The 57,671-nt window shown below is 61.6% G+C and carries 46 protein-coding genes, 5 pseudogenes and 1 other annotated feature (1 of these 52 running past the window's edge); of the genes and pseudogenes, 32 read left to right on the top strand and 19 right to left on the bottom strand.

What is annotated here, in order from left to right:
* The 4 genes from U1872_RS20715 to U1872_RS20700 form a co-directional block, all read right to left on the bottom strand.
* Positions 1 to 1,214: the 5' end (the start) of an efflux RND transporter permease subunit gene (locus tag U1872_RS20715; protein ID WP_332794793.1), read on the bottom strand. Its footprint begins 1,948 nt before the window's first position; 1,214 of the gene's 3,162 nt are visible here — the first part of the coding sequence; it begins with the start codon at positions 1,212 to 1,214; the stop codon falls past the left edge of the window.
* Positions 1,211 to 2,428: an efflux RND transporter periplasmic adaptor subunit gene (locus tag U1872_RS20710; RefSeq protein WP_332794792.1), complete on the bottom strand. Its 1,218-nt coding sequence runs from the start codon at positions 2,426 to 2,428 to the stop codon at positions 1,211 to 1,213. Before U1872_RS20710 ends, U1872_RS20715 begins: the two co-directional genes overlap by 4 nt.
* Positions 2,425 to 3,678, bottom strand: a complete 1,254-nt coding sequence (locus U1872_RS20705) for a TolC family protein (RefSeq protein ID WP_332794791.1) — start codon at positions 3,676 to 3,678, stop codon at positions 2,425 to 2,427. Before U1872_RS20705 ends, U1872_RS20710 begins: the two co-directional genes overlap by 4 nt.
* Positions 3,679 to 3,768: 90 nt before the next feature.
* Complete coding sequence (locus U1872_RS20700) at positions 3,769 to 4,137, bottom strand: hypothetical protein (RefSeq protein WP_332794790.1); 369 nt, start codon at positions 4,135 to 4,137, stop codon at positions 3,769 to 3,771.
* A 325-nt stretch (positions 4,138 to 4,462) separates the two neighbouring features.
* Between U1872_RS20700 and U1872_RS20695 the strand changes: the two genes are divergently transcribed.
* From U1872_RS20695 to U1872_RS20635, 13 genes are all read left to right on the top strand, one after another.
* Positions 4,463 to 6,964 (top strand): heavy metal translocating P-type ATPase, encoded by a 2,502-nt coding sequence (locus U1872_RS20695; RefSeq protein WP_332794789.1) that lies wholly within the window; start codon positions 4,463 to 4,465, stop codon positions 6,962 to 6,964.
* On the top strand, positions 6,961 to 7,344 hold the full coding sequence (locus tag U1872_RS20690) for a MerR family DNA-binding protein (RefSeq protein ID WP_332794788.1): 384 nt from the start codon (positions 6,961 to 6,963) through the stop codon (positions 7,342 to 7,344). The genes U1872_RS20695 and U1872_RS20690 overlap by 4 nt, the downstream gene beginning before the upstream one ends.
* 307 nt (positions 7,345 to 7,651) lie before the next feature.
* On the top strand, positions 7,652 to 7,945 hold the full coding sequence (locus U1872_RS20685) for a PepSY domain-containing protein (RefSeq protein WP_332794787.1): 294 nt from the start codon (positions 7,652 to 7,654) through the stop codon (positions 7,943 to 7,945).
* 30 nt (positions 7,946 to 7,975) lie between these two features.
* Positions 7,976 to 8,653: a winged helix-turn-helix domain-containing protein gene (locus U1872_RS20680; RefSeq protein WP_332794786.1), complete on the top strand. Its 678-nt coding sequence runs from the start codon at positions 7,976 to 7,978 to the stop codon at positions 8,651 to 8,653.
* Positions 8,646 to 10,001 (top strand): sensor histidine kinase, encoded by a 1,356-nt coding sequence (locus U1872_RS20675; protein WP_332794785.1) that lies wholly within the window; start codon positions 8,646 to 8,648, stop codon positions 9,999 to 10,001. Before U1872_RS20680 ends, U1872_RS20675 begins: the two co-directional genes overlap by 8 nt.
* The gene (locus U1872_RS20670) at positions 9,998 to 11,341 is read left to right on the top strand and encodes a TolC family protein (protein WP_332794784.1); all 1,344 of its coding nucleotides are present in this window, start codon (positions 9,998 to 10,000) and stop codon (positions 11,339 to 11,341) included. The genes U1872_RS20675 and U1872_RS20670 overlap by 4 nt, the downstream gene beginning before the upstream one ends.
* Entirely contained in the window at positions 11,338 to 12,363 is a 1,026-nt protein-coding gene (locus U1872_RS20665) for an efflux RND transporter periplasmic adaptor subunit (protein WP_332794783.1), read from the top strand. The genes U1872_RS20670 and U1872_RS20665 overlap by 4 nt, the downstream gene beginning before the upstream one ends.
* The gene (locus tag U1872_RS20660) at positions 12,360 to 15,455 is read left to right on the top strand and encodes an efflux RND transporter permease subunit (RefSeq protein WP_332794782.1); all 3,096 of its coding nucleotides are present in this window, start codon (positions 12,360 to 12,362) and stop codon (positions 15,453 to 15,455) included. The genes U1872_RS20665 and U1872_RS20660 overlap by 4 nt, the downstream gene beginning before the upstream one ends.
* A gap of 228 nt (positions 15,456 to 15,683) precedes the next feature.
* Positions 15,684 to 16,361 (top strand): winged helix-turn-helix domain-containing protein, encoded by a 678-nt coding sequence (locus U1872_RS20655; protein ID WP_332794781.1) that lies wholly within the window; start codon positions 15,684 to 15,686, stop codon positions 16,359 to 16,361.
* A complete protein-coding gene (locus tag U1872_RS20650; protein WP_332794780.1) occupies positions 16,348 to 17,757 on the top strand; it encodes a sensor histidine kinase in 1,410 nt (469 codons plus the stop codon). Before U1872_RS20655 ends, U1872_RS20650 begins: the two co-directional genes overlap by 14 nt.
* 67 nt (positions 17,758 to 17,824) lie before the next feature.
* Positions 17,825 to 18,829 (top strand): YncE family protein, encoded by a 1,005-nt coding sequence (locus tag U1872_RS20645; RefSeq protein ID WP_443025425.1) that lies wholly within the window; start codon positions 17,825 to 17,827, stop codon positions 18,827 to 18,829.
* On the top strand, positions 18,826 to 19,524 hold the full coding sequence (locus tag U1872_RS20640) for a phosphatase PAP2 family protein (RefSeq protein ID WP_332794778.1): 699 nt from the start codon (positions 18,826 to 18,828) through the stop codon (positions 19,522 to 19,524). The genes U1872_RS20645 and U1872_RS20640 overlap by 4 nt, the downstream gene beginning before the upstream one ends.
* Positions 19,525 to 19,729: 205 nt before the next feature.
* Positions 19,730 to 22,297, top strand: a complete 2,568-nt coding sequence (locus tag U1872_RS20635; RefSeq protein ID WP_332794777.1) for a TonB-dependent receptor — start codon at positions 19,730 to 19,732, stop codon at positions 22,295 to 22,297.
* Positions 22,298 to 22,600: 303 nt separating this feature from the next.
* Here U1872_RS20635 and U1872_RS20630 read toward each other — a convergent pair whose 3' ends face one another.
* The 9 genes from U1872_RS20630 to U1872_RS20590 form a co-directional block, all read right to left on the bottom strand.
* The gene (locus U1872_RS20630) at positions 22,601 to 22,882 is read right to left on the bottom strand and encodes a hypothetical protein (protein WP_229839588.1); all 282 of its coding nucleotides are present in this window, start codon (positions 22,880 to 22,882) and stop codon (positions 22,601 to 22,603) included.
* A 412-nt stretch (positions 22,883 to 23,294) separates the two neighbouring features.
* Complete coding sequence (locus U1872_RS20625) at positions 23,295 to 23,933, bottom strand: class I SAM-dependent methyltransferase (protein ID WP_332794776.1); 639 nt, start codon at positions 23,931 to 23,933, stop codon at positions 23,295 to 23,297.
* A gap of 471 nt (positions 23,934 to 24,404) precedes the next feature.
* Positions 24,405 to 24,620 (bottom strand): hypothetical protein, encoded by a 216-nt coding sequence (locus U1872_RS20620; RefSeq protein WP_332794775.1) that lies wholly within the window; start codon positions 24,618 to 24,620, stop codon positions 24,405 to 24,407.
* Between the two features lie 59 nt (positions 24,621 to 24,679).
* Entirely contained in the window at positions 24,680 to 25,381 is a 702-nt protein-coding gene (locus U1872_RS20615; protein ID WP_332794774.1) for a polysaccharide deacetylase family protein, read from the bottom strand.
* A gap of 563 nt (positions 25,382 to 25,944) precedes the next feature.
* The gene (locus tag U1872_RS20610) at positions 25,945 to 26,364 is read right to left on the bottom strand and encodes a response regulator (protein ID WP_332794773.1); all 420 of its coding nucleotides are present in this window, start codon (positions 26,362 to 26,364) and stop codon (positions 25,945 to 25,947) included.
* Positions 26,361 to 26,756: a response regulator gene (locus U1872_RS20605; RefSeq protein ID WP_332794772.1), complete on the bottom strand. Its 396-nt coding sequence runs from the start codon at positions 26,754 to 26,756 to the stop codon at positions 26,361 to 26,363. Before U1872_RS20605 ends, U1872_RS20610 begins: the two co-directional genes overlap by 4 nt.
* A gap of 239 nt (positions 26,757 to 26,995) precedes the next feature.
* On the bottom strand, positions 26,996 to 27,289 hold the full coding sequence (locus U1872_RS20600; RefSeq protein ID WP_332794771.1) for a DUF736 domain-containing protein: 294 nt from the start codon (positions 27,287 to 27,289) through the stop codon (positions 26,996 to 26,998).
* Positions 27,290 to 27,473: 184 nt separating this feature from the next.
* Positions 27,474 to 28,055 (bottom strand): hypothetical protein, encoded by a 582-nt coding sequence (locus U1872_RS20595; protein ID WP_332794770.1) that lies wholly within the window; start codon positions 28,053 to 28,055, stop codon positions 27,474 to 27,476.
* Between the two features lie 74 nt (positions 28,056 to 28,129).
* Positions 28,130 to 28,540, bottom strand: coding sequence for a MarR family winged helix-turn-helix transcriptional regulator (locus tag U1872_RS20590; protein WP_332794769.1), 411 nt, complete (start codon positions 28,538 to 28,540; stop codon positions 28,130 to 28,132).
* A gap of 74 nt (positions 28,541 to 28,614) precedes the next feature.
* Between U1872_RS20590 and U1872_RS20585 the strand changes: the two genes are divergently transcribed.
* The 10 genes from U1872_RS20585 to U1872_RS20540 all read left to right on the top strand — a co-directional run bounded on the left by U1872_RS20585 (position 28,615) and on the right by U1872_RS20540 (position 39,425).
* On the top strand, positions 28,615 to 30,366 hold the full coding sequence (locus tag U1872_RS20585) for a chloride channel protein (RefSeq protein ID WP_332794768.1): 1,752 nt from the start codon (positions 28,615 to 28,617) through the stop codon (positions 30,364 to 30,366).
* Between the two features lie 60 nt (positions 30,367 to 30,426).
* Positions 30,427 to 31,143 carry an HPP family protein gene (locus U1872_RS20580; RefSeq protein WP_332794767.1) on the top strand — a complete coding sequence of 239 codons (717 nt, stop codon included), beginning with the start codon at positions 30,427 to 30,429 and terminating at the stop codon, positions 31,141 to 31,143.
* Positions 31,144 to 31,148: 5 nt separating this feature from the next.
* Positions 31,149 to 31,370 carry a hypothetical protein gene (locus U1872_RS20575; protein ID WP_332794766.1) on the top strand — a complete coding sequence of 74 codons (222 nt, stop codon included), beginning with the start codon at positions 31,149 to 31,151 and terminating at the stop codon, positions 31,368 to 31,370.
* A complete protein-coding gene (locus U1872_RS20570) occupies positions 31,337 to 32,188 on the top strand; it encodes an MFS transporter (protein WP_332794765.1) in 852 nt (283 codons plus the stop codon). The genes U1872_RS20575 and U1872_RS20570 overlap by 34 nt, the downstream gene beginning before the upstream one ends.
* Positions 32,189 to 32,692 (top strand): MFS transporter, encoded by a 504-nt coding sequence (locus tag U1872_RS20565; RefSeq protein ID WP_332794764.1) that lies wholly within the window; start codon positions 32,189 to 32,191, stop codon positions 32,690 to 32,692.
* 551 nt (positions 32,693 to 33,243) lie between these two features.
* Positions 33,244 to 35,538 carry an FdhF/YdeP family oxidoreductase gene (locus U1872_RS20560; RefSeq protein ID WP_332794763.1) on the top strand — a complete coding sequence of 765 codons (2,295 nt, stop codon included), beginning with the start codon at positions 33,244 to 33,246 and terminating at the stop codon, positions 35,536 to 35,538.
* Positions 35,539 to 35,570: 32 nt separating this feature from the next.
* Entirely contained in the window at positions 35,571 to 36,425 is an 855-nt protein-coding gene (locus U1872_RS20555) for a cytochrome c oxidase subunit II (protein WP_332794762.1), read from the top strand.
* Complete coding sequence (locus tag U1872_RS20550) at positions 36,422 to 38,509, top strand: cbb3-type cytochrome c oxidase subunit I (protein ID WP_332794761.1); 2,088 nt, start codon at positions 36,422 to 36,424, stop codon at positions 38,507 to 38,509. Before U1872_RS20555 ends, U1872_RS20550 begins: the two co-directional genes overlap by 4 nt.
* The gene (locus tag U1872_RS20545) at positions 38,506 to 39,126 is read left to right on the top strand and encodes a cytochrome c oxidase subunit 3 (protein WP_332794760.1); all 621 of its coding nucleotides are present in this window, start codon (positions 38,506 to 38,508) and stop codon (positions 39,124 to 39,126) included. Before U1872_RS20550 ends, U1872_RS20545 begins: the two co-directional genes overlap by 4 nt.
* Positions 39,123 to 39,425 carry a cytochrome C oxidase subunit IV family protein gene (locus tag U1872_RS20540; protein WP_332794759.1) on the top strand — a complete coding sequence of 101 codons (303 nt, stop codon included), beginning with the start codon at positions 39,123 to 39,125 and terminating at the stop codon, positions 39,423 to 39,425. The genes U1872_RS20545 and U1872_RS20540 overlap by 4 nt, the downstream gene beginning before the upstream one ends.
* Positions 39,426 to 39,430: 5 nt before the next feature.
* Here the strand turns inward: U1872_RS20540 and U1872_RS20535 are convergent, their stop codons facing one another.
* Positions 39,431 to 40,069 carry a carbonic anhydrase gene (locus U1872_RS20535; protein ID WP_332794758.1) on the bottom strand — a complete coding sequence of 213 codons (639 nt, stop codon included), beginning with the start codon at positions 40,067 to 40,069 and terminating at the stop codon, positions 39,431 to 39,433.
* 235 nt (positions 40,070 to 40,304) lie between these two features.
* Positions 40,305 to 40,901, bottom strand: coding sequence for a recombinase family protein (locus U1872_RS20530; RefSeq protein WP_332794757.1), 597 nt, complete (start codon positions 40,899 to 40,901; stop codon positions 40,305 to 40,307).
* A gap of 128 nt (positions 40,902 to 41,029) precedes the next feature.
* Between U1872_RS20530 and U1872_RS20525 the strand changes: the two genes are divergently transcribed.
* The 5 genes and pseudogenes from U1872_RS20525 (at position 41,030) to U1872_RS20505 (ending at position 49,091) form a co-directional block, all read left to right on the top strand.
* Positions 41,030 to 43,981 carry a Tn3 family transposase gene (locus tag U1872_RS20525; RefSeq protein WP_332794756.1) on the top strand — a complete coding sequence of 984 codons (2,952 nt, stop codon included), beginning with the start codon at positions 41,030 to 41,032 and terminating at the stop codon, positions 43,979 to 43,981.
* Positions 43,982 to 44,132: 151 nt separating this feature from the next.
* Complete coding sequence (locus U1872_RS20520; protein ID WP_332794755.1) at positions 44,133 to 44,558, top strand: response regulator; 426 nt, start codon at positions 44,133 to 44,135, stop codon at positions 44,556 to 44,558.
* A gap of 828 nt (positions 44,559 to 45,386) precedes the next feature.
* A pseudogene (locus tag U1872_RS20515) lies at positions 45,387 to 45,503 on the top strand (EAL domain-containing protein); the annotation flags it as partial.
* Positions 45,500 to 45,924: pseudogene (locus U1872_RS20510) on the top strand (DDE-type integrase/transposase/recombinase); the annotation flags it as partial. The pseudogenes U1872_RS20515 and U1872_RS20510, both read left to right, overlap by 4 nt.
* A 110-nt stretch (positions 45,925 to 46,034) precedes the next feature.
* Positions 46,035 to 49,091 (top strand): diguanylate cyclase domain-containing protein, encoded by a 3,057-nt coding sequence (locus tag U1872_RS20505; protein ID WP_332794753.1) that lies wholly within the window; start codon positions 46,035 to 46,037, stop codon positions 49,089 to 49,091.
* Between the two features lie 63 nt (positions 49,092 to 49,154).
* Here the strand turns inward: U1872_RS20505 and U1872_RS20500 are convergent, their stop codons facing one another.
* Entirely contained in the window at positions 49,155 to 49,340 is a 186-nt protein-coding gene (locus U1872_RS20500) for an integrase core domain-containing protein (RefSeq protein ID WP_443025424.1), read from the bottom strand.
* Positions 49,341 to 49,562: 222 nt separating this feature from the next.
* Between U1872_RS20500 and U1872_RS20495 the strand changes: the two genes are divergently transcribed.
* The 3 genes from U1872_RS20495 (at position 49,563) to U1872_RS20485 (ending at position 54,748) form a co-directional block, all read left to right on the top strand.
* Complete coding sequence (locus U1872_RS20495; RefSeq protein ID WP_332794752.1) at positions 49,563 to 52,232, top strand: TonB-dependent receptor; 2,670 nt, start codon at positions 49,563 to 49,565, stop codon at positions 52,230 to 52,232.
* Positions 52,233 to 52,296: 64 nt separating this feature from the next.
* On the top strand, positions 52,297 to 53,310 hold the full coding sequence (locus tag U1872_RS20490) for an arabinan endo-1,5-alpha-L-arabinosidase (protein WP_332794802.1): 1,014 nt from the start codon (positions 52,297 to 52,299) through the stop codon (positions 53,308 to 53,310).
* A gap of 10 nt (positions 53,311 to 53,320) precedes the next feature.
* Entirely contained in the window at positions 53,321 to 54,748 is a 1,428-nt protein-coding gene (locus tag U1872_RS20485; RefSeq protein ID WP_332794751.1) for a family 43 glycosylhydrolase, read from the top strand.
* 623 nt (positions 54,749 to 55,371) lie between these two features.
* Here U1872_RS20485 and U1872_RS20480 read toward each other — a convergent pair.
* Together U1872_RS20480 and U1872_RS20475 are read right to left on the bottom strand one after the other, a co-directional pair.
* A pseudogene (locus U1872_RS20480) lies at positions 55,372 to 55,482 on the bottom strand (transposase); the annotation flags it as partial.
* Positions 55,483 to 55,591: 109 nt separating this feature from the next.
* Positions 55,592 to 56,820, bottom strand: a protein-coding gene (locus U1872_RS20475; RefSeq protein ID WP_332794750.1) for an IS3 family transposase whose coding sequence is annotated in 2 segments (ribosomal slippage) — positions 55,592 to 56,529 and positions 56,529 to 56,820 — 1,230 coding nt in all. Because the reading frame shifts where the segments join, the coding sequence is not laid out codon by codon here.
* Positions 56,420 to 56,536 (bottom strand) — a sequence feature (AL1L pseudoknot). It overlaps the preceding gene by 117 nt.
* An 86-nt stretch (positions 56,821 to 56,906) precedes the next feature.
* Here U1872_RS20475 and U1872_RS20470 point away from each other — a divergent pair.
* A pseudogene (locus tag U1872_RS20470) lies at positions 56,907 to 57,543 on the top strand (transposase); the annotation flags it as partial.
* Positions 57,544 to 57,553: 10 nt separating this feature from the next.
* Here the strand turns inward: U1872_RS20470 and U1872_RS20465 are convergent.
* Positions 57,554 to 57,671, bottom strand: a pseudogene (locus tag U1872_RS20465) (IS5/IS1182 family transposase); the annotation flags it as partial.

Here is a 57,671-nt window from a genome sequence, read left to right as displayed (position 1 = left end):
GCATCGACCATTGCGCCGATGGCGATGGCGATGCCGCCCAGCGAAAGGATATTGGCGTTCAGTCCCTGCACGCGCATCGCGATGAAGGCGATGAGGATACCGAGCGGCAGCGTGAGAATGGCGACCAGCGCTGATCGAACGTGCCAGAGGAACAGCGCGCAGACGAGCGCCACGACGATGAACTCCTCGATCAGCTTGCTACGCAGATTGTCGACCGCGCGATCGATCAGGCCCGACCGGTCATAGGTGGTGACGACCTCCACGCCGGGTGGCAGGCTCTTCTTCAATTCCTCGAGCCGAACCCGTACCCCGTCAATTACCTCGCGCGAATTCTTGCCCTGGCGCATCACGATGACACCGCCTGCAACCTCGCCCTCGCCGTTGAGCTCGGCCAACCCGCGACGCATTTCCGGCCCGATTTGAACCGTGGCGACGTCGCCGAGTGTCACGGGCACGCCGCCTACCGTCTTGAGCGGCACGCTGCGGAAATCGTCGAGCGTCTTCAGATAGCCGGTCGCTCGGACGATATATTCGGCCTCGGCCATCTCTAGGACCGATCCGCCGCTCTCCTGATTACCGCGCTTCAGTGCCTCGGTCACCGCCTCATGGGTGATGCCGTAAGCGGCCAATTTCTGCGGATCGAGCACGACCTGATACTCTTTCACCATGCCGCCGATGCTCGCGACCTCGGCGACCCCCGGCACGGTCTTCAATTCGTAGCGCAGGAACCAGTCCTGGATGCTGCGGAGCTGTGCGAGGTCATGACGCCCGGTCCGGTCGACCAGCGCATATTCATAGACCCAGCCCACCCCGGTAGCATCCGGGCCGAGCGATGCCTTTGCACCCTCGGGCAGGCGGCTTTGCACCTGGCTCAGATATTCGAGTACCCGGCTGCGCGCCCAATAGAGATCGGTCGCGTCGTCGAACAGCACATAGACAAAGCTGTCGCCGACGAACGAATAGCCGCGCACCACGCGCGCGCCCGGCACGGACAGCATCGTCGTCGCAAGCGGATGCGTGACCTGGTTCTCGACGATCTGTGGGGCTTGGCCCGGATAGGTGGTGCGGATAATGACCTGGACGTCGGACAGGTCGGGCAGCGCATCGACCGCGGTCGAGCGCAAAGCGCCCACTCCGACCACGATCAGCGCGAGGGCGGCGAGCAGGATTAGGAAGCGCGCCTTGACGGACGCCTCGATGATCCGCGCGATCACTTCGTGTCGCCCGTGATTGGCCGCGCGGCGATGCCGGTCAGGCTCGCCTCGCTATCGAGCAGGAACTGGCCCGATGCGACGACCTTCTCCCCTGACGCCAGTCCGGCTAGGATTTCGGTCTGGCCGCTTGCCTCGCGCCCGATACGGACCTCGGCCGGTCGGAAACGACCCTTGCCATCGGCGAGCATGACGAGCGTGCGCTTGCCGGTGCGGATCACGGCTTCGCTCGGCACCAGCAGCGCGGTGTCGGACGTACCGCCTAGATGGACGGTCGCGAACATGCCGGGGCGCAGGCGACCGCCTGGGTTGCGCAGTTCGATCCGTACCGTCAGCGTTCGGCTGTCCGCCTGCGTCGTCGGCAAGACGGCGATAACGCGGCCGGTGAAGCGCTCGCCGGGGAACCCCGCCAGCTCGGCATTCGCAGTCTGCCCAACTTTAAAAGCGCTTGCGCGCACTTCCGGCACCGCGGCGTTCAACCAGACCGTGGCGAGGCCGTTAACCTGGGCAAGCGTCTGCCCGGGCGCGAGCGTGACCCCGGCGCGGGCATCGAGTGTCTGGATAACGCCCCCGATCGGGCTGCGGATGGTGGTCATCCCGCGCCCGCCCGCCACGCCGCCCGGAATGCCGACCAGTCGCAGACGCTGGCGTGCGGCAGCGATCAACGATGGATCGCCGGTTTTGCGCACCGCTTCATATTCGCCCTGTGCGCCACCCCATTCGGGGACCAACACGTCCGCGATCGGCGCCCCGGCACGGATTATGTCGCCCGGTGCGCGGCCATAGACCCGCTGGATGAACCCTGCGGCGCGTGCCTGGATGACCGCGACATCGCGCTGGTTGAAGTCGACCGCACCGGTCACATCGAGCGTGCCGGCCAACGTGCCGGTGGTCGCGGTCGCGAGCCGGATGCCGAGGCTCTGCATTGCCGAAGGGTCGACCGTAACGCCTGGCTTTGCCGTTGGGCCGCTACTCGCGTCGGCATATTTGGGGATCGTCTTCATCCCCATCGACGACAGGGAATCCGGATTGTCGTAATGCTCCTGCGGCACCATCGGGTCGTAATAATAGAGTGGCTTGCGAGGAGTACCCGGCGTCGCGGCGACAGGTGCCCCATTCCGCGAACCGGCCAGATAATAGCCTCCAGCGCCCGCGACGAGGGCGACAGCGGCAAGTGTCGCAGCGAGCTGCGACCGTTGAGGGGATGTGAGGGTCATTGGTCGGCGCTCCCGAACAGGAGAATGAGCCGCGCGCCATCCGCGGCGACAGTCGCCTCGCGATCGAGCGTGGTGAGGGCCGCATCGGCAAGCGCGGCATGCGCGTCAGCGATGTCGGTGAGGGTGGCGCGCCCGGCGCTGTAGGTGCCGGTCTCGAGCATCACCCGCTGCTCGGCGAGGGGCTGCAGCACGTCGCGGGCGCGCGACCATTGCGCGTGGTGCATCGCGTGATCGGCAAGACCTGCTTCGAGATCGGCGGTCAGATCGCGCAAACTGGCATCTGCGCCGGCGCGTGCACTGTTGGCATCGGCAGCGCGGGCCGCGATCAACGGTTCCTGACGCCGCTTTTTGAACAACGGCAGGCCGATCGTGACCCCGGCAGACACGTAATCGCCGAACCGGGGATCGCGGCGTTGGTAGGACAGATCGACGCCGAAATCGGGACGCCGTTCGGCCTCGGCGATGCGGAGATCGGCATCTGCGCGACCGATCGTGGCGCCGGCCAACACCAGTGTCGGATGCTGGCGAAGCGACGCGCGCAAGCGCGCCGGCTCTACCGTGAAGTCCGGGATCGGACCTGCGATGTCGGGGTCGGCTTCGCCCGTCCAGCGCGTGAGGTCGGCACGTGCGCGGCGGACCATCGACACCAGCTCGTCGCGCCGGTCCTGTAATTTCGCAACGGCTTCGCGCCCGGCGAGAACCTGCGCTGGCCGCGACGCCCCCGACGCGACCGCACCGGGCGACGCTTTGACGAAGCGGTCGAGCCGTTGGAGTACCGTGTCGAGCGTCGTAAGGCGCCGCTTTGCATAAGCGAGACTGATCCAGGCAACCGCGGCCTGGACCTTGACGATGCGCGCCTCCACGCCGGTTTCTGCGTCGGCGACGCCAATGTCCGCCTCGGCGCGACCACGTTGCGCGCGACGCTTGGCGAGATTGGGAATGTCCTGTGAGACACCGACGCGTGCCCAAGTGAAATTATCGCGCTGTGGCTCGAACGCGAGCGGTCCCGAGATCGGAAAGCTGTCGATCCCGAGCGCGAGCTTGGGATCGGGCAACTGCCCCGCGGCGCTTCGCGCCGATCGGGTAGCATCGGCGCGAAGCGACTTCGCCTTGATCGACGGCGCGTCGGCAGCAGCTTTTTGGAGCGCCGTGTCGAAGGTCAGCGGTCCGGCGATCGCCGGCATACTGACCGACGCGAGCGCGAGCCATACCAGCGCGCGCGACGCGCGGCGGCGTAAGAGGGTTCGCATTTCGTCTTGTCCTGATCCTTGAGTTCACATCGCGCCGTACCCGGCGCATGCGCGCGGGGTCGCGTGACAGGCACGCGCGCGGACTTGAAATCAGATCAGCGTCGAAGGCGGTTCTGGTTCCGGAGGGGTCGAACGGCCACGCAAGGCTGGGAAGAGACCGATCTGCTCATCACGATCGGATCGGGCCGCAGCCTGGAGAACCATCGATGCGTCGGACAGTATCATCGATCCGCCCGACGCCATCATCGCGATGCAGCCAGCAAAGCCGCACTTGCAAGGCTTGTGGGCTGCGTCCTTCTCCGCCGCTGACATGCAATCCGGCGTGGATGCCATGTCGCTGGTTGCCATCGCCGCCATGTCCATCGAACTTTCCGGGGCGGCAAGCGCCTGGGCCGGCTGCTGCACAGCAAGCCCGACCGTCACGCCGATCAGCATCAGGAAAAGAAATAGGCGCTTCACATGCGCTTCCTGCGGGGCGCCTCTGAACCTGTCAATTGGCCAAGTCTTCTTCGGGAGATCATCGATTTGGTTACATGATGAATCTGGCAACCTCGCCCTGTTACCCGTGTTTGGGAGAACAGGGCGGGGCAGCACTCGTTATTGTGATAACCCGCCGGGCGGTCCTCGTGGCTCCCGGCCTACTGCTCTGATGAATCAATTGGCGTATCACTACCGCTTGTTTCTAAGGGCAACCGACCCCGGCCGCGTAGAGTCTAGGTAGGCAGGCTTGACCTTGACACGATGTCAGACCCTACATGCCCACGGGTAGAAGGAGTCTCACGCCATGAACGACCCTCATCCCCATACGTCTCAAGCCAACGGGTGCGGCTGTTCTGGGCAGAGTACCACTGAGCCTGCGGCGGCGACTGCCTCTCCAGCGCCAGTGGCCTGCTGCTCGGGTGGAGCGGTTGAGGGGCCTCCTGAGACGGCCAAACACGACGGGCATCACACTGAGGCTGGAGGTTGCTGCGCGGGCGGCAAAGTCTCTGCAGGCGCAGCGACCGTTACGGACCCGGTGTGCGGGATGACGGTCGATCCGGCGAAAGCGGCGCATCATGCCGAGCACGCCGGCCAAACCTATCATTTTTGCTGCGCCGGTTGCCGGACCAAATTCGTCACCAACCCTGACGCCTATCTCGGCGACAAGCCGAAACCCGAGCCAGCTGCGACGCCGGGAGCTATCTGGACGTGTCCCATGCACCCGCAAATCCGCCAGGAGGGACCGGGGACGTGTCCGATTTGCGGCATGGCGCTTGAACCGGAAGAACCGTCGCTCGATGATGGACCCAATCCCGAGCTGGTCGATTTCACGCGTCGGCTGTGGGTGGCGGGCGTGCTCGCCGTGCCGCTGCTGGCGATCTCGATGGTCGCCGAAATGCTCAGCGTCCATGTCGTCAGTCCTGCCGCATCGCCTTGGATACAGCTCACGCTCGCCGCGCCGATCGTAATGTGGGCGGGCTTGCCGTTTTTCCAGCGCGGATGGACTTCGCTTAGCACCCGCCATCTCAATATGTTCACGCTGATCTCGATCGGGGTCGGCGCTGCCTTCCTCTACAGCTTGGTCGCTACGGTTGCGCCCGGCATCTTTCCGTCGACCTTCCGCATTCGCGGAGGCGTGGTCCCGGTTTACTACGAAGCCGCGGGCGTCGTGGTGGCGCTGGTCCTGCTCGGACAGGTTCTCGAACTGCGCGCCAGAGCATCAACGGGGCGCGCGATCCGCGCACTGCTGGATCTTGCCCCCAAGACGGCGCGCCGACTGCGCGCAGACGGGTCCGAGGAGGAAGTCAGCCTTGCCGACGTAGCGGCCGGCGATCGGCTGCGCGTTCGCCCCGGTGATGCGATCCCCGTCGACGGCCTGGTGGTCGAGGGACGCTCCTCGGTCGATGAATCCATGCTCACCGGCGAGCCCGCCCCTGTCCTCAAGGAGGTTGAGGCGGCCGTGACGGGTGGAACGGTCAACGGCACGGGCAGCCTGGTCGTGGAAGCGCGCGCGGTCGGGTCGGATACGATGTTGGCGCGGATCGTTCGCATGGTCGCGGACGCGCAGCGCAGCCGTGCACCGATCCAGGCAGTCGCCGATCAGGTGTCTAGCTGGTTCGTGCCGTTGGTCGTGCTCGTATCTATCGCGACGTTTGTGGTGTGGTCTCTGGTCGGTCCTGAGCCGCGCATGGGCCACGCCATGCTCAACGCCATTGCCGTGCTCGTCATCGCCTGCCCCTGCGCGCTAGGTCTCGCTACGCCCATGTCGATCATGGTCGGGACGGGCCGTGCGGCCCAGGCCGGCGTTCTGGTGAAGAACGCAGAGGCGCTACAAGGGCTAGAGAAAGTTGATACACTGGTCATCGACAAGACCGGCACGCTCACGGAAGGCAAGCCTAAGCTGATTGCGGTCCAGACGATCGACGCCATCGTAGAGAACGACATGCTCGCCCTCGCTGCCGCGGTTGAAGGGCAATCGGAACACCCGCTCGCACACGCGATCGTCGTTGCTGCCAAGGATCGAGAATTACAGCTTGGCACGGTCACGGACTTTGCCTCGCAAACCGGTCTAGGAGTCAGCGCCAAGGTCAATGGCCGTTCGGTCGTAATCGGGAACGCCGAGCAGATGCGTCGGATTGGCGCTGATCCCAAGGCGCTCGATGCCGATGCCGATCGTCATCGCGGCGAGGGTGCAGGCGTCATCCTGATGGCGATCGATGGCGCTCTTGCCGGCTTGCTAGCGGTCGCCGATCCGGTGCGCGCCAACGCCGGAGAGGCAATTGCCGCGCTCCGCCAGCAGGGGCTTCGCGTCATCATGCTGACCGGTGACAATCAAACGACCGCCGATGCGGTCGCGCGCGCCGTGGGCGGACTCGACGACGTGCGCGCCGGTCTGCGCTCGGAGGACAAGGCGCGCATCATCGGCGAGTTGAAGGCGAGCGATGCCAAGGTTGCGATGGCCGGCGACGGCATCAACGACGCTCCCGCGCTCGCCGCGGCCGATGTTGGTCTGGCGATGGGTACGGGAACGGACGTGGCGATCGAAAGCGCCGGCATAACGCTCACGCGCGGCGATCTCTCGGCGATCGTGCGTGCCCGCAAGCTCGCACACGCGACGATGCGGAATATCCGTCAGAACTTGTTCTTCTCGTTCCTGTTCAACGGGATCGGCGTGCCGGTCGCGGCCGGAGTGCTCTACCCCGTGGCGGGCATCCTCCTCTCGCCGATGCTGGCAGGCGCGGCGATGGCGCTCTCGTCCCTTACCGTGGTCCTCAATGCGCTGCGGCTGAACACGGTGAAGCTATGAACATCGGAGCGGCATCAGATGCCAGCGGCGTCTCGCAGCGCATGATCCGCCATTACGAGAAGATTGGCCTTGTGCCCGCGCCGCCCAGGCGGGGGAGCTACCGCGACTATGCCGACCCCGACGTTCACCGCCTTCGCTTCATTGCCAACGCGCGTGATCTGGGATTTCCGATCGAGGAGATTAGGAGGCTGCTCGGGCTGTGGTCCGATCGCGAGCGATCTAGCGGCGAGGTGAAGGCCCTGGCGGAAGCACGTGCGGCCGAGCTGGGGCGTAAGGCTCAAGCGCTGGAAGAGATGCAACGCTCGCTCATCCATCTCGCCCAAGCCTGCCAGGGGGATGATCGGCCTGACTGTCCAATTGTCGATTGCTTAGCAGGTTAGGTGACGTGAGGAAGCCCCGGCTGCCCGCCAGTACCATGCCGAGCTTCGCACGTGATCGCGCAGCCCACCCCGACCGACGACGATGAGCAGGTTGGCCCCGACGAGGAGGACCAGGGTTGCGCTCGGCGTGCACCTGCGGTTCCCTCCATTGACGCCCCACCGTGATCGATGTGCCTGATCCACGACTATAAAGCGTCCAACGAATCTAACATTGGGTTTTTATAACGCGGCCGCATCAATGGCGCAATGTAAGGTGGCGTACCAATCCGAGGTGCTCGACCAAGAGCAACTTGAGAAAGGACCTAAAATGAACAAGCTTCCTCTCCTCGCCATGGCCGCCGCTGCTGCAGGTTTGGTTCCCGCCATGGCCACTGCTGCACCGAACAAACCAGCGGCTAAATTGTCGATGGCGCAAGCGCGCGCGATCGCGCTCAACAAGGCACCCGGAAAAATCGCCGATGCTGAATATGAAAAGGAAGGTGGCGGCTGGCGGTATTCGTTCGACATTCGACAGGGAACGCGCATCCACGAAATCGGTGTGGACGCCAATACTGGACGCATCGTCGAAGACAAATTTGAAGGTCTGAATGAAAAGGACTAATACTTTGCCCTTCGTCGAGGCCGCGATCAGATGCGCGTCCTGATCGCAGAAGATGACGATGATTTGGCCGAGTTCCTCGGGCATTCGCTCGGCGAACTCGGCCACGTCGTGACGTGCGTCCGGTCGGGGTTGGATGCATTGCATTTTGGTTCGGTGGAAGTCTTCGAGGTCGCGATCCTTGACCGAATGTTACCTGGAATGGACGGCGTCGAAATCCTGAAGCGATGGCGGGCTGCGGACATCTTGACCCCGGTCCTCATGCTGACTGCTCTTGGTGGAATCGCGGACCGTGTTGGCGGACTCAATGCGGGCGCAGACGACTATCTCGTCAAGCCTTTTGCCTTTTCGGAACTCGCTGCCCGCCTCGCGGCGCTGGCCCGCCGCCCTACGATCCGCGAGCCGCAGACGCATTTTACCGTGGGCGACGTGACGCTGGATCTTCTCGGCCGCAACGTGAAACGCGCTGGTCGCGACATCGCCTTGCAGCCACGGGAATTTGCTTTGCTGGAGCAGCTGATGCGTCACGCTGGGCGTATCGTCACCCGGACTATGTTCCTGGAGACGATCTGGGGGTACCATTTCGACCCCAAAACAAATATCGTCGATAGCCACCTCAGCCGCATGCGGGCGAAGTTGAATTTCGACTTCGATTTCGATCCGATCGAGACTGTGCGCGGTATAGGATACAGGATACGCACCGATGCCTGAACGTCGCTCCAGTGCGGCGTATCGGATCGCATTCACCTATTCAGCTGGGTTCGCGTTGCTAGTGGCCGTTTTGGGGGCGATCGTCTTCCTGGCGGCCGATCGAAGCTTCAGGCAGCAGCAGGATGCCGCAATCGCCGAGGAGTCCGCGTCGCTGTTGCGGGACTATCGCAACGAGGGCCTCGGCGATCTTCGCGAGCGGATCGATGCGCGCGAAGCCAGCCATCCGACCAATTCGTTCAGCTACGCCCTCTTCGACGGGGCAGGCAAGCGCATCGCCGGCGGCCTGAATACCAGACCGAAGGGCTCAGGGTGGCACGACATTGTCTTTGTCGATCCCGAAGAGGGGTCTGATCCGGCGCGAGCCCTAGCCACGAACCTGCCCGAAAACATCACCTTGATGGTGGCCGCGGATACGGAAGCGCTGGAGCGAATCGACCATACGATCCTCGTACTATTCGGCGGCGCATTCGTTCTTGTCCTGACAGCCGGCGCCGCAGGAGCTTTGATCCTTGGGGGCTATCTGCGCCATCGGCTCGGCCGGATCAGCGGGACCGCGCGCACCGTGATGGCCGGCGATTTCAGCCAGCGGATGCCGGTCAGCGCGCGCAACGACGAGTTCGACGCTGTCTCTGCATCGCTGAACGCGATGCTCGACCGCATCGCGCTTCTTCTGGAAAATTTGCAGCAGGTTTCCAGCGATCTCGCGCACGATTTGCGGACGCCCCTGGTCCGGATGCGCAATGGACTTGAGCGCGCGCTCGCGGACGATACGCCGCCCGGAACACAGCAGACGGCCATTCAGGCCGCGCTTCGGGAAAGCGATGATCTGCTCGACTTGTTCGCCGCGATCCTGCGGATTTCGGAAGTCGAAGGCGGCGAGCTGATAAAATCGTTTGCACCCGTCGATCTCGTCGCCTTGGTTCAGGACGTCTGCGAAAGCTGTGAACCTGCGGTCGTTGACGGCGGACGCACTCTTCGGTGCACCATCGAAGGTTCGGTCTTCATCGCTGCGGATCGGGAACTGCTGGCGCAGGCGATCATCAATCTCCTTGAAAATGCGCAAATCCATACGCCGACCGGAACGAAGATCACGATCGAGATGGTGCACCACGAAGCGTCAGCCAGCATCATCGTCTCCGATACTGGAACGGGTGTCGCCGTGGCGGACCATGACCGCATACTGCGCCGTTTCGTACGACTAGATGCCAGCCGGACCACGCCTGGCAACGGTCTGGGTCTGAATCTCGTATCCGCCATCGTGATGTTGCATGGAGGCGGCGTCACTCTGTCCGACAACGCGCCAGGGCTGCGCGTCACACTTATCTTGCCGAGGCTGCTCGAACGATGAAACGCCATTTCGCCTGTTCCTTCGCCCTACTGGCTTCGGGCTGCGCCGCCTACCATCCTGTGCCGCTGCCCCTGGCTGGCGGAAATGACCTTTCGCTTGCTTCGATCAAGGCGGTGCTGGCTCACGACGCGACGACGATCGACAGACCATATCTAAAACCGACGTCGATCGACCTATCGCAACCGCTCGATCTCAACGCGGTGGGCGTCATTGCGGTAATCGCCAATCCCGACCTTAAGGCGATGCGCGTGCGAGCAGGGATTGCCGACGCGCAGGTGTTTGTAGCGCGCCTCATGCCCGATCCGACGCTCAGTATAGGGGCGAGCAAGGTATTAAGCGGACCAGATCCGCTCCTCGACCTGACAAGAGCCCTGGGACAGGACATCAACGCGCTTCGCACGCGCGGTGCGCGCATTGCCGCAGCGGGCGCGCAAGCAAGGCAGGTCCGACTGGATCTCGCTTGGGCAGAGTGGCAAACCGTCGGTCAATCGCGGATCCAGGTCGTAAGGATCGCAGGTCTGGAGCGGATCTATGAGCTCGCGCGGTCAAGCTTCGCGGCGACGACATCTTTGCTCGACCGAACGTTGCGAGCAGCGGGGCGCGGCGACATCGGCGCGGAGCAGGTGCAAGCCGCGCGGCTCGCAGCCTTCAGCGCCCAGCAACAGGTCCGTACGAGTGAACGCGACCTCACCGCGGCGCGTTACGAACTAACGCGGTTGCTGGGTCTCCCGCCAGCAACGAAGCTGGAGCTGGCACCGCTTGCACTCCCCAAGCAACCGGTCTCGCCCTCGGCGCTTTTTGCGGTCGCTTTGCGCGAGCGGGCCGATCTCCAGGCGCTTCAGGCGGGTTACGCTTCACAGGAGGCGGCTGTGCGGCTTGCCATTCTAAACCAGTTTCCAACGCTTGCGCTGAGCGTCAATGCAAACCGGGATTCGGCCGGCAACCAGTTGCTCGGACCAGTCATCGATTTCACGCTGCCGCTGTGGAACCGCAACAGAGGTGCCATCGCGGTGGAACGCGCGACGCGAGAAGCACTGAGGGCTGAATATGACGCCCGCGTCTTTCAGACCCGCGCCCAGATAGAAGCAGCAGTGGGAGGAATCACGATCGCCCGGTCGCAACGCGACACGGTGCTCAAGGGGCTGCCGGCGCTCGAAAGGTTCGAGGTCGCAACTGCGCGTGCCGGGAAACGTGGCGATCTGCCGCCCGCCACTGCCCAAACCGCCGCGCAATCGCTGCGCGACCAGGAGACGCTGCTCGCGCAGACCACGCAGGACATCGAAGAGCAGACGATCGCGCTCGAACTGCTGACGGGAACACCGAAAGAGACATGGCCATGAATCTGAAATTGCTCGGTCCCGCTGTCGGCCTTTTTCTCACTGCTTGCTCCGGAAGCGACAGCAGCGCCGACCAAGCGGCACCTCCCACTGCTTTGGTCACGCTCGCGCAGGCGACGCAGGGCTCGATTGCCGAGACCGTGAAGCTCTACGGCGTCGCGGAGGCGGGACCTGGCGGAAGCATCGCGTTGTCGGCACCGACTGAAGCCATCGTCGCCCGCATCGTGGCGCCAGTCGGAACCAGGGTCACACGCGGTCAACTGGTCGTTCAGTTGTCTCCGGCACCTAATACCCGCCTCGACCTCGCAAAGGCCTCTGCGGATGCCCGCGCCGCCGATGCTGCCTACGCTCGCGCGCAGCGGCTTCGTAAAGACGGACTGGTTGGAGACGCCGATGTGGAAACGGCGCGGGCTGCGGCGCAGAGTGCCGACGTAACGCTGGCAAGCTTGCGCGGTCGTGCAGCTAGCCTGGCGCTGACCGCCCCCGCTGCAGGGTATGTCGCGAGTGTCGCCAACAATCCCGGTGATCTCGTTCAGGCGGGGGCGTCAATCGCGATGATCACGAACGGGAGCGGTCTGCGTGCGCGCTTCGGGGCCGATCCCACGGTCGCAAGAACCTTGTCGCCTGGTGCACAGATCAAAATCGCCGGCACCAAGGGCCGCGTGACCGTGTCCGTGCCGATCCAGTCGATTGATCCGGTCGTAAACCCGAACACCCGCCTTGAATCTGTGTTCACGACTCTGCCTCCGTCCCTCGGCATCGGCTCTGGCGAGGTGCTGCAGGGGGATGTTGCCACGCAGACCCAAAGCAGCGCGGTGACCATCCCTTATCAAGCGTTGCTCGATGATGGCGGCCAGCCATACGTCTTCGTGGTCGCGAGCGGCATCGCCCACCGTCATGACGTCCAGACCGGGCCGACCGGCGGTGATCGCATCGCGATCGTCAAGGGCGTCAGCTCGGGCGACAGGGTCGTGACCGATGGTGGGACGGCGCTCGAGGACGGCATGAAGGTCCGCACGAAGTGAAGAGAGGTATCGCTCTTCATGCGCGCGCGCTCTGGCTTGCCGCGATCCTATTGACGCTCGGCGGCGTGGCTGCCGCCATAAAGCTTCCGGTCAGTCTATTTCCGTTCATCAACTACCCGCGGGTTGTCGTGTCGATCGACGCCGGTGAACGTGACGCGGCGCAGATGACTGCGCAGATCACGCGGCCGATCGAGATCGCGCTGCGCGCGGTGCCCGGCGTTTCCGGAATCCGTTCGACAACCAGTCGTGGGACCGCCGAGGTCGCGCTTAACTTCGCCTGGGGCCACGATATGGTGTCGGCGACGCTCGCGACGCAGAGTGCGCTGGCCACTGTAGTGCCCGATCTGCCGGCCGGCACCAGGTTCGACGTTCGCCGCTCCGATCCGACCATCTTTCCGGTGCTTGGAGTTGCGCTCACGTCGAAGAGTCTCGATCAGGAGGCCTTGCGACAAATCGCGGAATTGACGGTACGGCCTGCTTTGACGGCCGTTGGTGGGGTCGCAGGCGTGGACGTGCTCGGGGGAAGCCCTCGCGAGTTCGCGGTCGTAATCGACCCCGCCAAAGCGCAGGCCTTGGGGTTGAGCCTGCAGGATGTGGTGACCGCTTTGACCAAAGCGAACGACGTTCGCGGGGTCGGTCGTATCGAGGATCGGCATCGGCTCTATCTCGTACTGGCGCAAAACCGGTTGGCGACGATCGCCGACATTTCCGCCACCCCCCTAAAGGCGGCGAGCGCGCCGAATGGTACTTCCCAGGCGGGATCCCGCGTCACCGGTGTTCCAAACCAACCGGACGTCGGCGTTTCAACGTTGGGACAAATTGCCAACATCCGTGTCTCGACAGCGCCAAGCTATACCCTGGTCACCGCCGGTGGCCAACGCGCCGTTTTGGTCAACGTTCGTCAGGCGCTGAACGGCGACACGACGAAGATCGTAAATGAGGTCAATGCTCGGCTTGCCACGCTCGGCCTGCCTCCATCCGTCAAAGTCACTCAATTCTACGATCAGTCGGAACTCGTGACGGGTGCCGCAAACGCAGTACGGGACGCAATCCTCTTGGGCGCAGTGCTGGCCGGCGTTGTGTTGTTCGTATTCTTGCGCTCGGCCCGGCTGATGGTCATCACGGGCCTGATGCTGCCCGCTGTTCTGGCGGGCACGGGCCTCATCCTGCTCGCGACCGGCATGACCTTCAACATGATGACGCTCGGCGGTATGGCAGCGGCAGTTGGCCTCGTCGTCGACGACGCCGTCGTCATGCTCGAACACATCATGCGCCGCATGCAGGAGGGAACGGCGAAAGGGGTAAAGGGGATCCTAGCAGCGGCAGCCGAGATGAGCTCACCCTTGTTTGGTTCGACCTCGGCAACGATCGTGGTTTTCCTGCCACTCGCCCTCATCAGCGGAGTGACTGGCGGCTTCTTCAAGGCGCTTGCGCTGACCATGGTCGCCGCGCTGACGTTGTCGCTGTTGTATGCCCGCTTCGTAATCCCGCTCGCGTCCGCCTATTGGCTGCGGGAGAAAGATGCCGAGGCTGCCGAAAAAGCCGGAGGGTTCATGAGCCGCCTCGATCGTGGTTATGCGCGCGCGGCTGACCGTAGCTTCGCTAAACCGCGACTGTTTGCAGCACTGTTGGGCATTGGAATGGCGGTCCTTGGTTATGCCGCGTGGAGCCACGTCCCATCAGGGTTCATGCCGCACATGGATGAGGGAGGGTTCATCCTTGACTACAAGGCGCAACCGGGTGCTGCGCTATCAGATACCGATCGGTTGCTTCGTCAGGTAGAGACGATCATCACATCGACGCCTGAAGTTACGAGCTATTCCCGCCGCACTGGCCTGCAGCTTGGCGGAGGCCTCACCGAGGCAGATGAAGGAGATTACTTCATCCGCCTGAAGCGTGGTTCGCGCCGTTCAATCGATGTGGTGATGGCCGAAGTCCGGCAGAAGATCGACGCTCAGGTTCCTGGCCTCCAGATCGAAACCGCGCAGCTAATGGAGGATCTGATCGGCGATCTCACCGCGGTGCCGCAGCCGATCGAGGTGAAACTGTTCGGCGAGAATCCCGCGGCGCTGGAACAGGCGGCCAAGCGCGTAGGGGCCTCTATCGGCGGCATATCGGGTGTGGTCGAGGTGGTCGATGGCCTGCGTGTCTCCGGCGATGCGATCGACATCACGGTCGACCCCGCGTCTGCGGCGCTTCAGGGTCTCGATCCTGATGCTGTAGCAACCCAACTCCAGGCGTTGGTCGGCGGTACTACAGCAACCCCAGTGCGGATCGGTGAGCAATTGGTGGATGTGAGAATTCGGGCACCGGCCGATTTGCGATCTCGCGCATCGGAACTCGGCCGTCTGATCCTTACAGCACCCGACGGGCATGCCGTTCGGGTCGATCAGGTCGCGAAAATATCGATCAGCGCTGGGCAGAAGCAATTGACCCGCGAAGACCTTGCCCCGTTCATTGCGGTTACGGCGCGGCTAGAGGGACGCGATTTAGGTTCTGCCATGAAGGAGGTGCGATCCCACGTCGCCGCACTGAACCTCCCGGGTTCGATCCGCGTCGAATATGGCGGATTGTATGCCCAGCAACAGCAAAGTTTCTCTGATCTTTCGATGGTGTTCGCCGCCGCGCTCTTGCTGACCGCGCTGCTTCTGACATTCTTGTTTGAGCGTTTGATCTGGACGCTGTCCGCCCTCGTTACTGTCTTGCTATCCGCAGCAGCAGTGCTGATGGGGCTATGGGTAACGGGTATTGAACTCGACATCTCGGCTTTGATGGGGCTGACCATGGTAATCGGGATGGTCACGGAGCTCATTATTTTCCTGTTCGCCGAGATCGATCGAGACAAGGTGGTCGACCTTGGTGCGCTCCGCGAGGCGGCCAGTAAACGTCTTCGGCCGATCCTGATGTCGGCGTTGATCGCAATCCTGACGTTGTTGCCGCTGGCGCTCGGGATGAGTCGCGGTTCTGGCCTGCAGAAGCCGCTTGCGACTGCAATCATATTCGGGTTGACCGCGTCGGTCCCCCTCGTGTTGCTGTTTTTGCCGGCGATGATCGCGGCGCTGACGCGGCGCCGAGCTGACCACAGTCGATAGGAGGAAGCGATTTGAGAAGGTTCTTGGTCCTGGCAGCGGTGGCGTTGACCCAGGTTCTTTAAGCATCCGATGCGGACAATCGGTATGTCCGATGGGGGTGATGGTCGTGACGCAGTCAGCCCTATGACATGCGCCGCAGGTGATCCGGGTGGTGTTTATCCCTAACTTGCTCGCTGCAGCGAGCCGTTGGCTAGTCGTTGCACAACCGCAGATGCTCGAGAGGATGCCATGAAGCTGTTGCTGCTCGAGGATGACGACGCCACACGGGTGCATCTGGAACGCACGCTGGTCGTCGCCGGCTATGTCGTTGACGTGTGCAGCGACGGGCGCCACGCGATCTCTCTCGGCTCGAGCAATGAGTACGCCGTGTTGATTTTCGATCGCATGGTACCCGGCATCGACGGTCTTGGCGTACTCAAGGCACTCCGCGCAGCCGGGGTTCGATCGCCGGCCCTGTTTCTAACCGCGATCGATGGCGTGCACGATCGCGTCGCGGGACTCGACGCTGGGGCCGACGACTATCTGGTCAAGCCGTTCGCTGCGATCGAACTCATAGCGCGCGTGAACGCGCTGTTACGGCGACGGCCTTCGACTGACGTCGTGACCGCGCTCCGCGTCGCTGATCTCGAAATCGATCTGATCAAGCGCAGTGTCAAACGGGCCGGGCAGCAGATCCTACTTCAGGCACAGGAGTTCAAGCTGCTCGAGTATATGATGCGCCATGCCGGCGAGATCGTGACGCGCTCGATGCTGCTCGAAAATGTCTGGTCGTTCCATTTCGATCCGCAAACCAACATAATCGAGAGTCATATGAGTCGATTGCGGTCGAAGGTTGACCGCGGCTTCGAGCGGGAGCTGATCCACACGATCCGCGGATCGGGTTATAGTCTCGATGCGCTGGCTTAGCGGTTTTCGCAGCGGCGCTTTTCGCTTCGCATTGCTTCTCGCACTCGTGTTTGGGGCGGGCGCCGCGCTGCTCCTCGCCGTCGTTGAACGCTCGATCTCACGCTATGCCGTTGAAGCGACCGATGGAGGCCTGAAGAGCGAAGCGGCCATCCTGCAGGGCGAGGATCGCGAGGGCGGTCGGTCCAACCTGCTCCAGGCGATCGCTCTGCATCGGAGGGCTGGCGGTGAAGAGGCCTTTCGCTACCAACTGACCGATCGCCGGGGGCGCTTGCTCGTAAACCATATCGGCACAAGCAACGCTAAGATAGGGTGGGGCGAGGTAGAGGTTTTGGACGATCCGCAGGAAGCGGACGCCCGCCCCGAAATGCTGAAGAGCCTTGGCGTGCCAATGCCCGAGGGAGGCGTGCTGGTCGTGGCAACCGATACTTACGACGTTCAGGAACTACGCCGCGGGCTTGATCGCTTCACGCTCTTCGCCGGGGTTTTCATCACGATGTTCGTGCTGCTAGGCGGGTATCTACTCGGGGGTCTGTTCATGCGGCGGCTGGACCGCGTCAACGACGCGATCGGTCGGGTCATGGCAGGTAATGTCGCGGAACGGCTGCCGACGATCGGGATCAGCCGCGAATTCGACCTTCTGTCGTCGAACCTCAATGCTATGCTCGATCGGATCGGCGCGTTGATGGACGGTTTGCGCCAAGTGACGACCGACATCGCGCACGATCTGCGCACACCGTTGACCAGGCTGCGCCAGCAACTCGAGGCGACGCGAGAGGCAAATAGTATCGACCACTACACAACGGGAATTGATGTCGCTGTTCTCCAGACCGATCAAATCCTTGCGATCTTTCGAGCATTGCTGAGGATCGGAACGCTGGAAGGGGGTGACGGCCGACAATATTTTCGCCCCGTGAATTTGAGCGAGGTCATCGGGCACGTGGTGGCAGCTCACCAGCCGGTGGCAGAAGATGACGGCAAGACCCTGCTGGCGGAGCATGAGCCTGGGCTCGTCGTCGCGGGAGACGCGGAATTGCTCGCACAAATGCTGACGAACCTGATCGACAACGCAATCCGGCACACCCCCGCTGGCAGCCTGATCGTCAGTAAGCTGGAACGCATGGACGACAGTGTCATCGCGACCATCAGCGATGATGGCCCGGGCGTTCCGGCAGGGGAACGCGTCAATGTTCTTTCCCGCTTTTACCGACTTGATCGTAGCCGTCATCTACCCGGCACCGGTTTGGGCATGTCGCTCGCCGCTGCGATTGCCGCACTCCATCATGCGCGCATCGACCTCCTGGATAATAGCCCGGGGCTGCGCGTGCGCATAACCTTTCCCAAGTCCCCGCCAACGTTAGAACACAGCGCCAGCCCGTCAAAAAACCAAGCAGATTAGCAATCCCTAACGTGACGTGCGGCACCCGCCGGGTCAGAAGGCGCTGGCTATTATCCCGGAGACCGCAATGCCCCGCCATTCGCTTCCTGCCTTGCTCGCCGCCGCTGCCATGCCGCTCGTGATCGCCGCAACTCCGGCACCGACCTATTCGGTGGCCCAGGCTATCGCCGGACCCGATGGGTCGTGGGATTATGCGAGAGCCGATGATGACGGCAGCCATGTCTATGTCGCGCGCAGCAATGCCGTCACGGTAATCGACGTGACGACAGGCGCGGTTTCTTCGCTCGGTAATGTGCAGCACGGACACGCGGTAGTGCCGCTGCCCGGGGGCAAGCTCCTCGTGACGAGCGGGACCGATGGCACCGTGCGGTTGTTCGACACCGGGTCGGGCACGGAATCCGCGAGCATTCCGGTCGGTAAGAAGCCCGATGCTGCTATCCTCGACGCCAAGATGACTCACGCGTTCGTCATGAATGCCGACAGCGGTACCGTATCGGTGATCGACCTCGCCGCGGCAAAGGTGACCAAGACCATAAAGGTGAGCCCAGCGCTCGAATATGCAGCGTTCGGGTCGGACGGCACGCTGTTCATTAATAACGAGGACAAAGACGAGATCGATACCGTCGACGTCACGCGCGGGGCTGCGGGCAAGACGATCGCGCTTCCGGGCTGCAAGGCTCCCACAGGCCTTGGCTATGACAAAGCGCATGACCGGCTGATCGCATCGTGCGCCAACGGCAAGGCCGCCATTGTTGATGCGCACAAGCGGCAGCTGACGGCGCTGGTCGATATCGGTTCGGGGCCGGATGCGGTGATCATGGATGAAGCCCGTGGTCTCGCGTTCATCCCCTGTGGAAAGGATGGCATTCTCGATATCCTCGCCCTCACTGGCGTCGCAGTGACGCATGTCGGAGTCGTCAAGACCGAGGTCGGCGCACGGACCGGAGCGCTCGATCCAAAGACGGGGTCGATCTATCTACCGACTGCTAAGTTCGGCACCCCCGCTACTGCCGGTGGCCGACCTGTGATGCTGCCTGGGTCTTTTCACGTCCTGGTCTTAAAGCGGGCGTGATCGGCAGGGCACGCGCGTACGCTAGGGAGCGTCCTGAGCTGGTCGTCCTGCTGGCGTTCGCGCTGACTGCCTTGACGCTGCTAATCATCTTCTATCTCGGCTCGGAGGTGATGGAGGGCGACACCAAGGCTTTCGACATAGCTGTCCTCACGCGCCTCCGTCACGCTACAGAGGGCGATGCGACTTGGAAAACGGCGTTGCGGGCAGCGATGCTCGACCTCACTGCGCTTGGCGACAACGCCACCCTCGTCATTGTCGTGGCAATGGTATCTGGTTTCCTCATGCTGGCGCGCCAAAGACAGCTCGCGCTTCTGCTCGTCGCCGCGTCTGCAACCGGCGGTCTCCTCACCACCGCGCTGAAGCTCTTGTTTGATCGCCCCCGTCCCGACGTCGTAGCGCATCTTGCCAGTTTTGGTACCGCGAGTTTTCCAAGCGGTCATGCGATGAACTCGGCCGTCATCTACCTTACACTTGCTGGGCTGGTCGCGCTTGCGGTGCCGACTTTGCGCCTTCGCGTCTATATCCTGTGCTGCGCCGTCGCGCTCACGTCGGCGATCGGTCTGTCGCGCCTATACCTGGGCGTCCATTGGACGACTGACGTCGTCGCCGGCTGGATCGCCGGGTCGGGATGGGCAGTGTTCTGGTGGTCCATCGCATGGTGGTTCCGAGCGCATAAAGCTTACTCGCCGAAGTAGACAGTATAGCTTTGGAGTTCGGCGGCAATGTTGGGACATCAAAACGGTCTTGCGCTGATCTCATGAAGATTGATTCTTGCCAACGTTAGGAAAACAGGCCGCAAAGTCCCATTGCTGTAACAATTCATCCCCACCCCGATGTCACCGGGAGCGTCAAAGAGCGCCGTCGATAAGGCGAGCGTACGCATAGATTGGGATGAACATCATGAAGATTCGGACGTTGTCGCTTCTCTCGACGGCGCTAGCAGCGCTTGCCCCGCTCAGCGCACAAGCACAGACCACGCCCGCGCCAGCACCGGCGGCGCAAACTGACAGCCGCGACATTGTCGTCACCGGGACTCGAGCAGCGCAAACTGCGCGCGCCGAGGAGAAAGCTGCAGTAAACCTCGTGAATGTCCAGGCAGCGGAAGACATCGTCAAATATCCCGACTTCAATGCCGCCGAAGCGCTTGGCCGCATCCCGGGCGTCAGCCTAGCGATTGACACCGGCGAGGGCCGTTTCGTCAACATCCGCGGCATCGACGGCAATCTGAACGGCACCACGTTTGGCGGCGTAACGTTGCTCAACACGCAGCCTGGCGGCACCTATTTCGGTGGTGGCGGTCGCGCCGTCGAGCTCGATACCGTGCCGATCGGTTCGATCGACCGGTTGATCGTGCGCAAGACCGGCATGCCAGACCAGGAGGCCGAGGGACTGGGCGGTTCGGTCGAACTCACACCACGTACCGCAGTCGGTTTGACGAAGCCGTTCTTCGAAGGGACCATCGGAGGCGGTTATCAGAACGCACACAAGAATGGCGACGTCTTCATCGGCGAGGTGGCGGCAGGCACGGCTTTTGGCCCGGAGAAGCAGTTCGCAATTGTGCTGACCGGCTCGTTTCATACCGACAAGCGCGGCTTTGACGATGTCGAGCCCGGTCTGCTTGACGCGGTGCAGCCCGGAACTCCGGGTGACCGCATCCTCGATTCGCTCGATCTGCGGCGCTATAGCTACAACCGCCGTCGCTTCGGCTTTGGCGGCGAGTTCGACTGGAATCCCGACGGGCAGAACCACTTTTATATTCGCGCAAACGATGCGGGCTACACCGAGTCGGTGCACCGTTCAGTGCTGCAGTATCGGGGCCTGGGTGACACTACGACCACCAATGGCAGCGTCATCACTGCAACGGGCGTCGATGCGCACGTTACGCTGCGTGACGAACAGGAGACTCATCTCAATTTCATCACGGCGGCGGGCGGCCGGAACGATCTGGGCAAGGTCATCCTCGACTACCAGCTGTCCTATACGGCTTCGACCTATCACCGTGATTACGACCGCAATTCCACCTTTACCCGCCCCGGCCAGCCGGGCTTTACCGTCGCCTATGACAATACGAGCTTGCTCTATCCCACCCTGACGCCGTCGGGCTTCAACCCGAGCGACCCGTCACAATTCACCCTTACCGGCGCGAACAACGCGACCGAGCGCGCTCATGACCGCGAATATGCGGCCGTGCTCAATGTGACTGTCCCTACCACCTTGCTTGGTGGTGACGGCGCGTTCAAGGTTGGCGGCAAGCTGCGCTTTCGTGACAAGATCGATCAGCCGAACAATCTGAGCTATGCGGGCGTGCCGGCGACGTCGTTATCTGCCGTGCTTGGGGACGGGCCGTTCTCCAACTATTACGCCGGGAACTACAATGTTGGTTATGCTCCGAGCATCTCAGGCGTTCGTGCTGTATTGGCGCCGCTAACCCATTTTACAAGTGCTGCCAACGCGGTGCGTAATGCCTCCGGGTTTTTCAACGACACCGAGAACATCTATGCGGCCTACGCGCAATATTCTGGCACGTTCGGCAAGCTAAACGTTCTTGCGGGGCTGCGGGTAGAAAACACCAACGGCACCTATCGTGGTACGACGCGCACCACCAGCGCCTTGGGCGTCGATTCGTTCTCGCCAGCGTCGCGCAAGTCGAGCTACACCAATTTTTTCCCGACCGTGCAGCTTCGCTACGATCTGGCGCAGAACTTAGTCGCGCGTGCAACCTATTCGACCGGGATCGGGCGCCCGGGCTTCCTGCAACTGCTGTCCGGCGCGACAGTGGATGTCGGCAACCGTGCGGTTTCTGTCGGTAACGCGAGTCTCAAGCCAACGACGGTTAACGCGTTTGACGGGCAGGTCGAATATTATCTGCCGAATTCAGGCATCGTATCGTTCGGTGCATTCGACAAGGAGTTCAACAATTACATCATTAACGGCGTCACCCGGGATCCCAACTATCCCGGCATAACCGATGGCATCACCACGATCACGACCTACACAAACGTCGCCAGCTCACACGCCCGTGGCATCGAAGCGCAGTACAGCCAGAAGTTCACCTTCCTGCCGGCGCCGTTTGATGGCTTCGGCGCCCTGGGCAATGTGACCTATGTCTGGTCGAAGTTCGCCATTCGACCGGGCGAGACGAGCCGTCTGCCGGGCACGTCGCCGCTGACCTACAATCTCAGCCTGTTCTACGAAGCGCATAAGGCACAGCTGCGGCTGTCGCTCAGCCATGTCGATGGCGCCATCTTCGGTGTCGGCGGAGCTTCCGGATTCGATACCTTCGAAGATCAGCGGACTCAGCTCGACCTGACGTCGTCGTATCAGGTGACGCAGCATATGGCCGTGTATTTCAACGCGAAAAACCTCAACAATTCACCGCTCCGCTATTATGAAGGCTTGCCCAACCGGACGACGCAGCGCGAATTTTATGACCAGAGCTATGAGGCTGGCTTTAGGTTCAAGTTCTGAGGTCGAGCGAACAGCAACATCGGCAAGAGCGATCCGTTAGCCGTAATGCGACTTTGCGAGCCCAGTCGGTTACGAGCGGTCGGGAGGACGTTATTTCGAGAGCGGCTTTACTCACATTTCGTAACGCGCGCCGCGGTTACGAGATACGCGCCATAGTGGGGTCGCAGCGTTCGTATCTATGCGGCCTTGGACCCGGCGTGGCCGCCCGGTAGCAGGTCCGAAGAAACAAATCGTCTCGCGGTTCGCCACGACTTGGTAGCGATGAAGCGCGGATTTCGCACCTCATCGCTACTCGGTGCGGCGTTATTTTTTGGCGGCCGAGTCCATGGCATCCGCCTTGTTCTCGCCAGCCTCGCGGACCGCGTCCGCTTTGTTGTTCAAGGCATCAGCGCGATTGTCCATCGCGACTTCGGTGTTGCCACCCATAGCGTCGGCGGTATCCCGGATTGCAGATGCATTTGCGTCCATCTTGTCCGCGGCATTGTCGGTAACAGCGGCCACGTTGTCGGCAGCAGCGGTTTTGTGACCGCACGCGGTGAGCGACAGCAGGCAGAAGCCTGCGGCGAGCACGAGTTTCTTGTTCATTTGCATCCCCTAGAGAGTTGCTCGACCGATCTGTCGATGCGTCCGCGATCTTCCTGAAATCTTCGCGGGCAGCAAGTGGAAAGCGATCATTGGACTGGCGCATGATCGCCCATGGGATTACATTTCGATCACCACGGACGATGGTTCGGGTGGGCCGCCGCGCTCTTAGCTCCCAAGCCAGCGCGGCGGCTCCGTTGCTTCATGTTTTCTGAGCGAGAGCAACGGCCCTGGAAGGCCATGCTGCAGATCTCGCTGCCGTGAGACGAGATCCCAGTCTGAAGAATCTGATTGATCAACCAACCCGCATTGGGTTTTGAGCCCGAATATTCGTGGTTGGGAGTGCTTAACTTGGCGAGCGCAAGCGATCTCGCGGCCCACCGAGTCACCGGTAGCTCGCACACACAGGTCGCCCTCACTTGACCAGCACGGTCACACGGAGGAACGCTGCCGATATTGCCGTCACATCGTTGACGGGTCTGTGATTTTGCTGTTCGAACAGCGCGAGGAGCTCACTCTTCAGCTGCTCGGCGCGGCCGTTGCTCTCGGCCGACTTAACCGCGTTAATCGTCGGGCCGTAGAATTGGATGAAATCGTTCAGGAACGCCGCGGGCGGGCCTGGATATTCGAAGGCGTAAGTATCTCGGCTACACGAGATGCAGCTCAATTCGATGTCGGCGACTTGGAAACGTGCGACCTTCTCGTCCTCCTTGTCCCAAAGCATCGGACTGACGAAGCCGGCGGGCAGCGGTGGCGAGTAGGCCGAGCTGATCTTTAGCACCTGCGCGACGAGCGTCGGATCGCCGGGTATCCAGTTTCCCATTACGATCCTTCCGCCCGGCCGAGTCACGCGGTCCATCTTTTTCGCGACGTCTGAGGGCGACGGCGCAAACATCGCACCGAAGATGCTAATGACGAGGTCGAACCGATCATTCTCGATATCATCGAGGTGCGAAGCGTCGCCCTCTTGGAAATGCAGATTGTTCAGCCCTTCGGCTGCGGCCCGCCTGTTGCGGGCTGCGACAAGGTTACTCGCAATATCGACACCGAGCACGTCCGCTCCGAGCTTGCGGCAGGTACCGCGGTAGTTCCGTCTCCGCAGCCGAGATCCAGTACACTCTGACCGCTCTTGATCCCGATCGACGCCGCCAGTGCCGTGCCGCTATCCGCGTGAAGTCGCCCTTCTCCCAAAGTGCCTTGTTTGCGTTCATGGATCCCTCCCTGTCTGCATCTTGCCCATACCCTAATATCGCTGAGCTCGCGAGTCGGGTGGTGACGGTAAATCTCCGGTGAGTGTTCTTGTTTCAAAGCCCACAACATGATCGACCCCTCCGCACCCCACACTGTCGAATTAGCCGAATCCCCTATTGGCCGGCGACGAGGTCCCGAATATGGCTGCCGCTGAAGAAGCTGTCCGAACGCGGTGGCGCGCCCGGACGCATATCGTCGTTATTGTCGCCGTGTCGCGAAAGCTGTTCGATGAGGCAATCTCGCGAGCGCGGCGCGAGGGGCCGCCTATAAGGCACTACGGCGTTACGGGTATGTCGCTGCTAAGTGGCGACACGGCGCGCGGAACCTCCTTCAATTCCAGCCTCATGTCGCTCGCGGCAATAGCACTTGGGGCATCAGGGATGCTCTCGAACGGCAGGTCGCGGTGTAGGGTCGATGACCAGCGCTCCAGCCACTCGTTGCCGTCGCGCCCAACATATTGATCGGGCGTGCGATAGGCGGGGTCGCGCATGGCAGCGTCCAGCGACACGACCCTCAGCCCCTCGGCACGCAGGATGCCCGCAAGCCCCTCTAGGCCGGCTGCGTTAAGCCGGCTGGCATGGAGCAGAAACACGAATGCGGGCTGGCGCCCGAACAACGCGCGGCCTGCCAGTCATACCAACCGACGATCCTCCGCGTGAACGCAAGGTATGAGCGCCTTATGGCTGCCGCCCCGCGCGCATCCCCGCGCTCGACTGCATCATCGTAGGGTGCCGAGAACTGCCAGTCGCTATTTTCCATCGTGACCGGGGCCACCCAATACCTACGGCTTCGTAGCCAGTCCTCGAGCGTGGCGCGTGCCGCCACGGTCGTGCCCGTCTCCAGATAGGGATATCGGAACCATCGCTCGCGGCGACCCTCGGCGGCAAGGAGCGGGGATGTAACCATCTCGCCGCGGGCGACATCGGCGATGTAAGCGTCGACCGGTGTCGTGTTCAGAGACAGGTGCGAGAAGGTGTGGTTGCCGAGGTCCATGCCGGCGTCGAGCCATTGCTGTAGCAGCGCGATGCGTTGCTGACGGTCGGCGGCTTCGAGTTGGATCTCGTTGACGAATCCGGTCACCTTCCAGCGGTGCCGCGTCATACCTACGAGCAGACGGTCAGTGACCTCGGCACCATCTGCCGCGGACTCGAATTTTCCGAAGACCGGCAGGTCGTCGAACGTAAGCGCGACGCGCCCGGACGAAGTTAATCCCGCGGACGGCAGGGCCGTCAGCGCCGAAAGCAAGAGCATGGCGCGGGCGGCTCGCTTCCACCGGACCGCTATCACTTAGCGAAGAGCGTCGCGGCGTTCGCGGTCACCGGGCATTGCCCGCCACGAAGGCGCGATGAAGGACATCGATCTGTCGCCCAAGACGAAATTGGCAATCCGGCCCGCTTGGCAAACAGTCAAGCTAGGCGAGGATGAGATGCGTGATTTGAAGCATTTGATGTAATCCTGAGGCCTGCCGCCGGGCAGCGGACCGCCGGCTGGCCGATCTACCCTGTACTGCTTTCCATATGAAACATTGACGGAACATTAGGATTTACGATTTTCTTAATTTCGGCGTTGCCGATCTAAAGTTCTCTTCGTTATGTTGAATCGACCATCCGATTGCAACTAGCCCTCGAAATCGCTCCGTTTGGTTCGGGCACATGCTAAAGGCAGCGTGAGCGTCCGAAACTGGGTCGTGGCAATGCCCGACCGGAAGGCGACCGACCAAAACACGACAGGCTTCAGCCCATGCGAGATTCTTGGTCCGCCACCATACGTGGTTCGGGCGCTTCTCGGTGCATATGTGTTTGAGCGCCGATATTTTATGACGGTTCTTTCGCGCGGTTCCGCGCTGCGCGCAGTCGCTTGACGTAGTCGACAACTGCTTCTGGCTCATAAGGCTTGTTCAAATGGGGTCCGCTTTCGCAAAGATCTGCAGCGGTGTTTGCAACCCCTGCGAGACTTCCAGCGAGACGAACCTCCAATTGGGGCTGATGGCTCCGAACCCAATGCGCCAGTCCAAAAGCCGGCTGAGAGCCGACCGCACCGACATCACACAGAATTACGTCGATACCCAGCGAAGCCTCGCCCAAAGCCGTGATAGCTTCTTCGGTCGTGGATGCTTCCACGACGGCATAACCGCAATGCCGGAGGTAGTCGGCGATTACGTGGCGTGAAATAATATCGGAGTCGACGATCAAGATGGCCGGTGTAATGCTGAAAGATACGGTCGAAGCGTTCATTTGAATTTTGAGACTTCCTGTTCCACGACGGCAAGCGCATCCAGTAACTGATATGGCTTTGCCAGAAAACTCACGGCACCCTCAGCAAGCGCAATTTCGGGCGGAAGGTGACCCGAGGTAAGGATGACGGGCAGTTCGACAAGATTTTGCCGAACGAATGCTAACAGCGCCAACCCATCGGTAGAGCCTGGCATGCGCACATCGCTCAGAACGAGATCGACCAGCACCCCCGCCCTGAGAATGTCGAGCGCTTCATCGCCGTTGATGGCTTCGATAACTTCATAGCCCGCATCTCGGAGGACATCAGCGACCAACATCCGGATGAACATTTCATCCTCAACCACTAAAAGGATCGCCGGGCGGGCCTCTGCCGTCTCGTTTACAACATGCATTTAAATAATTTCTGCCTCATCGAACGAACGGAGCGTCAGGATATTTGTTCCCTTACCGGAAACTCGTGGAATCAGAATTGAAGCCTTCGAGCTGATGCTGCTTTTGTAGACACAAAGATGAGGGGTTTTGCGGGTCGGCAGTCGGTCAACCGGACCGAACGCCTGCAGTACCCTCTTCGAACCAGCTCTTTACGATCGGAGGGAGGCGAGGGCCGGGTCGCCCCGGCCCGCGCTTCTTCTCAGCGTGACCAGATGAGGTTGAAGCTGCCGTCCTCGCCTTCGACGAGGTTGGCATAGATCGGGGTGGGGAAACTCGGATCGTCGAGCTTCATGGCCATGTAGGAGCGATCCTCGCGCGAGGTCTTCGACCAGGCCGCGCCGAGCTCGGTGGTGCCGGCGTAAACCCAGGCGTCCGGAGCCTTTTCGCTGTCCTTCTGGATGCGGACGATCTTGACCGTCTCCTTGATGGTGAGGGTTGCGAGGGTGCCGGTGAACCCGTCGTCGGTCGCGGTGAAGTTTCCGATGGTAGCCATGTCGGCCCCTGTGCATTATTCGGACACAGATTCACGGTAGCCTGGACATTGAGCTTTATTGGCACCAACTGTCCTATGCGGTCATAACCGGACGGGTAGCGATCTTGGCAGCCGACATTTTGAAGCGGGGTTCTAACCTTAGCGAGCCGCGCAGGCAGACACGGAGTGCCGCGGTCGAAGCTATTCAGAGCCTTACAGCACCCTGCATAGGCGTACTTTCTACATCCCGGCCAATCAAGGCTGCGGTAGCGGCCCGCACCAGCATTCGTCGCGCAGCGAAACTCGCTGGCATGGTCTGCGAGCCAAAGCGTTGCGCAAACCCTTCTCTCCAAAGCCGCGAAGCGACGACATGGATTTCCTCGCGCGTTGGCGAGCGCTCTTCACAGATGCAAGCCGTGATCGCGGGGTACAATCGAGGCGAAAGCACGGTTTCTGTCGGTGCGGTCGCTTTGCTGGGTGAAGGTGCGACGCCTTGCTCAGGCGGCTTGACCAAGTGCTGTGGGCTTTCCTTGCGCCAAGCGCGCCCCGCGAACCAAAGGGGCACCGCGGCGACCACTGCGAACGTCAATGTCATATCCAGAAATGGGCTTTTCGGGAGCTCTCCCGCGAAGGCGAGCAAAAGCAGCATCAGAACTACCGATACGCCCCATTCCGGATGCAGCACGAGCCGAAACGCGTACCAGAGAAACCAGCAAAGCAGCACCGCTGCCGCAAGGCTACCTACGACCAGGCCGATCGCTTCAACCACCATGAGAATCAACTGCATCTCGCCGACTCCTTGATGCGCAATATATATCGCATTGCGATACATGTCGCAACTGGAGTGATTTGCAAATTGGATTAATCCACGCGTGCGAGCAGTTCAGTCAGCATGGGCCGAAGCCGCACGATCTCTTCGCGATGCGTCTCCGATAGCTCCCGCAAAAGCGTTTGGGCCTTCTGCGTCAGTGCGAGCAAGGCCTGTCGGCCGTCGTCGGGGGATGGCCGACGTGTGACCAGGCCAAGCGTCTCCAGACGATCTACCAGCCCGGTCGCGCTATGCGGCTTCAAGGCCAGACGCTCGGCGACGTAGCCGACGCTGACGTTCGCGTGCGCAGCCCCCCGGATGGCGAGCATCGCCTGGTGCTGCTGAGGGGTCAGACCGCAGCTTGCCGCGCCGCGTTCGCTAAACGCCAGAAACTGCCGAAGCGCATACCGAAAATCCGCGAGCGCGGCATAGTCGGCGTCAGTCAGCTCATCCCGATCGATCATCAATTACGTCCTAAGCGTTGAAGTATATCGTGTCACGATATAGGTGTTTGCCGTTCCTGAGATGGCGAGTGTGCATGACGGCTTCCACAATCAATATTCCAAAACCCAGGCGGCTTGCCGATCATAGCGCCGACTGGCGTATGATCATGCTCGCCGGAGCGGCTGTCGTCGTCGGCACCGGCGCTGCGTTCGGAGCCTGGGTTCTTCTGAAGCTCATCGCGCTCGCCACCAACCTCTTCTGGTTCGGCAGGATATCGGCCGCACCCGCTGAGATCGTGAACGCGCATGTCGGCCTGGCGGTCGTCGCGATACCGGTCATCGGTAGTCTGCTGATCGGCCTGATGGCGCGCTTCGGCTCGGAAAAGATCAAGGGGCACGGGATCCCCGAGGCGATCGAGGCCATCCTTTACGGTGAAAGCCGCCTGTCGCTCAAGGTCGCGATCCTCAAGCCATTGTCCTCGGCGATTTCGATCGGCAGCGGGGGTCCGTTCGGAGCGGAAGGTCCGATCATCATGACCGGTGGTGCGATCGGATCGCTCTTCGCTCAATGCTTTCATCTGAGCGCGGCCGAGCGGAAGACCCTGCTGGTTGCCGGTGCTGCGGCCGGCATGACCGGCATATTCGGTACGCCGATCGCCGCGATCCTGCTGGCGATCGAGGTTCTCCTATTCGAGTGGAAGCCCCGTAGCTTCGTTCCCGTGGTCATCGGAACGCTGGTGGCATTTGCTTGGCGGCCCATGCTGCTGGGGGCCGCACCGCTCTTTCCGTTCGTGGCGGCACCCGTGCAGGCGTGGTGGCCGACCGGAGGCCTGGCACTGGGCATGGGCGTCTTGGTCGGGCTAGAGGCGGCTCTGCTATCCGCACTACTCTACCGCGTCGAGGACGCGTTCCACCGGCTGCCCGTGCATTGGATGTGGTGGCCGGCGCTGGGCGGTATCGCCGTCGGGATCGGAGGCCTGATCGACGCCCGCGTCCTTGGCGCGGGCTATTCAAACATCCAGGCACTGCTTGACGGATCATTGGCGGTGCGGGTCATCCTGGCACTGCTGGTCGTGAAGGCGATCGTATGGCTAGTCGCACTGGGTTCGGGAACGTCGGGCGGCGTTCTTGCGCCCTTGCTGATCATGGGCGGTGCCTTGGGTGCCCTGCTTGGGCAGTTCCTGCCCGGGTCGGTAGGGTTCTGGGCGATGGTCGGCATGGCGGGGATGATGAGCGGTGCCATGCGCGCGCCACTAACCGGCGCGCTGTTCGCGGTCGAGCTGACTGGCCATTTCGACGCCTTGCCGGCGACGATCGCCGCTGCGACCGGAGCCTATGCGATCAGCGTCCTGATCATGCGCCGGTCGATCCTCACCGAGAAAATCGCTCGGCGCGGCCGCCACATTCTCCAGGAATATACGGTCGATCCGCACGAGTTCCTGCAAGCGGAGCAGGTGATGACACCCGATCCCACCGTTCTGTCGGGGGCGATGTCGATCAAGGATGCCGTGGCCTATTTCGGGGACGGCGCGACGCACCGAACATATCCCGTGGTGGACGAGGGTGGACGACTGGTTGCGATGGTGTCCAGGTCCGATGCTCTGCGTTGGCAGGTAGGAGGTGAGCTGCCGGATACGTCGCTTGCCGAAGCGCTATCCGACTCATCGCAGCAGATCGCTTACCTACACTCGCCGATCGGCGAAGTTGCCGATTTGATGGTCGAGAGCGGGGTCGGGCGCATTCCCATTGTCGAGGAGGGCACCAATCGGGTTCTCGGCATCCTCTCGCGCCATGACCTGCTCAAGGTCCGGAGCGCCCGCAAGCGCGCAGAGGTCGACCGAACCTAGCAAGACCGGTCATCCACGTCCCGGTCGAAGCCTGATCGTCCAGATAGGTGATCTGAAAATATGAAGCTGTCGCTGCCTTTTGTGCCCATCCTCGCTGGTGCGACCCTGCGCGATCGGCTTCTCGCGTGCATCGGCGCGGTGATCGGCGTTACGCTGACGAGCCTAGTGAGCGCGACGGCCCTGCACGGATGGGCACCGCTCCCGTTGCTGGTGGCGCCAATCGGCGCGTCCGCGGTGCTGGTCTTCGCCGTACCGGCAAGCCCATTGGCACAGCCCTGGTCGGTCGTGGGCGGTAACGTCGTCTCGGCACTGGTTGGTGTGACTGCGGCTTACTTCGTGCCCATACCGTATTTGGCCGTCGGGGTTGCCGTGGGCGGAGCGATCCTCGCGATGTCGCTCCTCCGCTGTCTGCATCCGCCCGGCGGGGCTGCCGCCCTGACGGCCGTGATCGGAGGCCCTGCGGTGCTGGGCGCCGGTTACGCTTTCCCGTTCGTGCCCGTCGGTATTAACTCGCTTATCCTTATCGTGACCGGCATCGCGTTCCACAGGGCCTCCGGCCATTCCTATCCGCACCGCCCGATCTCGACCGTGGGTCATGAACTTGCAGCGTCCGGATTGGGCATGCCGCATCCCGAAGACATCGACTTGGCGCTCACAGACCTCGGCGAGACGTTCGATGTGAGCCGGGAAGATCTTGACCTACTGTTTCAACGCGCTGAGTTCCACGCGTCCATGCGCGCGGCGAGGCCAACCGGGACAAAGGGGACAATCGGATGAGTACCATGGGGAGCACGCTCTCGGACCGGCAGGCGATCTGGGCTTTTGCGCTGGGATGTCTGGCGGTCACCGCGGGGGTAGGCACGCACCTGCCGATGTTCGCGATGGGACGACAGATGCACTATCATCTGGCCGGCATGCCGATGACCAATTCGATGGTCGTGGGCATGGTTCTGATCGTGGGGGGCTTTTCGTGGCGGCCTATGGTCTTTTGCCTCGCAACCTGAGCGCGCATCGCACGTCGACCGCCGACATCGTCGTCGCAGCGCCCGAAGATGCGCAGCTTGGCGCAGCCCATTTCGGCCTGATGGCCATCCTCGTGATCGCCCTCGTGGTGGACGTGATGAAGCCTGCTGCACTCGGGTTCGCGATCCCCGGCATGACGAGCGAGTACGGCGTATCGAAAGCAACGGCGTCGCTCGTCGCCTTCTTCGCGCTCGTCGGAACTGTGGTGGGCTCGGTGGTGTGGGGATTCCTCGCCGACATCTATGGGCGGAAGGCGACCATCCTCCTTTCCGCTGTGTTCTTCGTTGGCACCGCGATTTGCGGCGCCATGCCCAGCCTCGCCTGGAATATTGGCATGTGCTTCATGATGGGGGCCGCGGCCGGAGGCATGCTGCCGGTGACCTATGCCCTGCTCGCCGAGATGATGCCGACCCGCCATCGGGGCTGGGCATTGGTGCTGGTTGGCGGTCTGGGCGCAGTCGGCGGTTACTTCGCGGCAAGTGGGGCATCAGCCCTTTGGCAGGGCACCTTCAGTTGGCGCATCCTGTTTCTCCTCAACCTGCCGACCGGCCTGCTGTTGGTTGTGCTCGGCAACTTCATTCCTGAATCGGCAAAGTTCTTGATCGCACGCGGCCGAATAGCGGAAGCCGAGAGGGTCATGCGACGGTTCGGCGCGACCGCGCGGAAGGTGACCACATCGTCGCAGTGCCCACGCCCCAGTCACCGGCCGCTCACTGGTTTCTACCTCTGGAGCAAGCTAGTGGCGCTGAGCCTGGCAGCGTTGTGTTGGGGATTAATCAATTTCGGGCTGCTTCTTTAGTTGCCGGGCGACCTCCAGGAAAAGGGCTATTCGGTTACCGTCGCCAGCACCCTGCTGGCAAAGTCAGCACTCATTTCCTTCCCGACGGTCTTCCTATGCGCGTTCCTCTATAGTCGTTGGAGCACGAAGTGGTCGCTCGTGACGATGATCGCGATCACTATGGTGGGGCTGGGGCTGGTTGTTCACCTGGAGGTCGCGGGACATGGCAGCCCGGTGTTGCCAGTGTCCCTGCTCATTGTAGGTTCGAATGGTATTCTCGCCATCCTGCTACCCTATGCGGCGGAAAGTTTCCCGTTGAACGTGCGGGGCAGAGCAACGGGATGGGTGGCCGCTTGCACAAAGGCGGGTGGAGTCGGTGCCCAAGGGCTCGCTATCACTGCGCTTGTGCCGAGCATGGGTTCGGCAGCCGTTGCGATCATGCTGCCTACCGCTCTTGCGTTGGCACTGATCGCTCGGTTTGGTCGTGAAACCCGGGGCACCGACCTGCGCGACCTAGACGCTTAGAGCGCTCCATTCGAGCACGGCTCCCTATCGAAAAATCCTGTGATTTTGAAGGTAATCGAGCCAGGGAAGACAGCATAATCCGCTGTCAAATGATGCCCATCGATCATCATTTTACGCGCTAGCCGTTGAACTATATCGCATTACGACATAGGATGCCATTAGTCCGAAACGGCGATTGTGCATGGCAACTCCCACCATCAGTATCCGAGGATTTAGACGGCTTGCCGATCGCGCCGATTGGCGATCATCATGCTCGCCAACGCGGCGATCGCTGTCGGCACATACGCATCATTCGACGCCTGGATTCTCTCAGCGCTTATCGCGTTTGCTCCCAACCTGTTCTGGTTTGGGGGCGGGTCGGCCGCACACGCTGAAATCGCAGATCCAAACGTCGGCCTCACTGTGGTCGCTCTATCTGTCGGTGGCAGTATGATGATCGGCCTTCCGGCGCTTTTGAGCTTGAAGATGATTCGCGGAAAGCGTCGTCTCGGGACCTACGCATCCTTGTACTTACCGGCATCCGGAAAGCCTTTAACGGACGGGAGAAGACCATGGACGACGACGAAGACGGCACGACCCACTATTCCGGCTCCTCCGGAGGATTTGGTTCGATTAAGGGGATGGCAAAGGTCTTTGCTCGGGAATTGTCGTCGCCCGGGACGCTCGACACGTTGCGCCGTCAGAACAAGCCGGAGGGATATATGTGCTCGTCCTGTGCATGGGGCAAGCCCGCGAAGCCGCACGTCTTCGAGTTCTGCGAGAATGGCGCCAAGGCCACAATCTGGGACCTGACCCGTGATCGGTGCACACCCAATTTCTTTGCTGCGCATACGCTTTCCGAGCTGCGCGAGTTGCCTGACTTCGACCTCGAGATGGGAGGACGCCTGACGGCGCCGATGCGCTATGACGCTGCGAGCGATCGCTATCTCGAATGCACGTGGGACGAGGCATTCGCGGGGATTGCTGCGGAGCTCAAACAGCTCGATCCCAAATCTGTGGTGTTCTACGCCTCGGGGAAGGCATCGCTGGAAACCAGTTACCTTTACGCGCTGCTGGCTCGCGCCTACGGTAACAACAATCTGCCTGACAGCTCGAACATGTGCCACGAAACCACGTCTGTTGCACTGAAGAAGGTAACGGGCTCACCCGTCGGCACCTGCGTACTTGAAGACTTTGATCACTGTGACGCCATATTCTATTTCGGGCAGAACCCGGGGACCAATAGCCCGCGCTTCCTTCATCCGCTTCAAGAGGCCGTAAAGCGCGGCTGCAAGATCATCGTGTTCAATCCGGTAAAAGAGGTTGGGCTGATGCGGTTCATCAACCCGCAAAACCCGGTCCAGATGCTATCGCAAAAGCCAACCGAGCTCGCCCACATGTACCTGCAGGTACGCCCCGGCGGCGATATCGCGGCGATCATGGGCGTCGTGAAGCGCGTTCTGGAGCGCGACGACCAAGCACTCGCGTCGGGCAAGCCCAGCATGCTCGATCCGAGCTTCATCCAGCAGCATACTTCAGGCTGGGAGGCGTTCCGTGACAAGGCCCGAGCGACTGAATGGGGAGACATCGAGGAGCATTCGGGGCTGAAGCGTGCTGACCTTGAAGAGGCGGGGGACGTTTACGCGGAAGCTGAAAAGGTGATCTCGGTCTATGGGATGGGGCTGACCCAGCATGTGCACGGCTCCCAGAGCATTCAGACGATGGTCAATCTGATGCTGATGCGTGGCAACATCGGTAAGCAGGGCGCTGGGGTAAGTCCCGTACGCGGCCATTCGAACGTACAGGGTCAGCGAACGGTGGGGATTTCGGAAAAGCCCGAACTGGTTCCGCTCGACAAGATCGCGTCGCAGTTCGGCTTTGAGCCCCCGCGTGACAAGGGTCTGACCACCGTCGATGCCTGCGAAGGGATCAAAGACGGATCCGTACAGGGCTTCCTCAGTCTGGGCGGTAATCTGGTCCGCGCCGTGCCCGATCGCGACGCCATGGAGCCGGCGTGGCGTAAGCTAGCGCTCACCGTCTTTGTGGCGACCAAGCTTAACCGCAGCCATCTCATACACGGGAAGGTCTCGTTCCTGCTCCCCTGCCTCGCGCGTCCCGAAGAGGACAAACAAGCAAGTGGCCCGCAATCGGTATCGATCGAGGACAGTTTCAGCCACATCTACGGGTCGCGTGGCAAGCGGTCACCCGCCGCCGAGACGCTGAAGTCCGAGTTGGCGATCGTTGCCGGCATCGCCAAGGCACTGCTGCCCCACAATGCGAAGATGCGTTGGGATGATTGGACCGATGACTACGCATTAGTCAGGGACGAGATTGCCGAGACTTACCCTGAGGAGTTCCACGATTTCAACGCGCGGATGTGGGAAGCTGGCGGGTTCTATAGAGGCAATTCGGCACATGAAAGGATATGGAAGACGGAGAGCGGCAAGGCCGAGTTCACCGTGCCGACCGTCTTGTCCGCCCTCGGCATCGGCGCAGGCGCTGGTCGGTTCAATCTCATCACGATGCGCTCCAACGATCAGTTCAACACCACGATTTACGGGTTGGACGACCGGCTACGCGGCATCAGCGGATCTCGCACGGTGCTGCTCATAAATCCCGAGGATATGAAGCGCGAGGGACTGAGCGAGGGCGAGGTCGTGACCCTAGTGGGTGACGCCGGCGACGACGTTCGGCGCGCCGTCACCGGCTTGACGGTCACGGCCTTCGACCTGCCGGACGGTTGCCTTGGAGGGTATTATCCCGAGATGAACCCGCTCATTCCGCTCTGGTACCACGATAAGGCGTCGAAGACGCCTGCATCAAAGGGTGTGCCTGTGCAGATCGAGCGTTCCGCGCCGCCAGCTTGAGCGTGATCGGGAATTGGCGAAAACGGCGCGCGTTGCCGCTGTTCGCCCTGGTGTCACCCACGCTACTGGGAGGGTGCGCGGCGTTGAGTCACGGCTTCATGGCTGCGGCCGGGCCCGTCGCTGCTCAGCAGCGCGAGCTGTTCTGGATCGTGGCACCCGTCCTTGCGTTCGTCGTCGGGCCAGTGCTGATCCTCGTCCCGCTTATCGCATGGCATTATCGCCTGTCGAACAAGGGGGATGCGTATCGGCCCAACTGGAATTTCTCGTGGACCTTGGAAGGGTTTATCTGGATTCCGCCGGCGTTGATTGTGATCGGACTGGCAGTGCTGCTGTGGAGCTACACGAAACGATTAGACCCATATCGTGTGCTTCCCGGAGCCACTCCGCTGGACGTGCAAGTGGTTGCTTCCGACTGGAAATGGCTGTTCGTCTATCCCAATAGCGGTCTCGCCAGTGTCAATCGCCTGGTCATTCCTGCGGGCAGGCCGGTGCGGCTGACCATGACAAGTAATACCGTCATGCAGTCGCTGATGATCCCGCGGTTGACGGGCCAAATCTATGTCATGGCGGGCATGAAGACCCAACTGAACTTCCAGGCCAATCGCCCGGGCAATTTTCGCGGGGCAAATATGCAGTATAACGGTAACGGGTTTCCTCAACAGTCATTCGACGTGGTCGCGGTCAACCCGTCCCAATTCCGAAATTGGCTTGCCGGCTCGGCTCGCATGGCGCCCACCTTCGACGCCCATGTTCGAGGTTTGCTGGCCGAACGATCAACGGTGGCAGACGAACCTGTTTACGCGCATGTGCCAGGCGGCTTCTTCGCCTCGATCGTCGCGGCGAATGGTGGCGCGGCACACGCTGGCGCGAACGGGCGAAGCCAATGAGCGACCCAGTGCTTCCGATCCTGCTCGGCCGCTTCGAGTGGAACGATTTGCCGTTCGTGCGCGCCTGGGAAAACCCGACGATCAGCGAAATCATTGGCGCCGGTGCGGGGGGATTGGTCATAGTTGGGGCGCTCGCGGTTGCCGGCCTGCTTACCGTCACTGGACGCTGGCGCTGGCTGTGGACGGAGTGGCTGACGAGCCTCGATCACAAGAAAATCGGCATCATGTATGTCGTCCTCGCGTTCGTCATGCTTGCTCGCGCTTTGATCGAAGCGGTGCTGATGCGCATGCAACAGGCGGTCGCGGTCGGGCACCCGGGCTTCCTGTCCAACGATCATTTCGCGCAGCTGTTCTCAACCCACGGCTCGATCATGATCTTTTTCATGGCGATGCCGTTCCTCACCGGCCTCATGAATTATGTTTTGCCGTTGCAGCTCGGCGCGCGAGACGTCGCGTATCCGTGGGCAAACTCGGTTGGGCTCGCACTGACGGCGGCGGGTGCCGGGCTGATGATGGCGAGCTTGGTCATCGGTCAGTTCTCAACCGGCGGGTGGAGCGGATATCCCCCGTATACCGGACTCGCGTTCAGCCCGGATGTCGGCCCCGACTACTGGATCTGGGCCGTTTCCCTTGGATCGTTTGGCTCAACGATCGCGGGCATCAACATCGCGTGCACGATCTACAAGCTGCGCTGTCCGGGCATGACCTTCATGCGGTTGCCGATGTTCTGCTGGACGAGCCTGTGCACCGCAATCCTGATGATCTTCGCGATGCCGCCGCTGACCGTGGCAACCGCACTTCTGGCGCTCGACCGCTATCTGGGCTTCCATTTCTTCACCAACGACCTCGGGGGCAATGTGATGAACTTTGCCAACCTGTTCTGGCTGTTCGGCCACCCCGAGGTCTACATCGTTATCCTGCCGGCGTTCGGCGTCTATTCCGAGGTCGTGTCCACGTTCTCGACAAAGTCGCTATACGGTTACACCTCGCTCGTTATCGCCACGATGGCCATTGCAGTGCTGAGTTTCACGGTGTGGGTTCACCATTTCTTCACTATGGGACAGTCCGCCAACATCAACGCTGTGTTCGGCATCGCGACGATGACAATTGGAATACCGACGGGTGTGAAAATCTATGACTGGATATGGACGATGTTTCGGGGCGAGGTCCGTTTCACCGTGCCAACGCTGTATTCTCTCGCGTTTATGATGACGTTCGTGATCGGCGGCATCACCGGCATCGTGCTGGCAATCCCGCCGCTCGACTACGTGCTCCACAACACGCTGTTCCTGGTAGCGCATTTTCACAACATGCTGATTCCAGGCACCCTCTACGGCATGCTTGCTGCATATCACTACTGGTTTCCCAAGGCGTTCGGGTTCCGGCTCGACGAGCGATGGGGACGACGCGCGTTCGCGTGTTGGGTCGGGGGCTTCTATCTGGCATTCATGCCACTTTACGTCTTGGGTGCCAGCGAGATGGCGCGGCGAACCGCCGAAATCTTCGAGCCTGATTTTCGACCCTGGCTTTATGTCGCTTGCGGCGGGGCCTTCGTCCTGCTGGCGGCGCTCGGCTCGCTATTCGTGCAACTGTGGGTCAGCATCCGCGACAGAGAAACCACGCGAGTTACCGCAGGTGATCCTTGGGACGGGCGCACGCTGGAATGGTCGACCTCAGCGCCACCTCCTGAGTATAATTTCGCTGTGCTGCCGACCGTCGGCCGCCGCGACGAATTCTACGAGGGCAAGCGGGATGCCAACCCGTACGCGCCTCCCGCGTGTTATGCTTCGATCGAAGTACCGCGTGGGAGTGCGCTCGGGCCGGTAATCGGACTGGCGGCGGCTTCGTGCGGTTTCGGGCTCGTCTGGCATATGTGGTGGTTGGCAACGCTGGGACTGGTCAGCATCGCGGCTGCGCTGATCGCGCGAAGCTTCGTGCGTGACACCATGCGGGCTATCCCCGCCGCGGAGGTCGAGGCGGTCGAGCGTCGCTGGCTGACAACGCTTCACGAGCATCGACCGATTTCGCGCGAGCTGGAGCAGACGCCTGCCAACCGCGGCCTCGCAGAGGCGGTGCCAACATGAGCCGCTCCGCGCACGAAGGCCTAACGTTGGGCGAGGACGGCACCCCGCATCACGCTCGAGCCGAGCCCGAACTGTTTGGATTCTGGGTGTTCTTGATGAGCGACGCGCTGCTCTTTGCGCTTTTGTTCGCGACCTATGGTGCGATGCTTGTCGGAACCGCGGGCGGACCCGGCCCTCGCGACCTGTTCAAGCTTAAGCCGTCGCTGATCGAAACCGCGCTTCTGCTAACAAGCAGTTTTACCTGGGGCATGGCGTCAGTCGCGCTTAAATATGGCGATGCCAAGCCGCGCCTGCTTGCCTGGATGGGGACAACTCTGGTGCTGGGCGTGGCCTTCCTCTCGATGGAGGTGAACGATTTCACGACGATGTTTGCGAAGGGCGCTTTTCCGTCCCGCAGCGGCTTCCTGTCGGCATTCTTCGGGCTCGTACCGCTCCACGGCCTTCACGTTCTAGCCGGCTGTATCTGGATCTCTGTCATGGCAGTGCAGGTGATCCTGATCGGCACCGACGAACGCACTAAAACGAATTTGCTTCGGCTGGGGCTGTTTTGGCATTTCCTAGACATCATCTGGATTGCGATCTTCTCCGTCGTATTCCTGCAAGGGTTGGCACCGTGAGCGATCGCACGCGCGAGACAATGGGGTATGTCGCCGGTTTGCTGACCGCGGCGATTCTGACCATCTGCGCCTTTGGATTGGTTCGCTGGCCAGACGTGGTGGGACGGTTGACGTTCGCGGCTGTCTGCGTCTTGGGCCTTCTCCAGGCGATCGTACAATTCCGCTTTTTTCTCCATGTGCGGTTGAAGGGGTCGGGACGGGACGATCTGCTGCTTCTGCTCTTCTCGTCGATCATCATTTTGCTGATGGTCGCTGGAACAATAGTGCTAATGGCCAACCTTCGTAGTCGAATGATGTGACGCGGCTAGGCAACAGATCCCGTTAGGCTTTTAGTCGCAGCCGAACCTGCCGCGGTGTCGAAGAAATCGACTTTCCCCGTGCTCAGCGCATAATAAGCTCCCACGACAAGAAGCCTGCCACTCGCCTGCGCCTCGATGAGCGCCGGAGCGGAATCTTCTCGTAATCCCCGCACCGCATGAGCTACGTTTTGGCGGACAGCTGCTTCAAGCGTGGAATGACCAAGCCGGGATGCCTCCAGAACAGCAGGAATGATCGGCTCGACCATCTTGCCGATGTTGCCAGGGAAGCGCTCGCCCCTGGTCACCACCGCCATCGCGGCGCTCACCGCGCCGCATCCTTCGTGTCCCATGACGACGATCAACGGCACTCCAAGCAAGGCGACCGCGAATTCCAGGCTGCCCAAGGCCGCGATGTCGAGCGTATTACCCGCATTACGAACGATGAACAGCTCCCCCAATCCTCGACCAAACAGCAGCTCCGGTGGCACTCGGCTGTCGGAACAGCTGACATAAGCCGCGAACGGCTTCTGCCCTTCAGCCAGGGCGAGGCGGCTCGCCCGATCGAGCGACGGTTGAAGCGGCTCGTCGTTCAGGAATGCGCGATTTCCATCCCGTAGGCGCGCCAGTGCTTCGGTTGGGATCATATGGTCAACTCTCCTAAATTGATGGATAGGATATGCTGTGGCGATCTGCGACCCCATGAATCAGCTTCCACGCAGCACGAAGAATGTCGTCCCCCACTGCGGTACATGTAACGTCTCAAACTCGGCTCTTTCGTGAAACGGCGGGTAAATAGCTGAGCGGTTGTAACACCGCGCAATGCCGGCTGTAGGCATCGCTTAACAGGCCGGATCACCATTCATCGCTGTCCGGGAACACCTACGCCGCTGTGACTTCTATGCTTTGCCGATGTGCGGCCACGATGCGCGAAACGGTAGGTTCGCTGACACCATAAAGGCGGGCCATTTCGGCACCTGACTTACGTCCGGAGACGACGGATTCAGCAATTTCACGACGCTGCTTCTCCGCGAGCTTGCGCCGGCGCCCGCCAATCCGTCCCTCTGCACGGGCTTGGGCGAGGCCGGCGCTTGTGCGCTCGCGGATCATTGCGCGTTCAAACTCGGCAAAGCTGCCAATCATTTGCATCATCATGCGTCCCGCGGCCGTGGTCGTGTCAATTGCTTCGGTCAAAGAACGGAAGCCTGCACCTGCAAGCTCGATCCGCTCCATGATGTGCAGCATATCCTTCAGGCTGCGCGACAACCGGTCGAGCTTCCAGACGACGACCACGTCGCCGTCGCGCAGCTGGCTGATCATCTCCAGAAGCCTAGGTCGGTCCCATCGACCGCCGCTGGCGGTCTCCTCGAATACTCGCTTGCAGCCCGCCGCATCGAGTGCGTGACACTGGGCCGCATTCGATTGGTCGTCGCCCTTCGACACACGGGCATAGCCGATCAGATAGGGTTCTCGGGTCATTCTGGGTCTTTCACAAACGGCCGTATCCGGAGGCAGAAACAGCATGCACGGATTCCCGCCGCCTTCCGCCTTTCACAATCCTCTTTCATTAAGCGAGCAAAAGGCAAGAGGTTTTTGGAGGATCAAACATGCCTGCTCGCATTCCAATGACCGAGCGGCAGCGCGCCGCACTGCTGGCGCTGCCTGATACCGAGACGATGGTGGTGCGACATCATGCTCTCGATGCCGAAGACTTGGTCGCGATCGGTATCGCGCGAACTCCAGCGACCCGGCTGAGCTATGCCCTGCAACTCTGCTGTCTGCGCTATCGTGGACGACATCTGCGCACCGGCGAGCTGTTGCCGGCGATCATGCTCGACCATATCGCCGACCAGGTTGGGGTTGATGCGGGCGTCATCGCCGACTTCGCGCGGCGTACACCGACCCGCTACGATCAGCTTGCCGCCATCAAAGCCCGGTTTGGTTTTACCGATCTGAGCCAGCCAGTTCGCACTTCGATGACCGCGTGGCTGGCGACCGAAGCCATGCCCATCGTTGACGGGTGCATTCTGCTAGACCGACTGCTGGGCGAACTACGCACCCGGCGCGTCGTCATCCCCGGTATCAGCGTTGTGGAGCGTATGGCAGCCGAGGCGATGCTTCGGGCGGAAACCGATCTGGTCGCCGCGGTCGACGACACGCTCGATACAGAGATGCGTCAGCGTCTCGACACGCTGGTGGACGACAAGGTGCATGACCGACAAAGCCGCTTTTCCTGGCTGCGCGAACCGGAGCCTCCCGTCGCGTCTGCCTCGCTTACCGAAATCCTCGAGAAGATCGCACTGATCCGCTGGACCGGCATTTCCCGTGTTCCGATCGATCCCCGGCACGAACCACGCCTGACGCAATTCGCTCGCGAAGGTGTGCGCTATACCGCCCAGGCTTTCCAACAGATGCGACCTGCCCGCAGGCGGGTCATTCTGCTTGCCACGCTGCGCGAGTTGGAGGCCACGCTTACCGACGCGGCGATCTCCATGTTCGGCGCCTTGATGGGACGCGCTCACCTTCGTGCGCGCAAACGCCTGGAACAGCGGGTCGCGGTTTCGGGACGCGAGGGACGCGACCGGCTGATGCGCATCGCCATGGTACTGGAAACGATCAGCCGAGCAGCACGCGCTGGTGAAGATATCGGCGCAGCCATCAGGGATATCATGCCTCTAGAAATGCTCGATGCGGATGCGGCGATCATCCGTCGTACCGCCGCACCTCACAGGGATGATGTGCTGAGTGAGGTTGCAGCCGAGTACCGAACCTTCAAGCGGGCAGGACCACAGTTTCTGCAAGCGCTCGATTTCTACGGCCGGGCCGGCACCGCGACATTGCGCAATGCGATGATGGTCCTGTCGGATCTCGATGGCGACTGGCGCAAACCCCTTCCCGCCGACGTTCCGCTCGGTCATGTCGAGCGGCGCTGGCAACGCCATGTCGTGGTCGCAGGAAAGATCGACCGGACGCATTGGGAGATGGCGACTTACGGCGCGCTCGCCAATGCGCTGGCATCGGGTGATATTTGGGTGCCGACGTCGCGGATGCATCGGTCATTGGACGTGCTGCTTGCGCCATCGCCAGGCGCAACGCTCCAACCGCCGTTCTCACTCGGCGATCCACATGCATGGCTCGATCAGCGCGCTGAGCAACTCGACAGCGCCTTGCGCGGCGTTGCCCGCAATCTGGACGGGCGTGATGCCGCCCTATTCGCCGGGGAGAGATTACGCTTTCCCAAAGAGCAGAAGGATGATGACGGCAGGCAAGATGAAGGGCGGCACCTGACGCTCGCCTGTTACGGTATGCTGCCTGCTACCCGTATCACCGACGTGCTGTCCCAGGTCGAACACTGGACCGGCTTCACCCGGCATTTCGGTCACGTTTCAACCGGGCTGCCGCCTGCTGACGAGCGCGCCTTCCTCGCCACCCTAATTGCCGAGGCGACCAATCTCGGGTTGTCGCGCATGGCCGAGGTATGCGGCGCAGGGTCACGCCGGGCGCTGCTGCGCATGCAGACATGGCACATGCGCGAGGAAACCTTTCGAGCAGCGCTCGCCTGTCTGACCGATGCCATCCACGCCGAACCGATCGCCGCATGGTTCGGGCAGGGGCACCGGGCGTCGGCAGATGGTCAGGCCTTTTACCTAGGCGGCCCGGGTGAAGCCGGCGGAGCGGTCAATGCGCATTATGGTCCCGACCCGGTGGTCAAAATCTACACCACCATCACCGATCGGTACGCGCCACTTCACCAGACTGTGATCGCCGGTACGGCAGGGGAAGCTATCCATGCGCTCGACGGCATTCTCGGCCACGATAGCAACGCTGATCTGACCGCGCTGCACGTCGATGGGGGCGGCGTTTCCGATATCGTGTTCGCGACGATGCATCTGCTCGGGCTTGATTTCGAGCCGCGCATTCCCCGTTTGTCAGATCGGCGCCTTTACGCCTTCGAACCCCCGAAGCGTTATGGCAGGCTCGCATCGCTGTTCGGTCACAGGCTCAACCCGGACCTGATCGTCAACCACTGGCCGGATATCGAACGTGTAATCGGCGCGATGCGTGACCGCACCGTCACGCCATCCTTGATCTTGAAGAAGTTGTCCGCCTACCGCCAGCAGAACAGCCTTGCCGCGGCACTGCGCGAGGTCGGGCGGATTGAGCGCACGCTGTTCACGCTGCGCTGGTTCGACGATCCGGCTCTGCGCCGCACCGTTACCGCCGAATTGAACAAGGGCGAGGCGCGCAACAGTCTGGCCCGGGCAGTCGCTTTCCACCGACTCGGCCGTTTTCGTGATCGTGGCTTGGAAAACCAGCAAACTCGGGCTGCTGCGCTCAACCTCGTCACCGCTGCGATCATACTGTTCAACTGCCGATATCTCGGCAGCGCGATAGAAGAAATGCGCCGTCGCGGCACGCCGATCGATCCCACTATGCTGACTCGGCTTTCGCCGCTTGGATGGGACCGCATCAATCTCACTGGCGATTATGTCTGGTCCGATCGCCTCGATCTTGACGCTAACGGCCTCATGCCGCTGCTCGTCAAACCGCTACCGTGAATCTGTGTCCGAATAATGCACAGGGGCCAGAATGTTTGGTGGGTCGGAATAGCTGTAGTGGCCTGACAGATGCTCTGTTGCGTATTGGGCACACAATTGCACAAAGTGCCTCTGCCCGGAACGAACTGATCAGAGCGGAATTTCGTGCCCTATGGATTCGATAAATGTCAGCCCTGTATCCAACCTTGACGAGGTGCCGCGCTTCATTTTGGTCGTGGATAACGAAGTGCTCATTCGTTTTGCCATCGCCGATTACCTGCGGGAATGCGGCTATCATGTGATCGAGGCGGCTGATGCGGCAGAAGCGCTCGAACTTCTCGAATCCCAGCCAGGCTTGGTCGATCTGGTTTTCTCCGACGTCCAGATGCCTGGCGAGATGGATGGGTTCGGCTTAGCCCGTTGGGTGAGATCCAATCGACAAGGGCTCCCCGTGATCTTGACATCGGGTAATGCGCGCACTGCAGAACTGGGCGAAGATCTATGTGAGATCGGTCCGCTCGAAGCGAAACCCTACGACGCGAAATCGCTGGCGCAACGCATGGCGTCGTTGCTCGCCGCCGCTAAGAGACTTCCGTAAAGTCGTCAGGATTATCGCGCATTTCAGATGCGCGATAATCCTATGATGTCGAGGGGCGGCCGATAAATTTACTATGGTTGCGGTCGTGCGCGACGTGAGCAGATTGGTGCTTGTGACGGTATTTTCAGCTACGATTTGTGGGTCCGATAGACCTTCCGAGGCCTGCAGCAGTGAGACGAATGGGGCGAAAGGTAGCGAATGATCTCGAAACCTGCATTTCTGAAACTCAGCGAAATTTCTCAATGAAATCAACAACCCGAATTTTTGACGGCAGTCATGGCGGCGTCGCGGACTGAGAAAAATATTTTGACTTGAAGAATCAGTTAGTTACGGTCACGGCGTATAATTTAGTGGGAATGATTCGAGGCCATTTTTGGTTATCGCGATCAATCGGCATTGCCCCATCAATACCTTGAAATAGAAAGATTATCTCACGTTATCTATCAAGGTCAATCGCGGAGCGGCGGCCGGCCCTGGCGTCATGCGTGACGGGCGAGGCGCTTGATTTCGGTCAGGATTTCCGGGGGAAATCGTCATGCATACGGCTTCATACTCATTGTTTTGGTGCAGGCGAGCATCGCGGCCAATCAACTTGCCGGTACTGCCGGAGCCACTTCGGCCAGGAGATAATGAAGGGAGGTGGTCCCTCTGCCCCGCGGAGTGGATAGGCGCCGAAGTGGAACCCCGCTTTTATGCGGCGTAAGCTACTACGATTGTCGGAGAAAGGTACCTTTGGCGAGGGGCCAGAGCGGCGCCGATCGGGACCCCGGCAAGTGGGGATCCGACGCAATTGTAGCGGTTTAAAAGCTAGGATTCTATGGGGTCCCGCTTCGGCGCCTAGGGGTGCGGATCGCTCTTAATGATTTCGGCACGGGGTACTCGTCGCTGAGCTACATTAATCGCTATCCTATCGACACGATCAAGATCGACCGCCCCTTTGTGTCGTAGGCTGGCGCGCCAGCAGGACGGCGCACGCCAGCTTCGTCCTGGATGCGCTCGAACAGGCGCTCCATGATCGCCGTCTGACCCATCGGGGCGGCCTGGTCCACCACAGCGACCGCGGATCGCAATACCTGTCTATCAAGTACACCGAGCGCCTCGCCGAGGCCGGCATCGAGCCGTCGGTCGGCAGTGTCGCGACAGCTACGACAACGCTTTGGCCGAGACGATCAACGGCCTGTACAAAGCCGAGGTGATCCACCGACGCGGACCCTGGCGCATCTTCGAAGCTGTCGAGTACGCCACGCTCGAATGGGTCGACTGGTTCAACCATCGTCGGCTGCTGGAGCCCATCGGCAACATCCCGCCTGCCGAAGCCGAAGATCAATATTATGCTGCCGCTGGCAACATCGATATGGCAGCATGACTCACAACCAAAGGCCTCCGGTAGACCCGGGGCGGTTCAGGTGGCAGATTAAGCAATTCGCAACATCGACCCAGTAAGTCCGGAACATGCGGTGGTGTTGGTATATTTCAGTGCCGTTATTCGTAAGCGGCGCATGCGCTTCGGCTGCCCCGGCCGGCCATACGACGCAAGTAGATACCTCCAGATCGGTGCGGGGCGCTGCGTTCGCACAAGAGTCAGCCGACTGGAGCAGGGCCGCTGACCTGATCTTCAAGGTTCCGGCACGTGACGAAGCCATCCCGGACGCCGGGGTGCCCCGCGCCGTTGCGCAGGATGGCAACGGCTTCATCTGGCTTGCAACGGATGCGGGCCTCGCACGCTGGGACGGCAGGAGTTTCAAGACTTATAATACTGAAGCGTCGCCTGGAGCGGGAGCTTTGCCGGAACTGATGGTGAACGCGCTGCTCGGGGATAGATCGGGGAAACTCTGGTTAGGGATGAGTGCCGAAGGCCTGCTATGGCACGATCCGGCGACCGAGACCTTCCGGCGACCGCCAAACCGCACCCACCTCGATCGCGCGCACGTGATCGTCATTGCGGATGACAGGCATGAAGGCGTCTGGGTCGGCAGCGACCTCGGCCTCGCGCATGCGCGTAGCAGTGATGGACAGGTCGTTCTCGTGCAACCAAGCGCGTCGAACCATCTGCCGCGAGGAGGTGTCCATGCGATCTACGTGGATAGCGAGGGCACGCTCTGGGTAGGTATCGGGTCGCGACTCCTAAGACGGCCACGTGGGTCCCCCTCCTTCAGCGAGGTGCCGATATTTCGGCCATCGTCGAAAAGCATGCTGACGTCGCTCCAAGAGGACCGACAGGGCCGGCTCTGGGTAGCCACGGCCGCGACGGGCTTCCTTAGGATCGATCATAACTTGAACGTGCGTCGGTTGCCGGTGCAACTTTCCGGCAAGGTCCCGGCGCTCGGCACTATCGTCGATGCGGGAAACGGAGAATTGTGGTCGGCTTCCCGGTTCGGTATCTGGGTGATAGAGACTAAGAACCTGCGCCTGCGGCGGCTAGCCCATGATCCCCACATCTCCAGCAGTGTCCCAGAGGACGGCTTGAACCACCTTGTGCGTGATCGAGCAGGCATAATCTGGCTAGTTGGCGACACAACTCTCACGTATGTCGATCCGGTGCCTCGCAAGGTCACCGCCATCGTGGCAGCGCTACGCACCGACGTTAGCCGCCCGCCCGATGCTGCGTGGTCGGTCGGGGCAGCGCCGGACGGCAGCATCTGGTACGGGTCGGCTGACGCACCTGCCTCGAGGCTCTCGCTTGGCAACGAGGGGCGCCAGATCATGACGCGGCGGCTGCCAGGGGGGAGCCGCGATGTCTACGGCTTCGCCTTCTCCGACCGGCAGGCATTCACCGCCGGAGAGGACGGCGTGTTCGCCCTTTCCCTAGACGGTCGGACCGCACGGCGGCTTTCATCTCAGCCGTCGTCGCGGCTCCTGCTGAGGGACCAAACGCTTTTCGTCGGAGGCAACGGAGTTTCGACCCTCGACGCGCGACGGCTTCAATCGCCAATCAAGACGAAGTGGTCGACCGCGTTGTCGGATTCGCGGGTCCGGTCGATGGCCTTCACAGCCGACGGCTCCTTCTGGGTCGGAACCGCTCGCGGATTGAACCGCGTCGACCTGGAAACTGGATCGGTTTCTCAGTTCCAAGCCGATCCGCGCGCGCCCGTTGCCCTCAAGGCTAACTATGTCAGCACGCTACTTGGGGACCGACGGGGACAGTTGTGGGCAGGCACGATCGGCGGGGGCATCACGATTTTCCGACGCACGCGGGCCGGTTGGAAAGCGGTAAATCACCTCGGACGCCGCGACGGCCTTCCTCACGATACGGTGGACAAGCTACTCTTGGATTCCGATGGTGCCATCTGGGTAAGCACGGACGGCGGCATAGTCGAAATCGACTCCAAAACCCTTTCGATAACCCCCCTTAGAGCGGCCGATGGTGCTTCGTTGCAGGCGAACTGGACAGGCGCGGGTGATATACTAAAGGATGGACATCTCGTGTTCGCCAGCTACGGGTTCGGCGGGCTTGTCATGGTCGATCCCGCTAAAAGCGCTATCGCCCTCGATGCTGCACCTCTCCGGTTCACGAGCATCCGGGGCGGCGACCAAGTCTTCAATCCTGCGAGCGTCGGCGCGCAGCTGAGCATCGCGCCTTCACAACGCACTTTAACCGCCGAGTTCGCGCGCCTCGACTATGCCGGAAGCCGCGACCAGTCCTACGAGTACCGGCTGTTTCCCCAAGAGGCCGACTGGACCCGAGTCGACTCACTGCACCGCATCGCGCGGTACACCGACCTGCGTCCCGGCAACTCAACGCTTATGGTACGAGCTCTGGCGCCTGGATCCGGTCGACAGATGCGGGCCATTGGCGCGCCGCTTGTTCTCAAGCTGTATGTACAGCCTCACTGGTATGAAACGCGCACGTTCCGGGTCGGCATCGTCCTGCTGCTCGTACTAGTGCCGTTGCTCCTGCTTCAGCTCCGTCTGGCCTCCGCCCGCAACCGCGAGCGGGTGCTGAAAGGATTGGTAGAGCACCGCACGGCGGAACTTATGATCAGTCAAGCCGAGCTGGAAAAGCTGGCCTACTCCGACACCTTGACCGGCCTCGGCAATCGACGCCTGTACGGCGAGGTGTTGAACAGGCTGCTCGCCAGTAGCCTGAAACAGCCGCTGATACTGCTGCTAATAGACCTCGACAGGTTCAAACAAGTTAACGACGAGCTTGGGCATGACGTTGGAGACGCTCTGTTGATGGACGTGGCTAATCGTCTTACGGCAACCATACGGCAGCCGGACAGCGTATTTCGGCTGGGCGGCGACGAGTTCGCCCTCATAGTCACCGGGACCTCGGACAGTAGATCCGTTAGCGAAATTTGTCACCATCTCTACGATTCCGTCGCATTGCCGGTGCTGGTGGGTGATCATGTTGTGGAAGTCTCGTTGAGCGTCGGCGTCGCAGTCGTTGGTGATGGCAGCACCGTTCAAGCCGAATTAGTCTACAAGCGCGCGGATATCGCTCTATACGATGCAAAGCGCGCAGGCCGCGGCACTTGGCGAATCTGTTGGGGTGACGACAGCGCCCCCCCCCAAATCGTCCAGCACGCCTGACAAATTTTCGGTTTGTGAGGGTCCCTCGGTTTCTCATCCAGTTCGAAGGTGAGTTTCCGGCGTTCATTCGGCCGCGACCTTGGCCGCGGCAGCAGCATATTCGATCGGCGTCAGCCAGCCAAGCGATGTGTGAGGATGGCTCTCGTTATAATCCCGCCGCCAGACGTCAATCTTGGCTTGTGCGTCTTCCAGCGATAAAAAGGGTCTCTCGCGCGCTCGCGGCCGCGATCTTTGGAGCGGGGCCGATATTCGGCCGATCGCACGCGACTAGGCCCCGCGATCCCATGGCTCAGCACATGCCTGTATCGCCTCGGCAGCGACTGATCTATCTCGGCCCGCGTGGCCGAAATGCTACAGACGCAGCGGCGAATCATCGATTCATCAAAAACCATTGCATTGCGCATTACTCGGAGTAATAAATTGTCCGACTAATAAGCGTCGAGAATCGACGACGCTTCTTCGGAGAGGTTTATGTACAAGCATCGCACCGCCATGGCGGTCTCCACGCTCGCATTGATCGCTGCCACCATAGCACCCGCTTATGCGCAGGATGCCACCAGCACCCCGGCCAGTGTCCCCAGCGCGGTTCAGGTTACCTCCCCACGGGCGCCGACGCTGCGGTCTAACGCTCAGGACGACATGGCCGGCCAGGACATCGTGGTCACCGGCGTCCGCGCCAGCCTCGCCTCGGCGCAGGGCATCAAGCGCAATTCTACAGCGATCGTTGACTCGATAGTCGCCCAAGACATCGGCAAATTACCGGACAATACCGTTTCGGACGCGCTTCAGCGCGTTACTGGCGTCCAGGTCACACGCGGCGCTGGCGAAGCCGGCACCGTGCTGATCCGCGGCCTGCCCAATATCGCCACGCTGCTCAACGGCCGCGAGACGTTTACCGGCACCGGGCGCGGGGTTTCGCTGCAGGACATTCCGGCCGAGCTGATCGCCGGCGTCGATGTCTACAAAACCACCACGCCCGATATCGTCGAGGGCGGTCTCAGCGGTACGGTCGACGTCCGCCTGCGCCGTCCGCTCGATTTCAGCGGCCTTCAGGTCGCCGGCGGCGGTCGCGCGGTGTACAGCGACCAGTCGGGCAAATGGGGCTATCTCGGCAGCGGGCTGGCTAGCGATCGCTGGACCACCCGGATCGGCGAGATCGGCGCGCTGGTCGGCGTGTCGTACAACAAGCGCGAATATCGCGACGACACCGCATTCGACTTCGTTTCGAACCCGATCACTGCCGCTACGCCCACGCGGCCGGCGTCGCCCGCCATTCCCGATACGGTTGGTGGGACCTACGCCAATGGCGAGCGCACTCGTCTGGCGGTCAACGGGGCGCTGCAGTGGAAGCCGACGGACAATCTCGAACTCTACGCCGACGGTCTCTACACACGCTACCGCAACACGCATGATGTCAGCTTCTTCATCGGTCTGCCCAAGGCGGCTGCCACTACGACGGTCACGAGCACCTATGCGGGCAATCCCGAACTCGCGAGCGGGACTACCTCGACCAACGCCTATACGCTCACCAGCAAGCAGGCGTATCAGGATCAGACCGAGACCTATCAGGCCGATTTCGGCACCAAATGGACGACCGGTACTACTTCGCTGTCGACCGAGATCACCTATAATTACAGTAAGCTGCCCAACCGCAGCGCGATCGTCGATACGTCGTTCAATGCGCCCGTGCTGAATGTCAATTTCAACAACAACGGTACGCCGCTGATCAGTATCCCGGGGGTCGATCTGACCAATCCGGCAAACTTCACCCTTCGCACGCTGTTCGACAACCACAGCCTGGCGACCAGCAAGCAATGGGCGTGGCGCGGCGACGTACAGCATAATTTCGACGGCGGCTTTCTGACCAACTTCAAGTTCGGCGCGCGCTATACCGATCGCCAAGCGGATTCGCAGGCGACCGCGTCCCAGGCGATCGGCATCACCAATCCGGTGCTGGTCAGCGCCGTTCCCGGCTTCGGCACGCTGTCGCCGACCGGTCTCGTTCAGGGGCGGTCGGGGATCGATCAGTTCGTCGACGCCAGCACCAGCTTCCTGCTGAACAACACCAACGCGGTGCGCACGCTGTTCTCGCAGCCGACCGGCGAGCGCGCCTACGATCCCAGCCTGGCCTTTTTCGACCATGAGAAGACCTACGCTTTCTACGGTCAGGTCGGCTATGGCCTCGATATCGGTTCGATGCGCCTGACCGGTGTCGGCGGTGTCCGCGTCGTCAACACCGTCGAGCAGCTCAATGGCTTCGGTGTTGCGGGCAAGTCGAATTATCTCAGCGCCTTGCCGAGCATCAATGCCAAGCTTGCGCTGACCCCGAAGCTTCAGCTGCGAGCGGCGTTTGCCAAGACGTTGACGCGTCCTGATTTCGCGCAACTCAACCCGTTGGTGAGCTACACCACCACCGGCACTACGGGGAACCAATCGGTGTTTTACACCGGCGGTGGCGGCAATCCCGGCCTACAGCCGATCAAGACCGCGGCGTATGACCTGTCGCTCGAATATTACCCGGCCCGCTCGACTTCGATCACCGCCGCGGGTTTCTACAAGGATTTGACGGGGTATATCCAAACCTACTCTGGGATTGAGACCTACCTCGGTCAGTCGGCACTGGTCAGCCGCCCGCGCAACACCGGCGCCGGTAAGCTCTATGGTGCCGAACTCGCGTATCAGCAGTTCTTCGACTTCCTTCCCGGGGCGCTCAGCGGCTTCGGTGCGCAGCTCAACGGAACCTTCATCGTCGGGACCACGCAGGATCCGGTGTTCGGTGGACAGCAGCGCCTGACCAGCGTCTCGAAATATTCGTACAACGCCGTGGCGATTTATGAGAAATACGGCATCTCGGCTCGTCTCGCTTACAATTGGCGGTCGAACTTCGTCGACAGCTACAATTCGGGTGGCTCGCAAGCGAGCAGCATCGTCGTGGCGCCGACCGGGCAGCTCGATTTCTCGGGCAGCTATGCGCTGACCAAAAACTTCACGATCACCTTCGATGCGACCAACCTTACGGACCGTGTCTATCACGACCGTTTTGAGGGCGTGAACCAGACGAGCGGCATCTATTCGAGCACGCCGCGCGACACGCGCACTTACGATCGGACCTTTGAAGTCGGCGGCCGCTTCCGCTTCTGATCGCCTTTGGCGGCGCCGAAGAATCGGCGCCGCCATTTTTCATGACGGAGCGAACGCCTTGTCCATCCGCACTCTGTTTCTCACCGCAACTGCCGGAGCGCTGATGTTGGGCGGTATCGCGGCCGCGCAAGCCGGCCCGGCTACCACCGGCCCGATCAACTCGGTCATCACCGGAGACATCGTGCCCACGCACGACCCGATGCTGGTCAAGGAAAAGGGTGTCTATTACGTCTTCGGCACCGGGCTGACGCTCAAGACCTCGCCCGATCTGGTTCACTGGACCGCGCAGCCGCCACTATTCGCCAAGGTTCCCGATTGGGGCCTGAAGGCGGTGCCTGGCACCAAGGACATGTGGGCGCCTGACGTGTCGTTCTTCGGCGGCCGCTGGCATCTCTATTATGCGCTGTCGACTTTCGGGTCGAACCAGTCGGCGATCGGATTGTTCACCAGCCCCACGCTTGATGCCAAGGCGCCAGGCTATGGCTGGAAGGACGAAGGGCTCGTCGTGATGTCGCAGCATAGCGACGACTTCAACGCGATCGACGCCAACCACTTCATCGACAGCGACGGCCGTCATTGGCTGACGCTCGGCAGCTTCTGGAGCGGGATCAAGCTGTTCGAGCTCGATCCGAAAACCGGCAAGCTGCGCGACCCCGCTGAAAGGCCGATCGCCCTAGCGCGCCGCCGCGCGCCGGCGGGCGGCCCGGCGCCGATCGAGGCGCCGTTTCTGATACAACGCGGCGGATACCGTTACCTGTTTGTCTCGTACGACTATTGCTGCAAGGGGGTAAACAGCACCTATTACACCGTCGTCGGGCGGTCGAAGGACGTGCGCGGGCCCTATGTCGGCAAGGACGGCAGCACTTTATTGGACGGGGAGGGGACGATCGTGCTGCGCGCCGATCTCGAGGAAAAGGATCGCTTCCGCGGCCCTGGCCATCCGGGCTTTCTGCACGATACCGACGGCAAGGATTATATCGTGTATCACGCCTACGATAAGATAAACCACGGTGCGCCGACGCTGCGCATCTCGCCGATCGATTGGACCGCCGACGGCTGGCCGGTCGCGATACGCTGAGAGGATGATCATGCTCCCCACTTTGACGCGACGCTCCCTCATCGCGGCGGCGGGCGCGGTCGGCGTCAGCGGCGCGCTCGCGCGTCCGCTGGCTGTCGCGGCAGCACCTGACACCGCCCCGCTCAACCCGCTGGTGCGGCAGCGCGCGGATGCACAGGTGTTCCGCCATAGCGATGGCTTCTATTATCTGACCGGCTCGGTGCCCGAATATGACCGCCTCGTGCTGCGCCGTGCGCGCACGCTCGCCGGGCTGACCATCGCGCCCGAGCGCGTATTGTGGCGCCATCTTGCCAGCGGCCCCCTGTCGGGCTTCATCTGGGCGCCCGAACTGCATCTGGTGAACGGTCGCTGGGTAATGTATTTTGCGGCGGGGCCGAGCGGCGGCGGCAAGGACGTGTTCCACATCCGCACCTGGGCGATTGTCTGCGACGGCCCCGATGCGATGACCGGAAAATGGTCGCTGCTGGGCCAATTCCAGGGGCCATGGGACAGCTTTAATCTCGACTCAACTAGCTTCGTCCATCGCGGCACCCGCTATCTATGCTGGGCGCAGCGCGAACCCGGGATCGAAACCAACTCGAATCTCTATCTGTCGCCCCTTGCGACCCCATTGACGCTCGCGCGCAAGCCGGTGCGACTATCGGTGCCGACGCTCGATTGGGAAATTCGCGGCTACAAGGTTAACGAAGCGCCGTCCTTCCTGGCGCGCAACGGCCACGTGTTCATCAGCTATTCGGCAAGCGCCACCGACGAGCGCTATTGCCTGGGGCTGCTGAGTGCCCGAGCCGATGCCGATCTGATGGCGGAGGCTTCCTGGACCAAATCTCCGGTACCGGTGTTCACCACCTCGGAGGAAACCGGCGTCTATGGCCCGGGGCACAATTCCTTTACCGTCGACGAGCATGGCCGTGATGTGCTGGTCTATCACGGTCGCGATTATCGCGCGATCAAGGGCGATCCGCTGTTCGATCCCAACCGGCATATGCGGGTGCAGCGGCTGTATTACACCGCCAACGGCATGCCTGATTTCGGCATTCCAGTCGGGAACGGCGTGCTACCCGACCGGCTGTCACCACTGGACGGGGCCGATGCGTTCCTACGCCACACCGGGGAAGCGCTGTCGATCGGGCACGGCGCGCTGGCAAACAGCCAGTTTCGCCAACTCGTCGGGGCGGACGGCAGCGTGTCACTGGCACCGATTGCGCTGCCCGAGCATCGGCTGTGCGCCGGGCCCAATGGCACGGTATTGCTGGTTCGTGCGGATGCGAGCCGCGCTTTTACGGAACGCTGCCGTTTGCGCCGCGTCGCCGGGTTGGCCGATCGACGCGGCGTCTCGTTCGTCGCGGCAGGAGGTTATCTGCGCCACGTCGGCGCCAAACTCGTGATCGCGCCGATCGAGGCTGGAGACCGCGCGAGCGCGACCTTCCTGCTCTCCTGAGGCTAGACCGACGCCACCGCCCAGCCCTGCGCGTCTTAGGTCAGCTCGGCCTGCCGCTTAGTGGGTCGCGTCAGTTGGTCGAACCCCACGGCCTCTCGGCGACGACGGGACCGGGTTGCGGCCCGCGAGCGCGGCACGCTGAGATTGAAGTCATTGCTCCAAGTCTTTGATGAATAGGACCGCAGTCTCCTGGCGCATGGCAAACCGCCCCACGATGGTGTGGCCGTTCACCGCGCGTTTGGCGTCGAAGCTCACGTCGATCCGCCTGCCCCTCGGCCGTGATCGACGAAATGATAGCCCCTGTCCCTTTTGACGGTCTTGCGTGGGTGCGGCTCCTCGGCAACGTCGGCCAAATCGTTGAACGCGGGCGTGCCATGCCCGCTCGGACCATCGGCGCCCGCGTTGATGGCCCAAACGGTGCGGGGCTTGTTCAGCCACCGGCCCTGATCCATCGCGCGCTGATCTGACCTGCCCCCACCAAGTGGCGGGCGAAGCGCTGATCCCACGCTAAATAACGCTAAGGGAGAACGGGCCGCGAACGATTAGGCGGCCCGGTTGTCACCGATGACGTTGAGCGGTTTGCGTCGCGCCCGCTCGGCGGCACGGTCCCACAGGAAATCGCCCGTCTGCTCCGGAATCCCCATCCGACGGATCACCTCCGCCACCGGCGTACCCGTCTCCGCCTGCTTCAGCGCGAACGCGATCTGCTCGTCAGTATGCTTCGGCTTCTTTATATCCAGCTCCTCGTCCGAAGGCTCTACGCGGCCGGAAACCTCTCTCTCAAACCGGAGGAAAACACAGGGGTGAACCGCGCCGGGTCTGCCGGAGGCGTTCGGTTGTAAGTCACGCTGCCATATCGATGTTGTTCGCGGCAGCATAATATTGATCTTCGGCTTCGGCACGCGGGATGTTGCCGATGGGTTCGAGCAGGCGGCGATGGTTGAACCAGTCGACCCATTCGAGGGTCGCGTATTCCACCGCTTCGAAGGATCGCCATGGTCCACGGCGATGGATGACCTCGGCCTTGTAGATGCCGTTTATCGTCTCGGCTAATGCGTTGTCGTAGCTGTCGCCAACCCTGCCGACCGACGGCTCGACTCCAGCTTCGGCCCGACGCTCGGTGTACTTGATAGACACGTATTGCGACCCGCGATCGCTGTGGTGCACCAGGCTGTCGCATGCGCCGGTCGGATCATGCAGCGCCTGCTCGAGCGCATCCAGCACGAAGCTGGCGTGCGCCGTCCGGCTAGCCCGCAAGCCGACGATCCGCCGAGCATAGGTGTCGATAACGAAGGCAACGTAGACCAACCCCGCCCAGGTCGCGACATAGGTGAAGTCCGACACCCACAGCATGTTCGGCGCTGGTGCGTAGAACTGGCGGTTGACGTGATCGAGCGGGCACGGCGATGCCTTGTCGCTGATCGTGGTGCGCACCGGCTTGCCCAGGATCACGCCTGCCAAGCCCATCTCGCGCATCAGCCGTGCGATGGTACAGCGGGCGACGGGCACGCCCTCCCTTATCATCGGCCGCAAGACCTTGCGCACGCCGAAGACCGCGAAGTTCTCGGCGAACACGCGTGCGATCTCCGGCTTGAGGGCCACATCCTGCCGCGCCCGCGCCGACAGGCGTGTCGGATTCGGTCGCTGCGCGACGCGCTCGTGGTAGGTGGATGGGGCGATCGGCAGGAAGCGGCAGATCGGCTCGACCCCATAGGCATCGCGGTGATCGTCAATGAACGCGATCATCGCCGGAACGGGCGGCCGAGCTCCGCCTGAGCAAAATATGCTGACGCCTTGCGCAGAATCTCGTTGGCTTGCCGCAACTCACGGACCTCGCGTTCCAGCGCCTTCACTTTGTCGGCAACTTCGGTCGGGACACCGGCGCGCTTGCCGCTGTTGACCTCCGCCCTTTTCACCCACTCATGCAGCGTTTGCGGAACGCAGCCGATCTTCTCCGCGATCGACACCACGGTCGCCCATCTGGACGTGTGATCCCGCTCGTGATCGAAAACCATCGCCACCGCTCGCTCGGGGACTTCCGGCGCAAACTTGTTCGTTGTCTTGCTCGTCATGGCTCCACCTTCTCAGATCCCATGAGTGGTGAAGACCGGCCCGCACTGTGACAGAATTGGGCCACCAAAACCGCTGGAGACCAATCATGACTGCGATAGCTGATGGACCCGATGCGCTTCCGACCTGCCGCGTAGATCTCGGCATCATTTTTTTCTCGCTCGAGCTCAGCAAATCGACGTGGCTAGTTACGTCACTTGCGCCGGGCAGCGACAAGATGTCGCGTCGGACAATCCTCGGCGGAGATGTCGACGGCCTGTTTGCCTGGTTTGCCCAACTTCGGACGAAGGCGCTCGAGCGACAGGGCAAGCTTTACCCCTTGGTTGCTATCCAGGAAGCTGGACGCGATGGCTTTTGGATCCATCGCGTGTTGAGCCGACCGAGCTGGATCACAAGTCATGTTGTCGATGCGGCTTCAATCGCTGTGTCACGCCGTCATCGTCGCGCAAAGACCGATCGCATCGATGGCGAAATGCTGCCGCACGCTGATGGCTTACGCGCGGGGAGAGCCGCGGGTTTGCTCAATGGTCCGAGTACCAACGCCTGAAGAAGAGGACCGCCGTAGGATTGGTCGGGAGCGAAAAGCGCTCGTCGCCGAGCGTATCCTCCACGTGAATCGCCTGAAGGGATTGCTCTTTTGTCAGGGCATCCGTGAATATGAGCCGTGGCATCGCGATCGTCGCAAGCGCTTGGAAGAGCTTCGAACCGGCGATGGCCGCGAACTCCTTGGCAATATTAGGCCGTAGACTCATAAGCGCGCAGCCACAGCCGCATTGAGGCGAGCTGGACCATCGCGAGGAAGTTCTCGGCGAGTTTGTCATATCGGGTGGCGACGCGGCGGAAGTGCTTGAGC

Origin of the sequence: Parasphingomonas frigoris (assembly GCF_036663815.1) — a bacterium.
Classification (GTDB): domain Bacteria; phylum Pseudomonadota; class Alphaproteobacteria; order Sphingomonadales; family Sphingomonadaceae; genus Sphingomonas.
Note: the sequence above shows the minus strand (reverse complement) of the source record. Positions and strands in the feature narration are given on the sequence as shown.

Bases quoted from the DNA above. Each gene is read 5' to 3' on its own strand.
- U1872_RS20670 (WP_332794784.1), top strand. From the start codon at position 9,998: ATGAAACGCCATTTCGCCTGTTCCTTCGCCCTACTGGCTTCGGGCTGC.
- U1872_RS20645 (WP_443025425.1), top strand. From the start codon at position 17,825: ATGCCCCGCCATTCGCTTCCTGCCTTGCTCGCCGCCGCTGCCATGCCG.
- U1872_RS20575 (WP_332794766.1), top strand. From the start codon at position 31,149: ATGGGGAGCACGCTCTCGGACCGGCAGGCGATCTGGGCTTTTGCGCTG.
- U1872_RS20650 (WP_332794780.1), top strand. From the start codon at position 16,348: ATGCGCTGGCTTAGCGGTTTTCGCAGCGGCGCTTTTCGCTTCGCATTG.
- U1872_RS20695 (WP_332794789.1), top strand. From the start codon at position 4,463: ATGAACGACCCTCATCCCCATACGTCTCAAGCCAACGGGTGCGGCTGT.
- U1872_RS20675 (WP_332794785.1), top strand. From the start codon at position 8,646: ATGCCTGAACGTCGCTCCAGTGCGGCGTATCGGATCGCATTCACCTAT.
- U1872_RS20655 (WP_332794781.1), top strand. From the start codon at position 15,684: ATGAAGCTGTTGCTGCTCGAGGATGACGACGCCACACGGGTGCATCTG.
- U1872_RS20685 (WP_332794787.1), top strand. From the start codon at position 7,652: ATGAACAAGCTTCCTCTCCTCGCCATGGCCGCCGCTGCTGCAGGTTTG.
- U1872_RS20690 (WP_332794788.1), top strand. From the start codon at position 6,961: ATGAACATCGGAGCGGCATCAGATGCCAGCGGCGTCTCGCAGCGCATG.
- U1872_RS20495 (WP_332794752.1), top strand. From the start codon at position 49,563: ATGTACAAGCATCGCACCGCCATGGCGGTCTCCACGCTCGCATTGATC.
- U1872_RS20615 (WP_332794774.1), bottom strand. From the start codon at position 25,381: ATGCTCTTGCTTTCGGCGCTGACGGCCCTGCCGTCCGCGGGATTAACT.
- U1872_RS20545 (WP_332794760.1), top strand. From the start codon at position 38,506: ATGAGCCGCTCCGCGCACGAAGGCCTAACGTTGGGCGAGGACGGCACC.
- U1872_RS20580 (WP_332794767.1), top strand. From the start codon at position 30,427: ATGAAGCTGTCGCTGCCTTTTGTGCCCATCCTCGCTGGTGCGACCCTG.
- U1872_RS20585 (WP_332794768.1), top strand. From the start codon at position 28,615: ATGACGGCTTCCACAATCAATATTCCAAAACCCAGGCGGCTTGCCGAT.
- U1872_RS20705 (WP_332794791.1), bottom strand. From the start codon at position 3,678: ATGCGAACCCTCTTACGCCGCCGCGCGTCGCGCGCGCTGGTATGGCTC.
- U1872_RS20635 (WP_332794777.1), top strand. From the start codon at position 19,730: ATGAAGATTCGGACGTTGTCGCTTCTCTCGACGGCGCTAGCAGCGCTT.
- U1872_RS20620 (WP_332794775.1), bottom strand. From the start codon at position 24,620: ATGCGCGACCCCGCCTATCGCACGCCCGATCAATATGTTGGGCGCGAC.
- U1872_RS20605 (WP_332794772.1), bottom strand. From the start codon at position 26,756: ATGCATGTTGTAAACGAGACGGCAGAGGCCCGCCCGGCGATCCTTTTA.
- U1872_RS20665 (WP_332794783.1), top strand. From the start codon at position 11,338: ATGAATCTGAAATTGCTCGGTCCCGCTGTCGGCCTTTTTCTCACTGCT.
- U1872_RS20485 (WP_332794751.1), top strand. From the start codon at position 53,321: ATGCTCCCCACTTTGACGCGACGCTCCCTCATCGCGGCGGCGGGCGCG.
- U1872_RS20610 (WP_332794773.1), bottom strand. From the start codon at position 26,364: ATGAACGCTTCGACCGTATCTTTCAGCATTACACCGGCCATCTTGATC.
- U1872_RS20550 (WP_332794761.1), top strand. From the start codon at position 36,422: ATGAGCGACCCAGTGCTTCCGATCCTGCTCGGCCGCTTCGAGTGGAAC.
- U1872_RS20630 (WP_229839588.1), bottom strand. From the start codon at position 22,882: ATGAACAAGAAACTCGTGCTCGCCGCAGGCTTCTGCCTGCTGTCGCTC.
- U1872_RS20560 (WP_332794763.1), top strand. From the start codon at position 33,244: ATGGACGACGACGAAGACGGCACGACCCACTATTCCGGCTCCTCCGGA.
- U1872_RS20680 (WP_332794786.1), top strand. From the start codon at position 7,976: ATGCGCGTCCTGATCGCAGAAGATGACGATGATTTGGCCGAGTTCCTC.
- U1872_RS20525 (WP_332794756.1), top strand. From the start codon at position 41,030: ATGCCTGCTCGCATTCCAATGACCGAGCGGCAGCGCGCCGCACTGCTG.
- U1872_RS20520 (WP_332794755.1), top strand. From the start codon at position 44,133: ATGGATTCGATAAATGTCAGCCCTGTATCCAACCTTGACGAGGTGCCG.
- U1872_RS20590 (WP_332794769.1), bottom strand. From the start codon at position 28,540: ATGATCGATCGGGATGAGCTGACTGACGCCGACTATGCCGCGCTCGCG.
- U1872_RS20710 (WP_332794792.1), bottom strand. From the start codon at position 2,428: ATGACCCTCACATCCCCTCAACGGTCGCAGCTCGCTGCGACACTTGCC.
- U1872_RS20600 (WP_332794771.1), bottom strand. From the start codon at position 27,289: ATGGCTACCATCGGAAACTTCACCGCGACCGACGACGGGTTCACCGGC.
- U1872_RS20595 (WP_332794770.1), bottom strand. From the start codon at position 28,055: ATGCAGTTGATTCTCATGGTGGTTGAAGCGATCGGCCTGGTCGTAGGT.
- U1872_RS20530 (WP_332794757.1), bottom strand. From the start codon at position 40,901: ATGACCCGAGAACCCTATCTGATCGGCTATGCCCGTGTGTCGAAGGGC.
- U1872_RS20535 (WP_332794758.1), bottom strand. From the start codon at position 40,069: ATGATCCCAACCGAAGCACTGGCGCGCCTACGGGATGGAAATCGCGCA.